At 56.8% G+C, this 57,671-nt stretch carries 51 protein-coding genes (2 of these 51 only partly in view); 34 read left to right on the top strand and 17 right to left on the bottom strand.

What is annotated here, in order from left to right; all coding sequences use genetic code 11:
• From eptB to AC236I_RS01060, 3 genes are all read right to left on the bottom strand, one after another.
• A protein-coding gene (gene eptB, locus AC236I_RS01070) for a kdo(2)-lipid A phosphoethanolamine 7''-transferase (RefSeq protein WP_004868768.1) crosses the window boundary here: on the bottom strand, nt 1-181 show its beginning. Its footprint begins 1,511 nt before the window's first position; the window shows 181 of its 1,692 coding nt (coding positions 1-181); it begins with the start codon at nt 179-181; the stop codon falls past the left edge of the window.
• A gap of 363 nt (nt 182-544) precedes the next feature.
• Entirely contained in the window at nt 545-1,747 is a 1,203-nt protein-coding gene (locus tag AC236I_RS01065) for an L-lactate MFS transporter (protein ID WP_015585546.1), read from the bottom strand.
• A 239-nt stretch (nt 1,748-1,986) separates the two neighbouring features.
• Nucleotides 1,987-2,595 carry a lipase gene (locus AC236I_RS01060; protein WP_015585545.1) on the bottom strand — a complete coding sequence of 203 codons (609 nt, stop codon included), beginning with the start codon at nt 2,593-2,595 and terminating at the stop codon, nt 1,987-1,989.
• A 264-nt stretch (nt 2,596-2,859) separates the two neighbouring features.
• On the opposite strand from AC236I_RS01060, the gene tag reads away from it, so the two are divergent.
• Nucleotides 2,860-3,441 (top strand): DNA-3-methyladenine glycosylase I, encoded by a 582-nt coding sequence (gene tag / locus AC236I_RS01055; protein WP_004868774.1) that lies wholly within the window; start codon nt 2,860-2,862, stop codon nt 3,439-3,441.
• A complete protein-coding gene (locus tag AC236I_RS01050) occupies nt 3,419-3,859 on the top strand; it encodes an N-acetyltransferase (RefSeq protein ID WP_004868776.1) in 441 nt (146 codons plus the stop codon). The genes tag and AC236I_RS01050 overlap by 23 nt, the downstream gene beginning before the upstream one ends.
• On the opposite strand, the gene AC236I_RS01045 is transcribed toward AC236I_RS01050, so the two are convergent.
• Nucleotides 3,828-6,158 (bottom strand): molybdopterin guanine dinucleotide-containing S/N-oxide reductase, encoded by a 2,331-nt coding sequence (locus tag AC236I_RS01045; protein WP_064356590.1) that lies wholly within the window; start codon nt 6,156-6,158, stop codon nt 3,828-3,830. The genes AC236I_RS01050 and AC236I_RS01045 overlap by 32 nt on opposite strands.
• 168 nt (nt 6,159-6,326) lie before the next feature.
• Between AC236I_RS01045 and AC236I_RS01040 the strand changes: the two genes are divergently transcribed.
• From AC236I_RS01040 to ghrB, 6 genes are all read left to right on the top strand, one after another.
• A complete protein-coding gene (locus AC236I_RS01040) occupies nt 6,327-6,989 on the top strand; it encodes an OmpA family lipoprotein (protein ID WP_004868780.1) in 663 nt (220 codons plus the stop codon).
• Nucleotides 6,990-7,112: 123 nt separating this feature from the next.
• Entirely contained in the window at nt 7,113-8,129 is a 1,017-nt protein-coding gene (locus AC236I_RS01035) for a LacI family DNA-binding transcriptional regulator (RefSeq protein ID WP_004868782.1), read from the top strand.
• 110 nt (nt 8,130-8,239) lie between these two features.
• Nucleotides 8,240-8,989, top strand: a complete 750-nt coding sequence (locus AC236I_RS01030) for a sugar phosphate isomerase/epimerase family protein (RefSeq protein ID WP_004868783.1) — start codon at nt 8,240-8,242, stop codon at nt 8,987-8,989.
• A 3-nt stretch (nt 8,990-8,992) separates the two neighbouring features.
• Nucleotides 8,993-9,931, top strand: a complete 939-nt coding sequence (locus AC236I_RS01025; RefSeq protein ID WP_004868786.1) for a sugar kinase — start codon at nt 8,993-8,995, stop codon at nt 9,929-9,931.
• Nucleotides 9,932-10,015: 84 nt separating this feature from the next.
• Nucleotides 10,016-11,296 (top strand): MFS transporter, encoded by a 1,281-nt coding sequence (locus AC236I_RS01020; protein ID WP_004868788.1) that lies wholly within the window; start codon nt 10,016-10,018, stop codon nt 11,294-11,296.
• Nucleotides 11,297-11,320: 24 nt separating this feature from the next.
• Nucleotides 11,321-12,292 carry a glyoxylate/hydroxypyruvate reductase GhrB gene (ghrB, locus tag AC236I_RS01015; protein ID WP_487608672.1) on the top strand — a complete coding sequence of 324 codons (972 nt, stop codon included), beginning with the start codon at nt 11,321-11,323 and terminating at the stop codon, nt 12,290-12,292.
• Between the two features lie 57 nt (nt 12,293-12,349).
• Here ghrB and AC236I_RS01010 read toward each other — a convergent pair whose 3' ends face one another.
• Nucleotides 12,350-13,060 carry a DUF3053 domain-containing protein gene (locus AC236I_RS01010; protein WP_004868792.1) on the bottom strand — a complete coding sequence of 237 codons (711 nt, stop codon included), beginning with the start codon at nt 13,058-13,060 and terminating at the stop codon, nt 12,350-12,352.
• A gap of 440 nt (nt 13,061-13,500) precedes the next feature.
• On the opposite strand from AC236I_RS01010, the gene AC236I_RS01005 reads away from it, so the two are divergent.
• From AC236I_RS01005 to cspE, 3 genes are all read left to right on the top strand, one after another.
• On the top strand, nt 13,501-14,859 hold the full coding sequence (locus tag AC236I_RS01005; RefSeq protein WP_407798295.1) for an MFS transporter: 1,359 nt from the start codon (nt 13,501-13,503) through the stop codon (nt 14,857-14,859).
• 242 nt (nt 14,860-15,101) lie between these two features.
• Nucleotides 15,102-15,392, top strand: a complete 291-nt coding sequence (locus AC236I_RS01000) for an HTH-type transcriptional regulator (protein WP_004868797.1) — start codon at nt 15,102-15,104, stop codon at nt 15,390-15,392.
• Nucleotides 15,393-15,653: 261 nt separating this feature from the next.
• Nucleotides 15,654-15,866: a transcription antiterminator/RNA stability regulator CspE gene (gene cspE, locus AC236I_RS00995; protein WP_004868803.1), complete on the top strand. Its 213-nt coding sequence runs from the start codon at nt 15,654-15,656 to the stop codon at nt 15,864-15,866.
• Between the two features lie 102 nt (nt 15,867-15,968).
• Here the strand turns inward: cspE and AC236I_RS00990 are convergent, their stop codons facing one another.
• Nucleotides 15,969-17,588, bottom strand: a complete 1,620-nt coding sequence (locus AC236I_RS00990) for an ABC-F family ATP-binding cassette domain-containing protein (RefSeq protein ID WP_015585541.1) — start codon at nt 17,586-17,588, stop codon at nt 15,969-15,971.
• A gap of 378 nt (nt 17,589-17,966) precedes the next feature.
• Here AC236I_RS00990 and AC236I_RS00985 point away from each other — a divergent pair, with 378 nt between their 5' ends.
• The gene (locus tag AC236I_RS00985; protein ID WP_004868808.1) at nt 17,967-18,176 is read left to right on the top strand and encodes a YdgH/BhsA/McbA-like domain containing protein; all 210 of its coding nucleotides are present in this window, start codon (nt 17,967-17,969) and stop codon (nt 18,174-18,176) included.
• A gap of 75 nt (nt 18,177-18,251) precedes the next feature.
• Nucleotides 18,252-18,440 carry a hypothetical protein gene (locus AC236I_RS00980; protein WP_118860241.1) on the top strand — a complete coding sequence of 63 codons (189 nt, stop codon included), beginning with the start codon at nt 18,252-18,254 and terminating at the stop codon, nt 18,438-18,440.
• A gap of 98 nt (nt 18,441-18,538) precedes the next feature.
• On the opposite strand, the gene glyS is transcribed toward AC236I_RS00980, so the two are convergent.
• The 3 genes from glyS to AC236I_RS00965 form a co-directional block, all read right to left on the bottom strand.
• Nucleotides 18,539-20,608 carry a glycine--tRNA ligase subunit beta gene (gene glyS / locus AC236I_RS00975; RefSeq protein ID WP_004868810.1) on the bottom strand — a complete coding sequence of 690 codons (2,070 nt, stop codon included), beginning with the start codon at nt 20,606-20,608 and terminating at the stop codon, nt 18,539-18,541.
• A 9-nt stretch (nt 20,609-20,617) separates the two neighbouring features.
• On the bottom strand, nt 20,618-21,529 hold the full coding sequence (glyQ, locus tag AC236I_RS00970; RefSeq protein ID WP_004126458.1) for a glycine--tRNA ligase subunit alpha: 912 nt from the start codon (nt 21,527-21,529) through the stop codon (nt 20,618-20,620).
• Nucleotides 21,530-21,666: 137 nt separating this feature from the next.
• Nucleotides 21,667-21,966, bottom strand: a complete 300-nt coding sequence (locus AC236I_RS00965; RefSeq protein WP_240789041.1) for a YsaB family lipoprotein — start codon at nt 21,964-21,966, stop codon at nt 21,667-21,669.
• A 185-nt stretch (nt 21,967-22,151) separates the two neighbouring features.
• Between AC236I_RS00965 and AC236I_RS00960 the strand changes: the two genes are divergently transcribed.
• Entirely contained in the window at nt 22,152-23,147 is a 996-nt protein-coding gene (locus AC236I_RS00960) for an acyltransferase (protein ID WP_015585539.1), read from the top strand.
• Nucleotides 23,148-23,187: 40 nt separating this feature from the next.
• On the opposite strand, the gene xylB is transcribed toward AC236I_RS00960, so the two are convergent.
• Both xylB and xylA read right to left on the bottom strand, forming a co-directional pair.
• The gene (gene xylB, locus AC236I_RS00955) at nt 23,188-24,645 is read right to left on the bottom strand and encodes a xylulokinase (RefSeq protein ID WP_004868816.1); all 1,458 of its coding nucleotides are present in this window, start codon (nt 24,643-24,645) and stop codon (nt 23,188-23,190) included.
• A gap of 87 nt (nt 24,646-24,732) precedes the next feature.
• Nucleotides 24,733-26,055, bottom strand: a complete 1,323-nt coding sequence (gene xylA, locus AC236I_RS00950; protein WP_004868817.1) for a xylose isomerase — start codon at nt 26,053-26,055, stop codon at nt 24,733-24,735.
• A gap of 375 nt (nt 26,056-26,430) precedes the next feature.
• Between xylA and xylF the strand changes: the two genes are divergently transcribed.
• The 4 genes from xylF to xylR all read left to right on the top strand — a co-directional run bounded on the left by xylF (nt 26,431) and on the right by xylR (nt 31,492).
• Nucleotides 26,431-27,423 (top strand): D-xylose ABC transporter substrate-binding protein, encoded by a 993-nt coding sequence (gene xylF, locus AC236I_RS00945; RefSeq protein ID WP_004868818.1) that lies wholly within the window; start codon nt 26,431-26,433, stop codon nt 27,421-27,423.
• A gap of 64 nt (nt 27,424-27,487) precedes the next feature.
• The gene (locus tag AC236I_RS00940) at nt 27,488-29,029 is read left to right on the top strand and encodes a xylose ABC transporter ATP-binding protein (RefSeq protein ID WP_487608671.1); all 1,542 of its coding nucleotides are present in this window, start codon (nt 27,488-27,490) and stop codon (nt 29,027-29,029) included.
• Nucleotides 29,007-30,188 carry a xylose ABC transporter permease XylH gene (xylH, locus tag AC236I_RS00935; protein ID WP_004868822.1) on the top strand — a complete coding sequence of 394 codons (1,182 nt, stop codon included), beginning with the start codon at nt 29,007-29,009 and terminating at the stop codon, nt 30,186-30,188. Before AC236I_RS00940 ends, xylH begins: the two co-directional genes overlap by 23 nt.
• Nucleotides 30,189-30,313: 125 nt before the next feature.
• On the top strand, nt 30,314-31,492 hold the full coding sequence (gene xylR, locus AC236I_RS00930) for a D-xylose utilization transcriptional activator XylR (protein WP_004868824.1): 1,179 nt from the start codon (nt 30,314-30,316) through the stop codon (nt 31,490-31,492).
• A gap of 54 nt (nt 31,493-31,546) precedes the next feature.
• Here xylR and AC236I_RS00925 read toward each other — a convergent pair whose 3' ends face one another.
• Nucleotides 31,547-32,365, bottom strand: a complete 819-nt coding sequence (locus tag AC236I_RS00925; protein ID WP_071824661.1) for a protein bax — start codon at nt 32,363-32,365, stop codon at nt 31,547-31,549.
• A 315-nt stretch (nt 32,366-32,680) separates the two neighbouring features.
• On the opposite strand from AC236I_RS00925, the gene AC236I_RS00920 reads away from it, so the two are divergent.
• The gene (locus AC236I_RS00920; protein WP_487608670.1) at nt 32,681-34,714 is read left to right on the top strand and encodes an alpha-amylase; all 2,034 of its coding nucleotides are present in this window, start codon (nt 32,681-32,683) and stop codon (nt 34,712-34,714) included.
• A 174-nt stretch (nt 34,715-34,888) separates the two neighbouring features.
• Nucleotides 34,889-36,148 carry a valine--pyruvate transaminase gene (gene avtA / locus AC236I_RS00915; RefSeq protein ID WP_004868832.1) on the top strand — a complete coding sequence of 420 codons (1,260 nt, stop codon included), beginning with the start codon at nt 34,889-34,891 and terminating at the stop codon, nt 36,146-36,148.
• 82 nt (nt 36,149-36,230) lie between these two features.
• On the opposite strand, the gene AC236I_RS00910 is transcribed toward avtA, so the two are convergent.
• Entirely contained in the window at nt 36,231-36,719 is a 489-nt protein-coding gene (locus tag AC236I_RS00910) for a 4Fe-4S binding protein (RefSeq protein WP_004868835.1), read from the bottom strand.
• 118 nt (nt 36,720-36,837) lie between these two features.
• Nucleotides 36,838-37,656, bottom strand: a complete 819-nt coding sequence (gene yiaJ, locus AC236I_RS00905; RefSeq protein ID WP_004868836.1) for an IclR family transcriptional regulator YiaJ — start codon at nt 37,654-37,656, stop codon at nt 36,838-36,840.
• A 223-nt stretch (nt 37,657-37,879) separates the two neighbouring features.
• Here yiaJ and AC236I_RS00900 point away from each other — a divergent pair, with 223 nt between their 5' ends.
• From AC236I_RS00900 to araD, 12 genes are all read left to right on the top strand, one after another.
• On the top strand, nt 37,880-39,400 hold the full coding sequence (locus AC236I_RS00900; RefSeq protein ID WP_004868839.1) for a sugar ABC transporter ATP-binding protein: 1,521 nt from the start codon (nt 37,880-37,882) through the stop codon (nt 39,398-39,400).
• 13 nt (nt 39,401-39,413) lie between these two features.
• Nucleotides 39,414-40,484, top strand: a complete 1,071-nt coding sequence (locus AC236I_RS00895; RefSeq protein WP_044023579.1) for an ABC transporter permease — start codon at nt 39,414-39,416, stop codon at nt 40,482-40,484.
• Between the two features lie 63 nt (nt 40,485-40,547).
• Complete coding sequence (locus tag AC236I_RS00890) at nt 40,548-41,615, top strand: ABC transporter substrate-binding protein (protein ID WP_048756834.1); 1,068 nt, start codon at nt 40,548-40,550, stop codon at nt 41,613-41,615.
• Between the two features lies 1 nt (nt 41,616).
• Nucleotides 41,617-42,480 carry an SMP-30/gluconolactonase/LRE family protein gene (locus tag AC236I_RS00885; RefSeq protein ID WP_004868844.1) on the top strand — a complete coding sequence of 288 codons (864 nt, stop codon included), beginning with the start codon at nt 41,617-41,619 and terminating at the stop codon, nt 42,478-42,480.
• A 112-nt stretch (nt 42,481-42,592) separates the two neighbouring features.
• A complete protein-coding gene (yiaK, locus tag AC236I_RS00880) occupies nt 42,593-43,591 on the top strand; it encodes a 3-dehydro-L-gulonate 2-dehydrogenase (protein ID WP_004868847.1) in 999 nt (332 codons plus the stop codon).
• A gap of 11 nt (nt 43,592-43,602) precedes the next feature.
• Nucleotides 43,603-44,070 carry a NanQ anomerase/TabA/YiaL family protein gene (locus AC236I_RS00875; protein WP_004868849.1) on the top strand — a complete coding sequence of 156 codons (468 nt, stop codon included), beginning with the start codon at nt 43,603-43,605 and terminating at the stop codon, nt 44,068-44,070.
• Nucleotides 44,071-44,115: 45 nt separating this feature from the next.
• Nucleotides 44,116-45,051, top strand: a complete 936-nt coding sequence (locus tag AC236I_RS00870; RefSeq protein ID WP_044350498.1) for a DUF4862 family protein — start codon at nt 44,116-44,118, stop codon at nt 45,049-45,051.
• Nucleotides 45,052-45,104: 53 nt separating this feature from the next.
• A complete protein-coding gene (locus AC236I_RS00865) occupies nt 45,105-46,424 on the top strand; it encodes an MFS transporter (protein WP_487608669.1) in 1,320 nt (439 codons plus the stop codon).
• Between the two features lie 47 nt (nt 46,425-46,471).
• The gene (locus AC236I_RS00860) at nt 46,472-47,977 is read left to right on the top strand and encodes an FGGY-family carbohydrate kinase (RefSeq protein WP_004868856.1); all 1,506 of its coding nucleotides are present in this window, start codon (nt 46,472-46,474) and stop codon (nt 47,975-47,977) included.
• Entirely contained in the window at nt 47,974-48,636 is a 663-nt protein-coding gene (ulaD, locus tag AC236I_RS00855; RefSeq protein WP_071359838.1) for a 3-keto-L-gulonate-6-phosphate decarboxylase UlaD, read from the top strand. The genes AC236I_RS00860 and ulaD overlap by 4 nt, the downstream gene beginning before the upstream one ends.
• A complete protein-coding gene (locus AC236I_RS00850) occupies nt 48,629-49,489 on the top strand; it encodes an L-ribulose-5-phosphate 3-epimerase (RefSeq protein ID WP_004868862.1) in 861 nt (286 codons plus the stop codon). Before ulaD ends, AC236I_RS00850 begins: the two co-directional genes overlap by 8 nt.
• Entirely contained in the window at nt 49,483-50,181 is a 699-nt protein-coding gene (araD, locus tag AC236I_RS00845; RefSeq protein WP_004868864.1) for an L-ribulose-5-phosphate 4-epimerase, read from the top strand. Before AC236I_RS00850 ends, araD begins: the two co-directional genes overlap by 7 nt.
• Before the next feature lie 42 nt (nt 50,182-50,223).
• On the opposite strand, the gene AC236I_RS00840 is transcribed toward araD, so the two are convergent.
• Nucleotides 50,224-51,039 carry a helix-turn-helix domain-containing protein gene (locus AC236I_RS00840; RefSeq protein WP_065907228.1) on the bottom strand — a complete coding sequence of 272 codons (816 nt, stop codon included), beginning with the start codon at nt 51,037-51,039 and terminating at the stop codon, nt 50,224-50,226.
• Nucleotides 51,040-51,291: 252 nt separating this feature from the next.
• Between AC236I_RS00840 and AC236I_RS00835 the strand changes: the two genes are divergently transcribed.
• Both AC236I_RS00835 and AC236I_RS00830 read left to right on the top strand, forming a co-directional pair.
• On the top strand, nt 51,292-52,692 hold the full coding sequence (locus AC236I_RS00835) for an MFS transporter (protein WP_487608668.1): 1,401 nt from the start codon (nt 51,292-51,294) through the stop codon (nt 52,690-52,692).
• A gap of 10 nt (nt 52,693-52,702) precedes the next feature.
• On the top strand, nt 52,703-54,664 hold the full coding sequence (locus AC236I_RS00830) for a glycoside hydrolase family 127 protein (protein ID WP_097357967.1): 1,962 nt from the start codon (nt 52,703-52,705) through the stop codon (nt 54,662-54,664).
• 126 nt (nt 54,665-54,790) lie between these two features.
• Here AC236I_RS00830 and selB read toward each other — a convergent pair whose 3' ends face one another.
• Together selB and selA are read right to left on the bottom strand one after the other, a co-directional pair.
• Nucleotides 54,791-56,632 carry a selenocysteine-specific translation elongation factor gene (gene selB / locus AC236I_RS00825; protein WP_097357968.1) on the bottom strand — a complete coding sequence of 614 codons (1,842 nt, stop codon included), beginning with the start codon at nt 56,630-56,632 and terminating at the stop codon, nt 54,791-54,793.
• Nucleotides 56,629-57,671 carry the 3' portion of an L-seryl-tRNA(Sec) selenium transferase gene (gene selA, locus AC236I_RS00820; protein WP_032718387.1) on the bottom strand. The gene runs 346 nt beyond the window's last position, so 1,043 of the gene's 1,389 nt are visible here — the last part of the coding sequence; the start codon falls outside the window, past its right edge — the gene reads right to left on this strand; it ends in the stop codon at nt 56,629-56,631. Before selA ends, selB begins: the two co-directional genes overlap by 4 nt.

Genomic DNA, 57,671 nt, shown 5'->3' with positions numbered 1-57,671 from the left:
AAAACGTCACCAGCACGGTGGCAACCAGTTCCACAATCCCGGAAAGCCCTTTCCAGAGGGTAAATTCCTGCGCATAACCATCAAGGCGACGGAAAAGCACAGCAACGTTCATAAACCAGCCGATGTACAGCGCCAGCCAAAGGCTGACTTTCTGCTGTGTCATCGTTCTAATATAATTCATGCATGAAACCTGGAAAAAGAAGAGATAAAACCACCTGACTTACGCGATATAAGCGGGCAGGTTAATAGGGTGCGTTCAGGTTGATTAACTACTCAAACCCATTCGAGATGCCTTGAGGCGACGGGCTCGTGAATCCTCTGGAGCTTACTCAAGTAAGTGACTGAGGCGAACGAGCGCAGTCAACAATAAGGCAGTTTGAAGGACGGAGAGTATAAGAAACCTCTACAAAGCGCGCTAAGTAGACCACAGAGAAAGGAAAAAGTACCAGGTGGGAGTGTGATCCAACCAAACATTTACAAAACATTTGGTTGGACAGGCACAAATAGCTCAGGAATATCGGTATGACGCCGCAAAGAGGGCGTATCAGGCGTGGGCTTCGCTGTAAACTTCACCTTTCGGCTGGCGAATCGTCGTCGAGAGCGCCAGGGAGAGAATCAGCAGGGCAAAGATAACGCAGAAGGTCACGTAGAACCCACCGAACAGCGAGGCAATCAGCGATCCGCAGATGCTGCCGATACCAAAGCCCAGATAGATGACGCCGTAGTTTTTTGCCAGATTATTCAGACCGAAAAATTCACTGACCAGCGACGGGAACACGGTAATCGTTCCACCGAAGTTAAAGGCGACGCAGGCAATCGCGGCAAAGAAGGTTGTGGCGTTCAGCGGCGCGAACAGCAGCGCAGCCATGCCGACCAGGGAAACCACCTGACCGATAGTAATGACGCGGATACGGGAAATTTTATCCGACAGAATCCCCAGAACCAGACGTCCGCTCAGGTTGGCGATAGAGATAACGGTGACCGCATTCGCCGCCGTCGCGACATCCAGATGCACCATCCCTTGCGCGATATCTTTCGCGACGCCAATAACATACAGACCGCTCATGCAGGCCGTCAGGAACATCACGGCGAGCATCCAGTACTGCGGTTTACGCATCGACTCGGCCAGCGTGAAGTCATTCTCCACCACGCCATTATGCGAGGCGGCGGTATGATTCGGCGCATCTTTCATTAAGGTGGCGCCGAAGACAATCATCACCAGGACAATGGCGCCCCAGATAATAAAGGTTTTCTCCAGCCCGACGGTGGCCAGCAGGTGGCTATCGATAAATTTGAACCCGAGGCTACCGAGGCCATAGGAACCGATGGAAAAGGCGGAAATCAGCCCTTTACGCTCCGGGAACCACTTCACGCAGTTGGAGAGCGTCAGTAGATAGCCCGCGCCGTCCGCCAGGCCCACCAACAGGCCTGCGCTGAGCCAGAGCATCATCAGGCTGTTGGCGTGAGCGGTCAGGAAAAAGCCGAGCCCCAGCAGAACACCGGATGCCATCGTGACGCGTCTGACGCCAAAGCGTTCCTGCAGTTTACCGGCGACAGAAGAGGATAGCGCCAGACCGAGGCTTAACAGACCGAAGGAGAAAGCCACCTGGCTTACCGGTTCGTCCAGTTTTGCGGAAAGGGAACTGTTGAACAAACTCCATGTATAAACCGATCCCAGCGCGAATTGTGTGACGATCGTGCCGGCAAGCGTAAGCCAGCGGGTATATTGACTGTTTGCAGCGTTCATAGCAGATATCCTGAATAATTAACTGCCGCCACAATAGCGAAGTCACCTGAACGCCAGGGTAAAAAAGGCATGAAATGCCATCAGCAAGGAATGAAATGCATGTGAGCCGGAATGAATGACATTGAAAAAGGCAGGCGCATGACCGCAGCAGAAATAAGTTAGTGACCACTATCTTACAACAATGCGCCATTACTGTGTTTTTTAGGTAACAAGAACGTTTCACGCATGCTAAATAAAGGCTAAAAGTTAGCGCTCACCCCCATCACATAGAGATAGTTGGCGCCCGTTGTCGTATTCTCCGCCTGCGATAATGCCGCCCAGGCCGCAAGGTGTGAATTGAGGGCCATATCCGCCCCGAAGGTGACATCGCGCCAGGCGCCATCCTGACCGCGATTAGGGCCAATCAGATCCGAAGAGAGCGGCTGGTTGTAGCTCACCTGCGCCCACGGATGGACGCCCCATAGCGCCTGATAATCCATACGCCAGCCAAGCGTATTCACGTAGGGGTTGTCTGGCGCGCGGCGCGCGGGTGCGGTCGATATCACCTCGCTACGCAAACTCGCCACCGGGCCGGAAGTGACGCCGTTGGCCAGGGTAAAATTCCATCCCACGCTCATCCCGCGGCCGCTATCCGGCGGAGCCACCGCCTGATTCAGCGCAATACCGGGAAGATCGCCGGACGCATTCATCCGCTCCGCCAGAATATCTTCATAGCGGGGTTGGTGATCGCTATCCCACGTATAGCGTTCAGGGGTATTACTTTTGGTATCGATAGCGATATATTCCTGTTGCCAGGCATTCGCGCCACTGATAAACGAGACCCAGACAACTGCGCACGCCGGGAGCATAATCCCCCGAAGGCCATTGCATTTCTTTATTATCATTAATGCGACTCCAGAAAAGAGCCAAACCGGCATTATTGCTGTGTTTTTATGGGACGGGCTTCCCTGAATACCCTGAATTATGTGATTGGGCGAACGAATGCAGCCAATGCACATGCAACCTGAATAATGGCGGGTATATTTGAGAGTGGTATCCCTGTATTAACTATTATCTTTATCTTTCAGCCGTCAAGGCGAACGCGTAAGTTTTATTGCTAAAGGGAGAGAGACATGCAGCGCTGCGGTTGGGTAAGCCAGGACCCGCTTTACATCCAGTACCATGATAACGAGTGGGGCGTTGCGCAAAGAGATGCCCGCAAACTGTTCGAAATGATCTGCCTTGAGGGCCAGCAGGCCGGTCTGTCGTGGATTACGGTGTTGAAAAAGCGTGAAAATTATCGCCAGGCCTTTCATCAGTTCGATCCGGTTCGCGTCGCCGCCATGAATGAGGCAGATATCGAGCGCCTGCTCCAGGACGCGGGAATTATTCGCCATCGCGGGAAAATTCAGGCCATTATTGGCAACGCCCGCGCCTTCCTGACCATGGAAGAGAGCGGCGAATCGTTTAGCGACTTTGTCTGGTCTTTCGTCGAGAATCAGCCACAGATCTCCCATGCCGCCACCCTGGCGGAGATACCCACCACCACACCGGCCTCCGACGCCCTCTCAAAGGCGCTGAAAAAGCGCGGTTTTAAGTTTGTTGGTTCCACCATCTGCTACTCCTTTATGCAGGCCTGCGGGCTGGTCAACGATCACCTGACGAGCTGCTTCTGTCACCCGGGAGGCGATGATGATCCGCAAGTGGGACGCTAAAGAGACCCGGCCGCTGCTCACGCTGTGGCTGGAAAGCACGATTCATGCCCATCCCTTTATCAACGAAACGTACTGGCACGAGAGTGTCGCCGTTGTACGCGATGTCTACCTGCCTGCAGCCAGCACCTGGGTGTGGGAAGAGAACGCGACGATAAAAGGTTTTGTCAGCGTGATGGAGTCCCGCTTTATCGGTGCGCTGTTTGTCGCGCCGGACGCAATTCGCCGCGGCATCGGCAGCGCGCTGCTGGACGAGGTCAAACAGCATTACCGCTGGCTCAGTCTCGAGGTTTACCAGAAAAACGTTCAGGCGGTGAATTTCTACCATGCGCAAGGCTTCCGGATAGAAGACTGCGCATGGCAGGACGATACGCTACAGCCGACCTGGATTATGCATTGGCCGGCGGATCAAACGCCGTAAGCGTCAGCGCAGGGCCGTCATATTTTTCCAGCCACGCCAGCGCCGTATTCCCGGCGCAGCCGTTGCCCAGCCGCGAAGTCGGAATATCTTTGGTCAGAACATTCACCGCGCCGTTTTTGCAGATACCGGCCTGCGGGTCGATATCAGGCCAGGCCCCTTCGTGTAAACAGATAACCCCTGGACGAATACCTTCCGTCACCACGGCACCGGCCAGCACCTGGCCGCGGGCATTCCACACCCGCACGACATCGCCGTCAGCAATATTGCGCGCCTGTGCGTCCAGCGGATGAAGGGTTAATGGCTCACGACCGGCAACTGCGTACTTTTCTCGCAGCGACGTATGGTTCAGCTGGCTGTGCAGACGATGCGCCGGATGAGCGGACAGCACCTGCAGCTGGCCGGGCTGAGCATTGCCGTGCCACTCGTCCGGTTCCAGCCACATTGGATGCGGTGGACAGTCCGGGTAGGCAAAGCCGGCAATCGTTGGAGAGTGAATTTCAATTTTGCCGCTCGCGGTTTTCAGCGGACTGGCCTGCGGATCGGCACGAAATGCCGCGAAACGGGCAAAACGAGCATTTTCCGGATTTTCCGGCATTTCTATCAGCTGGTTAGCCTGCCAGAACTGGTCAAATGGCGGTAGCGTCACCTGCTGGCTCGCCCCGCGTTGCGCGGCAATCTGATAGAAGGTCTCCAGCCACTGTAGATCGGTTTTCCCTTCGGTAAAACGCGCGCGCCCTCCCTCTTCCCAGCGCTCGCTGAGATCGGCAAAAACGTCAAAATCATCCCGGGCTTCATCGCGCGGCGCGACCACGCGCTTCATCGGCACCAGGTGCTGGTTACTGTAATCGCCGGTCATGGTCATATCGTGACGTTCAAACGAGGTTGTCGCCGGCAGGACAATATCGGCATGGCGGGCGGCGGCGGTCCAGAAGCACTCCGAAATGACGATAAGCTCCGGCTTCTGCCAGGCCCGAATCAAGCGGTTAGTATCCTGATGGTGGGTAAAGTTCGCGCCGCCGCACCACCAGACGAAGCGAATATCCGGAAAATGCCGGTCCATTCCGTTGTGTTGATACGGCGCGCCGGGGTTTTCCAGCGCTTCCACAATACGCGCCACCGGTATTTTTTCGACCGCCTCGGTACCGCCCGCCACGCAGCCTTGCATCGAAGCCAGCACCGCCGCCCGGCGGGTCGGGTTGCCGCCGTTGGCGAAGTGGTAGGAAAGGCCAAAACCGCCGCCGGGGGTACCAATCTGCCCCAGCATCGCGGCAAGGGTCACCAGCATCCAGTGCTTCTGCTCGCCAAACTGCTGGCGCTGCATCCCCCAACCAGACATCAGCATGGTGGTATTGTCATGGAATAGCGCTGCCAGCTCGCGGAGCTTATCCGCGCTGACGCCGCAAATCTCCGCCGCCCACTCTGCGGTTTTCGGCGTGCCATCGCTTTCACCGGTCAGATAGCGGGCAAAAACGTCATAGCCGCTGGTACAGCGGGCGAGAAACGCCTCATCCTGCCAGCCGTTTTCCACCAGCGTATGGGCAATGCCGAGCATCATCGCGACATCCGTACCCATATGCGGAGCGATCCATTCGCCCGCCTCGCCAAAGAATTCCGCCGTTTCCGATCGCATCGGATCGATGCAGATCACCCGCTTCCCGCTTTTGCGCAACCGATCGAACCATGGGATCCCCTGCTCATCGGAAGCGTTCCAGGCAATTTTTAGCGTATTCAGCGGGTTGGCGCTCCAGAGTACCACCACATCGCTATGTTCCAGTACCATCGGCCAGCTGGTCTGCTGCTGATAAACCTCATTGCCGCCAACCACATAGGGCATGATCGCCTGTGCCGCGCCGGTGGAATAATCCCCCAGATGTCCGGTATATCCGCCAGCCAGGCTCATGTAGCGCTGCAGCAACGTCGCCGCCTTGTGGAGTACGCCGTTAGAACGCCAGCCGTAGGAGCCGGCAAAAATCGATGCCGGGCCGTAGCTTTCCCGAATCCGCCGATGCTGTGCGTGGATAAGATCCAATGCCTCCTGCCAGCTCACCCGCACAAACTCGTCCTGGCCACGCACGCCCTGCGGACTATCCGGCGAAGCAAGGAAACCTTTACGTACCATCGGATAGCGGACGCGGGTTTTGCTGTGTACCTGCTCGCGCACCGCGGTTTGCAAGGAGTTGGCGAAAGAGGTCTCCAGCGCACCGCGGGAAGAGAGGACATTTTCACCATCCGTTTCAACCAGCATAGGCCCCCAGTGAGCCGCGGTTAAGATGGTTTTGGTTGCAGATGAGGTTGGCAAAGCGAGCTCCTGGTCAGCGAATGCAGGTGTTGTGACGGTCAGTGACACTGACCGTTCAATGTTATTTACAAAAAGAGAGCCGGTCCGGGGAATTTTCTACGTAATTGGGCGTCATAATCAACCGTCACGCGCGCTGTGACAAAGAATAAAAAGGATTAAGGAAATAACATGAAAAAACGCGTACTCATGATTGCGGCTGTGGTTAGCGGCACCCTAGCGATTTCTGGCTGTACCACCAATCCGTATACCGGCGAACGCGAAGCGGGGAAATCCGGCATCGGCGCCGGGATCGGCTCGCTGGTCGGCGCGGGCGTCGGCGCACTCTCCTCGTCGAAAAAAGATCGCGGCAAAGGCGCGCTGATTGGCGCAGCGGCCGGGGCGGCGCTGGGCGGCGGCATCGGTTATTACATGGATGTGCAGGAAGCAAAACTGCGCGAGAAAATGCAGGGAACGGGCGTCAGCGTGACGCGAAATGGCGATAACATCGTGCTGAACATGCCAAATAACGTCACCTTTGACAGCAGCAGCGCCAACCTGAAACCGGCCGGGGCGAACACCCTGACCGGCGTGGCCATGGTGCTGAAAGAGTATGAGAAAACCGCGGTTAATGTCGTGGGTTACACCGACAGCACCGGCGGTCAGGATCTGAATATGCGCCTGTCGCAGCAGCGCGCCGACAGCGTTGCCAGCGCCCTCATCACCCAGGGCGTGGCGGCAAACCGTATTCGCACCAGCGGCATGGGCCCGGCGAACCCTATCGCCAGCAACACCACGGCGGAAGGGAAAGCGCAAAACCGTCGCGTAGAGATCACCCTGAGCCCGCTCCAGTAAGTCCGGCGGTCGACCCCGACCACCGCATCCTTCGCCCGGTAAGCGCCGCTTGCCGGGCAAAATGCTTGATATAGCAGATTTTCGCGCTAAGGTGTTCTCCAGATTTCAGCAAAGGAAGCCATCATGGCGAAAGCGGCGCGAGCAACCATTAGCGATGTGGCGAAAGCCGCAAAGACCGGAAAAACCAGCATTTCACGCTACCTCAATGGCGAAAAGCACCTGCTTTCCGACGACCTGCTGGCGCGCATTGAAAAAGCGATTGCCGAACTTAACTACCGCCCCAGCCTGATGGCCCGTGGCCTGAAACATGGCCGTACCCGGCTGATTGGCCTGATCATCGCCGATATCACCAACCCCTACTCAGTCAATGTCCTCAGCGGCATCGAAGCGGCCTGTCGCGAAAAGGGCTTTACTCTGCTGGTGTGTAATACCAATAACGAGCTCGACCAGGAGCTGCACTATCTCGACCTGCTGCGCAGCTACCAGGTTGAGGGGATCGTGGTCAACGCCGTCGGGATGCGCGAAGAGGGGCTGAATCGCCTGCAGCAGTCGGCGCTGCCGATGGTGCTCATTGACCGCAAGATTCCGGACTTCGCCTGCGATGTCGTCGGTCTGGACAACACCCAGGCCGCGACGACCGCCACAGAACATCTGGTGGAGAAAGGGTTTGAAGCCCTGCTGTTCCTCAGCGAGCCGCTCGGTTCGGTGAACACCCGTCGCGAACGTCTGAGCGCGTTTCGCGCCACCCTCCAGCGCTACGCCGGCATCGTCGCGGAAAACGCGGAAGTTCCGCTTAACGACGGCGCTATGCTCGATACGGTGCTGCGCCAGTTTCACTCCCGCCACCGCGGCATGCGCAAGGCGCTGATTTCCGCCAACGGCGCCCTGACGCTACAGGTTGCGCGCGCGCTCAAGCGAATCGACCTGGTTTGGGGCAGCGACATCGGCCTGCTCGGCTTCGACGAACTGGAGTGGGCGGAGCTGGCGGGCGTGGGGATTACTACGCTCAAACAGCCCACGTGGCAGATTGGCTATGCCGCGGTTGAGCAGGTGGTGCGCCGAATTGAAGGCACTAACGACCCCATCTGCGAGCGGGTCTTCTCCGGTGAACTGATCGTGCGCGGATCGACCTCCCGATAACTCTCCTTCGTGATGGTGATCATAAATCAGACATCCTCTCCTTTCCTTTGGAACCGGTACCATCTAGCGTAATAGAGTGATTTGCTACAGCGCTACCGGGAGTTTGTCAGATGGCCAGAAAAATTATTGTCGTGACCGCCGCCTATGGTCATGATTGCATTAAAGAACTTGGCGGGCAGTCCGCCGTACTGCCGTTTATCGCCGGCTCCGGCGCCGACGGCGTGGAAATCCGCCGTGAGTTATTCAGCGCTGACGAGCTCAACCAGCTGCCGGCGCTGGCCGCCACCATCGAGCGCCACAACCTGCTGGCCTGCTACTCTGCGCCGGAAGCCCTGTTTGAAGCGGATGGCGCCCTTAACCCGCGCCTGCCGGCGCTGTTGCGCGAAGCGCAGACCCTCAACGCCCTGTGGTTAAAACTGTCGCTCGGCCATTTTATCCATAACAACGAACTCGAATCGCTGCGTCGCATCCTGCAGGAGAGCGGCATGGCGCTGGTGGTGGAAAACGACCAGACCGACTGCGGCCAGCTGGCGCCGATGCAGCGCTTTAAAGCCTCCTGTCGGGTGAATCAGCTGCCGGTTACCTTAACTTTCGATATGGGTAACTGGCTGTGGGTCGGCGATTCGCCGGAAGAGGCCGCACGGCATCTGGCCCCCGCCGTCAGCTATATCCATGTCAAAGCCGCAGAGCCGCATCATGCGCACTTTCGCGCCGTCCCGCCCGATGAAGCTCCGGCACGCTGGCTGGCGCTGCTCGACAACCTGCCCGCCGATGCCCCGCGCGGTATCGAATTTCCGCTGGTGGGTCACGATCTGACGGCCGTAACCCGTCGCTATGTGAATTTGTTACGCGAGGAGTAAGCCATGGAAAACGCATTAGATGTCATCACCATCGGAGAAGCGATGGCGATGTTTGTCGCGACGGAAACCGGCGATCTGGCCGCAGTAGAACACTTTATGAAACGCGTAGCCGGCGCAGAGCTGAATGTCGCCACCGGCCTGGCTCGTCTGGGGCTGAAAGTCGGCTGGGTTAGCCGCGTGGGTAAAGACAGCTTCGGCCGTTTTGTGCTTCATTCGCTGGCCAAAGAAGGGATTGATGCGCGCGGCGTCAGCGAAGACAGCCGCTATGCAACCGGCTTCCAGATGAAATCTAAAGTTGAAAATGGAACCGATCCCATTGTGGAATACTTCCGCAAAGGTTCTGCCGCCAGCCATCTGTCGCCCGAAGACTTTCGCGCCGAATACTTCGCCAGCGCTCGCCACCTGCACCTTAGCGGCGTGGCCGCTGCGCTGTCGGAGAGTTCATACGCCCTGCTGGAGCAGGCGGCCACCACGATGAAGGCCCAGGGGAAGACCATCTCGTTCGATCCGAATCTGCGCCCGGTGCTGTGGAAAAGCGAAGCCGAGATGGTGGAAAAACTTAATCAGCTGGCGTTTCAGGCCGACTGGGTTCTGCCGGGTATCAAAGAGGGCATGATCCTCACCGGCCAACGGACCCCGGAGGGGATTGCCGATTTCTATCTCACGCGCGGCGTTCAGGCCGTGATCATTAAAACCGGCTGCGACGGCGCCTGGTACAAAACCGCCGCGGGCGAACAGGGCGCAGTCGCAGCCATCAAAGTCGATAACGTCGTGGATACCGTGGGCGCCGGCGATGGTTTTGCCGTCGGCGTGATTAGCGCTCTGCTCGAGGGCAGAACGCTGCAGCAGGCGATACGGCGCGGCAATAAAATTGGTTCGCTGGCCATTCAGGTCCAGGGCGACAGCGAAGGATTACCCACACGCGAGGCGCTGGGCGAATAGCCTGGACCCGCGTCATAATAACGGCCTCCTCTGTACCCTACATACGGCGGCGGCGTCATGAACCTCAACTTTAGAGGCAAGCCTATGAACAGCTCTACCAATGCAACGAAACGCTGGTGGTACATCATGCCTATCGTGTTTATCACGTATAGCCTGGCGTATCTCGACCGCGCAAACTTCAGCTTTGCTTCGGCAGCGGGCATTACGGAAGATTTAGGCATTACCAAAGGCATCTCGTCGCTCCTTGGCGCCCTTTTCTTCCTCGGCTATTTCTTCTTCCAGATCCCGGGGGCGATTTATGCTGAACGCCGTAGTGTACGTAAGTTGATTTTCATCTGCCTGATCCTGTGGGGCGCCTGCGCCTCGCTGACCGGGATGGTGCACAATATCCCCGCGCTGGCGGCGATCCGTTTTATTCTCGGCGTCGTTGAAGCGGCCGTTATGCCAGCAATGCTGATTTACATCAGTAACTGGTTTACCAAATCAGAACGTTCACGCGCCAACACCTTCTTAATCCTCGGTAACCCGGTCACGGTACTGTGGATGTCGGTGGTCTCCGGCTACCTGATTCAGTCCTTCGGCTGGCGTGAAATGTTTATTATTGAAGGCGTGCCGGCCGTCCTCTGGGCTTTCTGCTGGTGGGTGCTGGTCAAAGATAAACCGTCGCAGGTGAACTGGCTGTCGGAAAACGAAAAAGCCGCGCTGCAGGCGCAGCTGGAGAGCGAGCAGCAGGGTATTAAAGCCGTGCGTAACTACGGCGAAGCCTTCCGCTCACGCAACGTCATTCTGCTGTGCATGCAATATTTTGCCTGGAGCATCGGCGTGTACGGTTTTGTTCTGTGGCTGCCGTCCATTATCCGCAGCGGCGGCGTCAATATGGGGATGGTGGAAGTCGGCTGGCTCTCTTCGGTGCCTTATCTGGCCGCGACTATTGCGATGATCGTCGTCTCCTGGGCTTCCGATAAAATGCAGAACCGTAAACTGTTCGTCTGGCCGCTGCTGCTGATTGGCGGACTGGCTTTTATTGGCTCCTGGGCCGTCGGCGCTAACCATTTCTGGGCCTCTTATACCCTGCTGGTGATTGCCGGAGCGGCAATGTATGCCCCTTACGGCCCGTTCTTCGCCATTATTCCGGAAATGCTGCCGCGTAACGTCGCCGGCGGCGCAATGGCGCTCATCAACAGCATGGGGGCATTAGGGTCATTCTTTGGTTCGTGGTTCGTGGGCTACCTGAACGGCACCACCGGCAGCCCTTCAGCCTCATACATTTTCATGGGAGTGGCGCTTTTCGCCTCGGTATGGCTTACTTTAATTGTTAAGCCTGCTAACAATCAAAAGCTCCCCATCGGCGCTCGTCACGCCTGACTTTTACAACTTACGGAGATCCGCATGAAGCCGTCCGTTATTCTCTATAAAACGCTTCCCGACGACCTGCAGCAACGTCTGGAAAAACACTTTACCGTCACTCAGGTGAAAAACCTGAGCCCTGACACCGTCCAGCAGCACGCGGAAGCCTTTGCCCAGGCGGAAGGTCTGCTGGGGTCGAGCGAAAAAGTTGATGCCGCGTTACTGGAGAAAATGCCCAGGCTTCGTGCGACCTCCACGATTTCCGTCGGCTATGACAACTTCGATATAGAGGCGCTGAATGCACGCAAAGTGCTGCTGATGCATACGCCGACCGTGCTGACTGAAACCGTAGCCGATACGGTGATGGCGCTGGTGCTCAGCACATCCCGTCGGGTGGTGGAGGTCGCCAACCGGGTGAAAGCCGGGGAGTGGACGAAAAGCATCGGCCCGGACTGGTTCGGCAGCGATGTGCACCATAAAACGCTGGGGATCGTGGGCATGGGCCGTATCGGGATGGCCCTGGCGCAGCGCGCGCACGCCGGTTTTGGCATGCCGATTCTGTATAACGCCCGCAGCCGTCACCCGCAGGCGGAAGAGCGCTTTAACGCGCGTTACTGCGATCTGGATACGCTGCTGCAGGAAGCCGACTTTGTCTGTCTGATCCTGCCGCTGACCGCCGAGACTCATCACCTGTTCAACGCGGAAAAATTCGCGAAAATGAAGCCCTCCGCCATCTTTATTAATGCGGGCCGCGGCCCGGTTGTCGACGAAAAGGCGCTGATCTCGGCCTTGCAAAAGGGCCAAATCCACGCGGCCGGTCTGGACGTTTTCGAGCAGGAGCCACTGGCGAAAGAGTCGCCGCTGCTCACGCTACCGAACGTCGTCGCGCTGCCGCATATCGGTTCGGCCACTCATGAGACCCGCTACAATATGGCGGCGTGTGCGGTCGATAATTTGATTGATGCGCTGAATGGTCAGGTCGAGAAGAACTGCGTCAATCCGCAGGTGAAGTGAAGGTAAGCTGAAGTCACCCGGGTCGAGGTCAATACCTGACCCGGGTTGACGAACCGGTTAACGCGTTGCGTTAACTGCCGCCGTCCACGCCTGGTTGAAAGCCTGATGCTGAGCAGCCAGCGGGCCAATCAGAGCGTTATACTGGCTGGCCTGCTGCGAGGTCGGGAACTGAATCCCGTTTGCCACGAAGCTCACCTGAGTATTTTGCTGAGCGATAAAATCACCCACCTGCACCAGCTGCTGAGTAAAGACCTGCGCGGCTGGAATCAGCGGCTGCAGCGCGTTTGCCGGTGCGGTCACGACTTTATTGTAAACCTGGTCAAAGACCGGTTTCAGATCGTCACTCTGCTTCAGCGCGCTATGTGCGCCATCGGCCTGCATTTTCGCATTTTCCAGCTGCTGGCTCAGCACGCCCAGCGCGCCGTTTGCCTGGCGCAGCGGTTCACGCTGAGTCACATAATCCTGCGGAACGCGAATCGCATTCACGCTGTCTACGACCGGACGCAGACCCGCATCCATCGCCTGACTTACCTGCTGTGAGTAGCCGTAAATCACCGCGTAATCGGAAACAAAAGGACCGAACTGTTTTTTCTGATCGGCTGTCAGCGTCGGCAGACGTTCGCCGCTACGCATTGCCGTATTTTGCAGGAAGTCGATAAACGCTTTGCGCTGATCGCCTTCTTTATCAAAACACCCACTCAGGCTAACCACCATTAATAAGGCCGCAATAGCCGCAAACCAGCGAGAGCAGGACTTTCCTGTCGCCATTTTTTTACTCCTTTCAGCCAAAAAAAGCGCACACAGACACACACGTGCCAGACGCTGACAAGGATAGTCCAGGTCGGCCTTGCAGGATACTCTTTCCTGACAATCTTACGCAGGAAAAGTACCGTTCGCGGCGTTTGACGGGTGAACGCGGGCGTCTGTTAAGCCCATCACAATTAACGCCATAACTCGCCCGAGAAAAATGACCAGCAACAAATTGATTTCATTATAAATAAAATCATTATTGCGGACCTAACCCGTGAAAGCGAACGATAATCGCACGCTTCCTGGGCCGACTGCGTTGCCTGAAGCCAGGTTCAGTGATTTGATAAATGAGCGATTAACGGCGATACGTTCGATTATCGCACACATCACATTAACGACAGCGAGGGAGGCGATAATCGCCCGGCTCCGTCCCCCGCTCTGGCTGCCAGGAATGCTGTATGCATAAAACAACCATCGATATTCAGGCTTTTATCAACGAACATCCGTTTACGAAGTACCAGTGGATGATTCTGGCCCTGTGTTTTATCACCGTCGCGATGGACGGGTTTGATACCGCCATCATCGGTTTTATTGCCTCTGACCTCGTGCAGGAATGGGGCGTGGAAAAATCCGCGTTAGGCCCGGTGATGAGCGCTGCGCTCGTCGGTCTGGCGGTGGGCGCGCTGACCGCAGGCCCCTTGGCCGACCGCATTGGCCGAAAAAAAGTGCTGCTTATGTCGATTGTGGTTTTCGGTAGCTTTAGTCTGTTAACTGCCTTCGCCACCAGCCTGAATCAACTGACGCTGTTGCGCTTTCTGACCGGCCTCGGGCTGGGTGCCGCCATGCCAAACGCGGCAACGCTGATGAGCGAGTATGCGCCGGAACGCCGTCGCGCGTTGCTGGTCAATCTGATGTTCGTCGGGTTCCCGATGGGATCTTCGCTGGGTGGATTCCTCTCGGCCTGGATGATTCCGCATTACGGCTGGCAAAGCGTGCTGATACTGGGCGGCGTGATGCCTCTGCTGCTTGCCGTCGCGCTGGTGTTCTTACTGCCGGAATCGGCGCGCTATCTGGTGGTCAAGCGCCAGCCATCGCAGCGCATTGCCGCCATTCTGCGCCGTATTGCCCCGCTGCCTGAACAGGTTGAATTCGAGCTGCGCGAAGCCGGCCAGGTGAAAGACAAATCGGCCCTTGCGGTTATTTTCTCCCCCCGTTATCTCGTCGGTACCCTGATGCTGTGCATGACCTACTTTTTGGGGCTGCTGATTTTCTATTTATTGACCAGCTGGCTTCCGCTGCTGATTCGCGAAACCGGCGCGTCAATGAGCCAGGCTTCGATTATCACCGCGCTGTTCCCGCTGGGCGGCGGCATCGGGGTGCTGATCCTCGGCGCCCTGATGGACAAGATTAACCCCAATAAAGTGGTCGCCGTAGGCTGGCTGCTGACCGGCGTTTTCGTCTTTCTGGTCGGCTTCTCAACCAACAGTCTGGTGCTAATGGGCGTGATGGTCTTTATTGCCGGCAGCATTATGAACGGCGCGCAATCATCAATGCCGGCCCTGGCCGCCGGATTTTATCCCACCCAGGGCCGGGCGACCGGCGTCGCCTGGATGCTGGGCATCGGCCGGTTTGGCGGGATCCTTGGTGCCTTCAGCGGCGCCTTCCTGATGCAGGCGCAGCTCTCCTTCGTGACCATCTTTACCTTGCTGTCGATTCCGGCGTTTTTATCCGCCATCGCGCTGCTGGTGAAATATAAGACCAGCAAGAGCCAGCCGATATCTGCGCAGGCGAAAGCCGACAATATGCAAAAAGCCTGACCCTCAGGCCAGCGGGCAACCGCTGGCCTTGCAGATTTCGTCTCTGTTTACAAAAATTTTCTCTTGCGACACGTCTGATGATTAATCATCACCTTATCTGCCGTTTTCATCCCCGAATACCCGTTCAGACGATAGGCTGTCTGCACATAATCACCCCCGTGACTATTTTTTGCGTTTTTTCTGACTATTCTTAATAGGCTTCACTAAATATCTCTTTTGCTGTGTGACAGAAGGAGTTCTCAATGGAATATAAAGATCCCGTGTTTGAACTGCTTAGCAGCCTGGAACAAATTGTTTTTAAAGATATTTCGCAAACGATCGCCCAGCCTCGTAAGCAGACCGCATGTAGCGAGTTTGAACAGCTTCGCAAAGGCACTGGCCTGAAAATTGATGATTTTGCCAATGCCATGGGCGTCAGCGTGGCGATGGTACAAGAGTGGGAGTCAAGACGGGTGAAGCCCTCACCCACGGAACTCAAATTAATGCGCCTGATTCAGGCAAACCCGCAGCTTTCAAGGCAGCTTATTGACTAAAGTTCTATAATAAGAATCAGGTCTGGTTACGGTCCTTATATCGGGACCGTTTTTATTTCTGTGAAAAAAGGTTTGCTATCGCACCGCAAAAATGAGTTAATGCTCGCAGGTTTGATGTACAGACCACAGAGCATTAGTATAGAGTAGTCCTTGAGCGGTTATCATAGATACCCCGGTAGTGAACTTTCCCTTTATAGCTTCAAATCTGTAGTCCAGACCGTATCGCCGAAAGGTTCATTTATTATTTAAAGGTATTTCGCTATGTCCGGTAAAATGACTGGTATCGTAAAATGGTTCAACGCTGACAAAGGCTTCGGCTTCATCACTCCTGATGACGGTTCTAAAGATGTATTCGTACACTTCTCCGCTATCATGAACGATGGCTACAAATCTCTGGATGAAGGTCAGAAAGTTTCCTTCACCATCGAAAGCGGCGCTAAAGGCCCGGCAGCTGGTAACGTAACCAGCCTGTAAGCTTAAATTAAGCTCAGAATTTAAGATCCCTGCCTCGCGGCGGGGATTTTTTTTTATCTGCTAATAAAAAACCGCCGCTCATCAGAGGGCGGTTTTTTGTCTTTAAAGCGCTGAGAAATGCCAGCCATCCTCCTGCCACGCCAGAGAGTGGGTCAGCCGCAGGCCGCGCAAAAAATCCTCATCATGAGAGACGACAATCATCGCGCCAGGAAAGGTGGCTAAAGCCGACTCAATAGCCCGAACGGAAGCCAAATCAAGATGGTTTGTCGGCTCATCCAGCAGCAGAAGCTGCGCCGCTTCACGCCGCCACAGCACGCAGGCCAGCGCGGCTTTGAGCCGTTCGCCGCCGCTTAAAGCCGACAGCGGCAGATTAATTTTATCCGCGCCCAGCTGCAGCCGGGCAAGGCGGCTGCGTAATACACCCGCCTCCAGCGGTGTGTCATCAAGATTAAGGTGCGCCATTACCGACAGCGACAGGTCCAGCTGCGTGAGATGCTGATCCAGCCAGGCCGCCTGCACCGACACCCGGCACTCGCCGGATAGCGGTGATTCCAGACCGACCAACGTTTTCAGCAGCGTGGTTTTCCCGCAGCCATTGGGGCCACGTAACGCCACGCGCAGCGGCCCGTCAAGACGCCAGTCGAGTGGCGGCATGGCAGAGAATGCCAGCTGCAAAGCTTCCAGGACCAACACCTGTTTGCCAGCGGCAACCTGGCTTCCCGGCAGAGTGAACATCACCGCGGCGTCCTCCTCCACCCGCTCACGGGCCTGGACAACCGCGGCATTCAGCGCGCTATTTTGCTCCCGGTGCTGGCGATGCAGTGTGCCAGGCCGCTCCTTCGCCGCCCCTTTATATTTTACCCGTTCAAAAGAGGCGATATTCAGTGTATCCACCACGCGCAGCGTCTGAGCAGAACGCCTCTGGCTGGCATCGTGTTCTTTTTGCATCCGCGCGCGCGTGCGACGACGCTCGGTGGCGGCATGGTCTAGCGCCGCGCGCGCCGCCTGCTGCTCCGCATCGCGCTGCAGTTGATAATCGGCATAGTTACCGCCGTAGCTTCGCAACGCACCGGGCGTCAGTTCGAGTATGCGCGACATGCGGGCCAACAGCGCGCGATCGTGACTGGCTATCAACGCCCCGCCAGGCCAGCATTCAAGCTGGTAATACAGCCAGTCGCGCCCCTGCCTGTCCAGGTGATTGGTTGGCTCATCCAGCAGCAGGTAATCGGCCGCGGAGAGAAAGGCGCCGCACAGCAGAGCTTTCACCCGCTCCCCGCCGCTCAATGATGATGCGGGTCGGTCAGGATCGAAATCCGCTAAACCGGCCTGGCGGAAACCTGCACTCAGGCGATCCGGGAGATCCCAGAAACCTTCGAGGCAATCGACATCGTCAGCCAGGGCCTCACCGCGCCCGAGGCGCTGCAAGGCAGCAAAGTGTGGTCCGTAGCCCAGCAGTGCGGCTAACGTGGTCTGCGGGGTTATCGTGTGCTGCTGAGCAACACAGGCCAGAGAAACGGGCCGTTCAATATGTCCGCCAGAAGGCGTATCGATACCGGCCAGCAGGCGCAGAAGGCGGGTTTTCCCGACGCCATTACGCCCGACCAGGCCACAGAGGGAATTTTCCAGCGAGACATTCAACGGGCCAAAAAGCGTTTCTCCCGTCGCAAACTGACAGGTGACCTGATGCAAAATAAAAGAGGGGGATTGGGCACAATGGGCCATAAGCACTCCTGAATGAAATTCATACTTCCCCTACAGACGCAGTGCGCCAGCAAGGACCGAATTCAGCAGGTGTGTTTATCCATTTTCAGTGTGCTCTCTGTGAGACGAGGGGTTCGTCGGGGCACAGGATAGCCATACTCGCCCCTTCATTTCAAGATGAATTTTTCAGCAAACGCGTTCGGGCTGAGCGGTTCTCCCGCAGCAGGAACGTCAAACGACCTCGAAATCACCCCGTTTTACACGCTTACTTTTCATTCTATTTTTTTGAATGAGATGCGCAAATTGTTCCAATTTTAATCGATCGATAATCGTTCTATTATTTATCACATCAGAGCAACAGCGCTCTATATCAAACAAAATCACTTAAGGAATACGACCATGAAATCCATCAAAACTTTCGTTGCAGTTTCTGCTCTTTCTCTGATGTCTTTCGGTGCTTTCGCACAGAGCGTCAGCTCCACCGCCTCCACGCTGGATCGCGCTGAAGCAAAAATTGCCGCCCAGGCCGCAGAACAAGGTGCCTCTTATAAAATTACCAGCGCCCAGTTCAATAACCGCGTGCACATGACCGCAGAACTGACCAAATAACGCAATCTGCTCTGCCGGGCCGCCGAAGGTTAACCAGACAGGCGACAACGACAGCACGATGAAAAGGAAGATAAAATGAAAAATCTCAGCGCGATCGCTGCCCTGTTTCTGGCCGCTTCATTGTCATCCGGTGCCATCGCCGCAGAGCATCGCCCCGCGCAGCCGGAAGCCGGGTCCAACATGGATAACTCAGTGCATCAGAACCGTATTAACGTCAGCCACGCTTTTGATAAAGAGAGTCTGACCGCGGGGAATTTGCAGTAAATCTGGCCGCCGAAAGGCGTCCGGGTGGGCGAGAGAGTCGCTTACCGGCATAAAAAAACCTGCCCCAGGGCAGGTTTTTTGTTATGCAAAACAGGCGATTATTGCAGCAGGGAAATATCCGCCACCTGCAGGAACAGGTCACGCAGTTTCGACAGCAGCGTCAGACGGTTGATACGGACCTCTTTGTCTTCCGCATTAACCATCACGTTTTCGAAGAACTCATCTACCGGTTCACGCAGGGAAGCCAGTTCGATCAGCGCTTCCTGATAACGGCCTTCGGCGAAGAACGGCTGCAGTTTGTCGCGCAGTACCACCAGATGGGTCGCCAGCTTGATCTCTGCGGCTTCTTTCAGCACGGAAGCGTGGACGGCGTCGTTCAGCGTCTCTTCGGATTTCGCAAGGATGTTGGACACGCGCTTGTTGGCTGCTGCCAGCGCGGCCGCTTCTTCCAGCGTACGGAAGTGAGACACCGCTTTCATGCGCGCGTCGAAATCAGCCGGACGAGTCGGACGACGTGCCAGTACCGCCTGGATGGTGTCGACCGTGTAGCCTTCATCCTGGTACCAGGCGCGGAAACGACCCAGCATGAAGTCAATGACGTCATCGACTACGTTGGCGTTCGTCAGCTTATCACCGTACAGACGCGCCGCTTCTTCGGTCAGCGTTTGCAGGTCCAGGTTCAGGTTCTTCTCAACGATGATACGCAGCACGCCGAGCGCGGCACGACGCAGCGCAAACGGGTCTTTATCGCCCTTCGGATGCTGGCCGATGCCGAAGATGCCCGCGAGGGTATCCATTTTATCGGCGATCGCCACGGCGCAGGCGACAGGGTTAGACGGCAGGTCATCACCGGCAAAGCGCGGCTGATACTGCTCGTTCAGCGCCACCGCCACATCTTCGGCTTCACCATCGTGACGCGCGTAGTGCATGCCCATGATGCCCTGGGTGTCGGTAAACTCGAACACCATGTTGGTCATCAGGTCACACTTGGAGAGCAGGCCCGCACGCGTGGCGTGGTTCACGTCTGCGCCAATTTGGCCCGCAATCCAGCCCGCCAGGGCCTGAATGCGGTCAGTCTTGTCGCGCAGCGTACCCAGCTGCTGTTGGAACAGCACGGTTTGCAGACGCGGCAGATGATCTTCCAGACGCTTTTTACGGTCGGTGTTGAAGAAGAACTCGGCATCCGCCAGACGCGGACGAACCACTTTTTCGTTCCCGGAGATAATCTGCAGCGGATCTTTCGACTCGATGTTGGTGACGAAAATAAAGTTCGGCAGCAGTTTGCCGTCATTGCCATAAACCGGGAAGTACTTCTGGTCGCCTTTCATGGTGTAAACCAGCGCTTCTGCCGGTACCGCGAGGAATTTCTCTTCGAATTTCGCGGTCAGCACCACCGGCCATTCCACCAGAGAGGCCACTTCTTCCAGCAGGCTTTCGCTCAGATCGGCGTTGCCGCCAATTTTGCGCGCCGCTTCTTCGGCATCGGCCTTAATTTTGGCTTTACGCTGCTCGTAGTCAGCAATGACTTTGCCGCGCTCAACCAGAATTTGCGGGTATTGATCGGCATTGTCGATGGTGAATTCCGGTTCGCCCATAAAGCGATGGCCGCGAATCACGCGATCGGAGGCAATGCCCAGAATGGTTGCCGGAACGACTTTGTCGCCCAGCAGCAGGGTCACGGTGTGAACCGGACGCACGAACTGCACGTCGGACGCGCCCCAGCGCATCAGTTTCGGGATCGGCAGTTTTGCCAGCGACGTCGCCACCATGTTCGGCAGCAGCGCTTCCGCGCTTTCGCCCTTCACATGCGCACGATACAGCAGCCATTCACCTTTGTCGGTGACCATGCGCTCGGCCTGGTCAACGGTGATACCGCAGCCACGCGCCCAGCCTTCGGCAGCTTTGCTCGGTTTGCCTTCCGCGTCGAACGCAGCAGAAACCGCCGGGCCACGTTTTTCGACTTCGCGATCGGGCTGAGCCGCCGCCAGGCCAGCGACTTTCAGCGCCAGACGGCGAGGAGCAGCGAACCACTCGACGTTGCCGTGAGCGAGGCCAGCGTTATCCAGCTCCGCGGTAAAGTTCGCAGCAAAAGATTCCGCCAGGCTGCGCAGGGCTTTTGGTGGCAGCTCTTCGGTGCCGATTTCCACCAGGAAAGTTTTTTCAGACATGGCCGCCTCTTATTTATTCTTGTTGCACATCGGGAAGCCCAGGGCTTCACGGGAAGCGTAATACGCTTCTGCCACGGCTTTAGTCAGGGTGCGAATGCGCAGAATATAGCGCTGACGCTCGGTGACGGAGATGGCTTTACGCGCGTCCAGCAGGTTGAAGCTGTGGGCGGCTTTCAGAATGCGCTCGTAGGCAGGCAGCGGCAGCGGGTTTTCCAGCGCCAGCAGCTGCTGCGCTTCTTTCTCATACTGCTCGAAGCAGGAGAACAGGAAGTCGACGTCTGCGTATTCAAAGTTGTAGGTGGACTGCTCCACTTCGTTCTGATGGAACACGTCGCCGTAGGTGGTTTTACCCAGCGGACCGTCGCTCCAGACCAGGTCGTAAACGCTGTCAACGCCCTGAATGTACATCGCCAGACGTTCCAGACCGTAGGTGATCTCGCCGGTCACCGGCTTACACTCCAGGCCACCGACCTGCTGGAAGTAGGTGAACTGCGTCACTTCCATCCCGTTCAGCCACACTTCCCAGCCGAGACCCCAGGCACCCAGCGTCGGGTTTTCCCAGTTGTCTTCCACGAAGCGGATGTCGTGAATGGTCGGATCCATACCCAGCTCTTTCAAAGACCCGAGGTACAGCTCCTGAATGTTGTCCGGCGAGGGCTTAATGACCACCTGGAACTGATAGTAGTGCTGTAAGCGGTTCGGGTTTTCGCCGTAGCGGCCGTCGGTCGGGCGACGGGAAGGCTGCACATAGGCAGTCGCCATCGGCTCTGGCCCCAGCGCACGCAGACAGGTCATTGGATGAGAGGTGCCGGCGCCAACTTCCATGTCCAGTGGTTGAACAATGGTGCAGCCCTGACGAGCCCAGTAATCCTGTAAGGTCAGGATCAGGCCCTGGAAGGTCCTGGTATCAAACTTTTGCATATTATTTCGTGCTGGATACGTGTGGATTTAAAGGAAGGGATCAGTATACCCGCTGGCTGCGAGATATACAGTACGAAACGGCGCTGTTTAAATAAAATTGCGGAAATTAACGCCATCACGCGGCATCAGGGGCCGATTTAGCGCATAGAAAGATGTAAAAACTGCCCGTCTGGATCGAAAGAACAGATAAAGTGCTCATTCTGCGATGTCAGGCCCGACAGCTCGTAGCTCCCCTGGAACTGCTCGAAGCGGCTAACGTCGACCATGCGGGGCCCCGTGCTGTAGCGTTTTGCCGCCTGATCCTTGCAAAGTTGCTCCATGTTCAGGGTAAGTTGCGGCGTAATCCGCGCACGTTGCGCTTTCTGCACCGGCTGAGGCGGCTGTTGGCTGCAGCCCGCCAGCAGGAGCAATAACAGTCCAGAAAAGAAATATTTCATCACTATTTTCCTCAACCGCCTTGTTAGCAAATTGTTATCGTGCAGGTTACGTGAAATTACCGGGGCATTGTGCGAATCTCTCCGCATCTCTACAAGAGCGTCGCGGCAAACTCGGAATTTTCCATTGCGACGTGGCCGGCCTGGAGGAGTCAGACCCTCTTTAAGAAGGAGCAACTGAGGTACCGATGCAGGAAAAAATAAACTGGATAACAAGTTTGCGCGGCATCGCATGCCTGATGGTGGTGATGATTCACAGCACAACCTGGTATATCACTCACCCTCATGCCATCAGCTTGCTGAACTGGGATATCGCCAACCTGCTTAATTCGGCTTCCCGCGTCAGCGTTCCGCTGTTTTTCATGATCTCCGGCTATCTGTTTTTCGGTGAGCGCAGCGCCCAACCGCGACATTTTCTGCGGATCGTACTGTGCGTGGTGTTTTACAGCGCCCTGTCCCTGCTCTACATCACGCTGTTCACCCATATCAACGTGGTGCTGTCGCTGAAGCATTTGCTGCAAAAGCCGGTGTTCTACCATCTGTGGTTTTTCTTCGCGATTATCGTCATTTACCTGCTCTCACCGTTGCTGCAGGTTAAGCAGGTCAGCGGCAAGATGCTGCTGATTCTGATGCTGGTAATTGGTCTTCTGGCAAACCCCAACATGGTGTCGGTTAAGGCTGGCGGCATCGAATGGCTACCGCTCAATCTCTATATCAACGGCGATACGTTTTACTATGTTCTGTATGGCGTGCTGGGGCGGGCGATCGGCATGATAGATACCGATAAAAAGTGGCTCACGCTGCTGTGCGCCGCGCTTTTCGCTACCGCGGTGTGGGTCATTTCCCGCGGGACACTGCATGAGCTGAAGTGGCGCGGCGACTTCGGCGATACCTGGTACTTGTATTGCGGGCCGGCGGTTTTTGTCTGCGCGATAACCCTGCTCACGCTGGTGAAGAATACCCTTAATACACGTCCGCTTCCTGCCCTGGCGCTGATTGCGCGCCATTCGCTGGGGATCTACGGATTTCATGCCCTGATTATTCATGCGTTACGCGCCAGCGGGCTGGAGCTGACGCGCTGGCCGCTGCTGGATATCTTCTGGATTTTCGGCGCAGCGTTGGGGGGCAGCCTGCTGCTGTCGATGCTGGTACAGCGCCTGGATAGCCGACGCCTGGTCAGCTAGCGCGGCGTAAACGTTAACCCGCCCCATCCGGGGCGGACGTTTATGACGACATCAGAGGCAGCAGCTGCTGATAAATCTGCCGGAACGTTTCGCGGCGCGGCGCATAGCGAGCAACACGCCCGGCATCCGGTCGATGAGCCTGTTCCAGCGGCAGCTGCGGCAGCAGATCTGAAAAAGCCGCCTCTTTGTGCTGCGCCAGCTGCGCTAACCGGGCGGCCCCAAGCGCAGGTCCAACGTCGCCGCCGGTACGGTAATCCAGCTGCTGGCCGCTGATATCAGCCAGCATCTGCCGCCACCAGGCGCTGCGGGCGCCGCCGCCAATCAGAGTGATGCTCTGCGGGGTCACGCCGCAGGCATGCACCACATCCATCCCATCGGCTAATGCGTAACCCACCCCTTCCAGTACCGCACGCGCCAGTTCTGCCGGGCCGTGCTGATGCGTCAGGCCAAAAAACACGCCTTTAGCATGAGGGTTGTTATGCGGCGTGCGCTCGCCGGAAAGATAGGGCAAAAACCAGATGGGATCGGCGTTTTCACTCGCCGATTCCGCCGCCGCCAGCAGCGCAGGCACCGTACCGAGACCGGTCAGTTTTGCCGCCCAGTCGAGGCAGGAAGCGGCGCTCAACATCACCGACATCAAATGCCAGCGTCCCGGCAGGGCGTGGCAAAAGCTGTGTACGGCGCTTTCAGGTTTGCTGAGGAAACCATTGCTGACGGCAAAATAGACCCCGGAGGTTCCCAGGGACAACATCGCCTGTCCGGCATCCGCCATGCCGACGCCTACCGCACCGGCAGCATTATCGCCGCCGCCAGCGACCACCAGCGCCTGCGGCATATTCCACGCCTGGGCGATAGCGGGGCGCAGTGTTCCCGTCACTTCACAGCCTTCAAATAACGCCGGCATATTATCGCGGCTCAGGCCGCAGGCGGCGAGCAGCTCATCGCTCCAGTCGCGTTTGGCCACATCCAGCCACATCGTCCCGGCGGCGTCCGACATATCGCTGGCAAACTCACCGGTCATGCGCAGGCGGAGATAATCTTTCGGCAACAGCACCTTATCCACCTGGCGGAAGATATCGGGTTCATGGTGCTGCACCCAAAGTAATTTTGGCGCCGTAAACCCCGGCATCATCAGGTTACCGGCAATTTGCCGCGAGCGGCTTACCGCTTTTTCCAGCTGGACACACTCGTCGCCGCTGCGGCCGTCATTCCACAAAATAGCCGGGCGCAGCACCCGCTGATGTTTATCCAGCAGCGTTGCACCGTGCATCTGCCCGGCGATCCCTACCGCTTTTACATCGCGCAGAGCGTGCTGTTCACCCAACGCTTTCATTGCGCGGTCCGTCGCCTGCCACCAGTGCTCCGGGTCTTGCTCGGACCATAGCGGGTGTGGGCGCGATACGGTGAGGGGCGCAGTGTGCGAAGCCAGCACCTCACCTTGCTCATTGAGCAAAATGGCCTTGACGCCCGAGGTGCCCAAATCAATCCCGATGTACATACGGTCTCTCCTTAACAGTGCGCCACGGCTAACCGTGGCGCAAGAAAGCGTGCTCTCACTCATACCCGGCAACGCCGGGTATCCTTATTACTTATCAAAGAGATAATGGTTAACCAGGTTTTCCAGCTGCTCCTGATGGCCGCTCTGATGCTGGGGAGCCAGATTATGCTGCGCCGCGTACTGCGCAATCTCCGTCAGCGTCATCTGCCCTTTCAGGATTTGCTGACCCAGGTCGCCATTCCAGCCGGCATAGCGTTTCGCGACCCGCTTATCCAGCTCGCCCTCTTCGATCATACGGGCCGCCACTTTCAGAGACAGCGCCATCGTATCCATCGCCCCAATATGACCATAGAACAGATCGTATTTATCGGTGCTCTGACGACGAACTTTGGCATCAAAATTCAGGCCGCCGGTGGTAAAGCCACCGGCTTTAAGAATTTCATACATCACCAGGGCATTCTCTTCCACGCTGTTCGGGAACTGATCGGTATCCCAGCCCAGCTGCGGATCGCCGCGGTTGGCATCCACGGAGCCGAACAGACCCAGCGCAATAGCGGTCGCAATCTCATGGTGGAAGGAGTGTCCGGCCAGGGTCGCATGGTTCGCTTCGATATTCAGTTTGATCTCTTTTTCGAGGCCAAACTGCTTGAGGAAACCGTAGACGGTAGAGGCATCATAATCGTACTGATGTTTGGTCGGTTCCTGCGGTTTTGGCTCAATCAGCAGCGTGCCCTGGAAGCCGATTTTATGTTTGTGTTCCACCACCAGCTGCATAAAGCGACCAATTTGCTCGCGCTCCTGGCGCAGATCGGTATTGAGCAGGGTTTCGTAGCCTTCGCGGCCGCCCCACAGAACATAGTTTTCCCCGCCCAGTTTGTGTGTGGCATTCATGGCGGTCACCACCTGAGTCGCCGCCCAGCTGAAAACCTCTGGATCCGGGTTGGTTGCCGCTCCAGCGCCGTAACGCGGGTTGGTAAAGCAGTTTGCCGTCCCCCACAGCAGCTTCACGCCGCTCTGTTCTTGCTTCGCCGCCAGGACATCGACCATCCGGGCAAAATTGTCCAGATACTCCTTCAACGACGCCCCTTCCGGAGAGACATCCACATCATGGAAGCAGTAGTACGGCACATTAAGCTTATGGAAAAACTCAAAGGCGACGTCGGCTTTACGTTTCGCCATTTCCAGCGCCTCGCCCGGCTGCTGCCACGGACGATTGAAGGAGCCCACGCCAAACATATCTGCCCCGTTCCAGCAGAAGGTATGCCAGTAGCAGGCGGCAAACCGCAGATGCTCTTCCATGCGCTTGCCCAGCACCATCTCGTCCGGGTTATAGTGACGGAACGCGAGCGGGTTGGTGGTTTTTGGGCCTTCATAACGAACGCGATCGAGTTGATCGAAATAGGTTTGCATAATGAACTCCATATTCAGGGAATGCGGCGGGTAACAAGTCATAAGCCAATATAGAATTCATGTTTTACTTTCCTCAATTACGTTATTTCACACCGCGATTGAGAGAATCCACAAACGTGCGCCAGATCGCACAACTGAATATTATCAACGCCCTCTCCACCATCCTTTCAATGACATATCAACGATATAGCTGTTTTATTTATTTTTAAAAACCAGATCGCGGTCATAAATCAGAAAACAAACTAAATTTCGTAATCCCAAAATAAGCACAGATAATTGCCAGTCCTCCGTTCACTGTTAAGAATCTACTACGTATCAGGCCGTTTCTTTACCCCGTTCGTCTTATCCTGCACTTTACAAAAAAGGCTGATTATTATGAAGATAAAGAACCTTTGCCTCACGCTCTGTGCTTCGCTCCTGCTGACCAGTATGGCGGGGATTGCGAAAGAAGTTAAGATTGGTATGGCCATTGACGATCTCCGCCTTGAGCGCTGGCAGAAAGACCGCGATATATTTGTCAACAAAGCCGAATCATTAGGCGCGAAAGTATTTGTTCAGTCCGCCAATGGTAATGAAGAAACACAAATGTCGCAAATTGAAAATATGATAAACCGCGGCGTTGATGTTCTGGTTATTATTCCCTACAACGGTCAGGTCTTAAGCAATGTGATTAAAGAAGCGAAACAGGAAGGCATTAAAGTTCTGGCCTACGACCGTATGATAAACAACGCAGATATTGATTTCTATATTTCCTTTGATAATGAAAAAGTGGGCGAAATGCAGGCTCAAAGCCTGGTGGATAAAACCCCTCAGGGAAATTACTTTCTGATGGGTGGTTCTCCGGTGGATAATAACGCCAAGCTGTTCCGTGCCGGACAAATGAAAGTCCTCAAGCCTTATATTGACGAAGGTAAAATTAAGATCGTTGGCGACCAGTGGGTTGACGGCTGGCTGCCGGAAAATGCATTAAAAATTATGGAGAACGCCCTCACCGCTAACAATAACAAAATCGATGCGGTTGTCGCTTCCAACGATGCTACCGCCGGCGGCGCGATTCAGGCATTAAGCGCGCAGGGTCTGGCGGGGAAAGTTGCCATTTCCGGCCAGGATGCCGACCTTGCTGGCGTGAAGCGCATTATTTCCGGCACGCAGACCATGACCGTCTATAAACCGATTACCACCCTTGCCACCACCGCCGCTGAAATTGCCGTCGAGCTCGGCAATGATAAAGCGCCGCATGCTGATACCTCGTTGAATAACGGACTTAAAGATGTCCCGTCCCGCCTGCTCACCCCGATCGAAGTGAATAAAGACAATATTGAACAGACGGTCATCAAAGACGGTTTCCACAAAAAGAGCGAATTATAATTCCTGACGCCCCTCGCCGGGGCGTCATTCTCGTCCAGCCGGATATCGCTTATGCGGAGCATCTATGTCCTGGTTACTAGAAATGAAAAATATCACCAAAACCTTCGGGACCGTGAAGGCGGTAGACAATATCAGCCTGCGGCTTAACGCCGGAGAAGTTGTCTCACTTTGCGGCGAAAACGGTTCTGGTAAATCCACGCTCATGAAAGTCCTGTGCGGAATTTATCCGCACGGCAGCTATGACGGTGAAATTATTTTCGCCGGTGAAACGCTTAAGCCCAATCATATTCGCGACACCGAACGCAAAGGTATCGCCATTATTCACCAGGAGCTCGCGCTGGTTAAGCACCTGAGCGTTCTGGAGAATATTTTTCTTGGCGCGGAAATCTCCCGCTATGGTCTCCTTGATTATGAAACCATGACCCTGCGCTGTCAGAAGCTGCTGGCGCAGGTGAATTTAACGATTTCACCCGATACCCGCGTCGGCGATCTCGGGCTGGGGCAGCAACAGCTGGTTGAAATTGCCAAAGCGCTCAATAAGCAGGTGCGTTTATTAATACTTGATGAACCCACCGCCTCATTAACCGAGCAGGAAACGGCCATTCTGCTGGATATCATTCGCGATCTGCAGGCCCACGGCATCGCCTGTATTTATATTTCCCACAAGTTGAATGAGGTGAAAGCCATCTCAGACACCATCTGCGTCATTCGCGACGGCCAGCATATCGGCACCCGCGACGCCAGCGACATGAATGAAGATGATGTGATAACCATGATGGTTGGCCGCGAACTCACCGCCCTCTACCCGAACGAGCCGCACGACTGCGGCGACGAAATTCTACGCGTCGAGCATTTGACCGCCTGGCATCCGGTCAACCGGCACATTAAGCGGGTCAACGATATCTCTTTTTCACTGCGTCGCGGTGAAATCCTCGGCATTGCCGGACTGGTCGGCGCCGGGCGTACCGAGGCCGTACAGTGCCTGTTTGGCGTCTGGCCGGGACGCTGGGAAGGGAAAGTGTTTATTGACGGTCAACCGGTGGCTATCCACCACTGCCAGCAGGCTATCGCCCACGGTATTGCCATGGTCCCTGAGGACCGCAAGAAAGACGGGATCGTGCCGGTGATGGCGGTAGGTAAGAACATCACTCTGGCGGCGTTAAGTCAGTTTACCGGCCCGCTGAGCAGCCTGGATGACGCCGGGGAGCAGCACTGTATCCAGCAATCTATCCAGCGGCTGAAAATCAAAACGTCATCGCCAGAGCTGGCCATTGGCCGCCTGAGCGGCGGCAATCAACAGAAAGCGATTCTGGCCCGCTGCCTGTTGCTGAATCCGCGCATCCTGATTCTCGATGAACCCACTCGCGGCATCGATATCGGTGCGAAATACGAAATCTACAAATTGATTAATCAGCTGGTGCAGCAGGGGATCGCCGTCATCGTCATCTCATCAGAGCTGCCGGAAGTTCTCGGGTTAAGCGATCGGGTGCTGGTCATGCATGAAGGCAAGCTGAAAGCCAATTTAGTCAATCATCATCTGACCCAGGAGCAGGTGATGGAAGCCGCGTTGAGGAGCGAACACCATGTCGAAAAACACGTCGTCTGAGATAAAAATCATCCCGCCCGCCCCTGCCGGTCTGTCTGGATTCAAAGGGCTGAACCTTCAGGTTTTTGTGATGATCGCCGCGATTGTGGTGATTATGCTGTTCTTCACCTGGGCCACCGAAGGCGCCTATTTAAGCGCGCGAAACATTTCTAACCTGCTGCGGCAGACGGCGATCACCGGCATCCTGGCGGTCGGGATGGTGTTCGTCATTATTTCCGCCGAAATCGATCTTTCCGTGGGCTCGATGATGGGGTTGCTCGGCGGCGCGGCGGCAATTTTTGACGTCTGGCTCGGCTGGCCGCTGCCGCTGACCATTGCGGTCACCCTGGTGATGGGGCTGGTACTCGGCGCCTGGAACGGCTGGTGGGTCGCCTACCGTAAAGTCCCGTCGTTTATCGTCACCCTCGCCGGAATGCTGGCGTTCCGCGGTATTCTGATCGGGATAACCAACGGCACCACCGTCTCCCCCACCAGCCCGGCCATGTCGCAAATTGGACAAAGCTATCTGCCCGACGGCCTGGGTTTCGGCATCGGCGTCATTGGTATGGCGGCCTTTATTGTCTGGCAATGGCGCGGTCGCCTGCGTCGTCAATCCCTGGGATTAACCACATCAGCGCCAACCTCGACGGTGGCACGCCAGAGCATTACCGCGGTTATCGTGCTCGGCGCCATCTGGCTATTAAACGATTATCGCGGCGTCCCGACGCCGGTTCTCATCCTGGCAGCTCTGCTGCTGGCGGGGATGTTTATGGCCACCCGAACGGCCTTTGGCCGGCGAATTTATGCCATTGGCGGTAACCTGGAAGCGGCACGCCTGTCGGGGATTAGCGTTGAACGAACCAAGCTGGCCGTTTTCGCCATCAATGGTCTGATGGTGGCCATCGCCGGTCTGATCCTCAGTTCGCGTCTCGGTGCCGGTTCGCCTTCAGCCGGTAACATCGCCGAGCTGGATGCTATCGCCGCCTGCGTTATCGGCGGCACCAGCCTCGCCGGCGGGGTAGGCAGCGTCGCCGGCGCCGTCATGGGGGCATTTATCATGTCGGCGCTGGATAATGGTATGAGCATGATGGACGTCGCCACCTTCTGGCAGTACATCGTCAAAGGTGCCATTTTACTGCTGGCGGTATGGATGGATTCGGCGACAAAGCGCAGAACGTAAGCCCGCTTAATGGAAGAATGCCCGAATTCTATGCGCTACCACCAGATTTATGCATAAGACGCTTGTCATGATTCGGGCATTGGCCGGTATTGTATGGCCAGAAAGAGAGACCAGGAAAAGAGACTATGTTTGCAAAGCGCCACCGTATTACGCTGCTATTCAATGCCAACAAAGCCTACGACCGACAGGTGGTCGAGGGGGTAGGAGAATATTTACAGGCATCGCAACAGGAATGGGATATCTTCATCGAAGAGGATTTTCGGGCGCGTATCGAGAATATCAGGGAGTGGCTGGGCGACGGCGTGATTGCTGATTATGACGACCCGGAAATCGAAAGACTGCTGGCCGACGTCGAGGTCCCGATTGTCGGCGTCGGCGGCTCCTACCATCGCCCCGAATGCTATCCCCCGGTGCACTATATTGCGACGGATAACGCCGCGCTGGTCGAAAGCGCCTTCCTGCATCTGAAAGAAAAGGGCGTCCAGCGCTTCGCCTTTTACGGGCTGCCCACTTCCAGCGGAAAACGCTGGGCTGTCGAGCGCGAACACGCGTTTTGCCAGCTGGTCGCGAAGGAGAAATATCGCGGCGTGGTTTACCAGGGGCTGGAGACCGCGCCGGAAAACTGGCAACACGCGCAGAACCGTCTCGCGGACTGGCTGCAAACGCTCCCCCCGCAAACCGGAATCATCGCCGTGACCGATGCCCGCGCTCGCCACGTGCTTCAGGCCTGCGAGCTGCTGCATATTCCGGTGCCGGAAAAGCTGTGCGTCATCGGTATTGATAATGAAGAGCTGACCCGCTACCTGTCGCGCGTGGCGCTCTCCTCCGTCGCGCAGGGAACCCGGCAGATGGGTTACCAGGCGGCCAAGCTGCTGCATCGACTGCTGGATAAAGAGCCGCTGCCGCTGCAGCGCCGGCTGGTGCCGCCGATGCGCGTCGTTGAACGACGCTCTACGGACTATCGTTCGCTCACCGACCCGTCGGTGATTCAGGCGATGCACTACATCCGCAATAACGCCTGCAAGGGCATCAAGGTCGAGCAGGTGCTGGATGCCGTCGGCATCTCCCGCTCTAACCTCGAGAAGCGCTTCAAGGAGGAGGTCGGCGACACCATTCACTCCATCATTCACAGAGAGAAACTCGAAAAGGCCCGCAGCCTGCTGGTCTCTACCACGCTATCGATTAATGAAATTTCGCAAATGTGCGGCTATCCGTCGCTGCAATATTTCTATTCGGTATTTAAGAAAGAGTACGACGTGACGCCGAAGGAGTACCGGGATCGGCACAGTGAAGTGATGATGTAGGGCCGATGAGATCGAAAAGAAAATGCCCGGGGCTTATGCTCCGGGCATTCGCTATTACATATGGGCAGCGATCAGCCGCTGGTTGTCCTGATACATCGCGAAGAGATAGTTGTTGTAGCTCGAACCTTTCGTCGAATAGCCCTTCAGCTTATGAATCATGGTGCTGGCCGTCACTTCCTGATCCGTTTTACGCAGCTGCGCACGGGATTTACGGAAGGACTTGTATGCCGGATGCGTGTTCAGGTTCGTCACATAAGCCTGTACAGACTCCTCCACGGAATCAAACTGGGAGTAGCCTTTCATCGCACCGCGGCAGTTTCCGCCGCCGCATTTCATACCAAACAGATTGTTGTTCATCCGCGCCAGTTTGGACGTCCCCCAGCCGCTTTCCGCCGCCGCCATGGTCGCCACCATACTGTTCGGAATGATGTCAACGCGTTCCATCAGCGTGTTCCAGGGAATATGGCGCGTATTACCAGACCATTTCACCTTATAGCGTGCCGTAATATCCTTCAGACGCGTACGCTCTGTCGGTGACCAGCGCGAGTCGTATTGCTTGGCAACAAGCCAGTTACGATCGGCGGTAATCACCTGATTCTGTTTAGTAATATAAGGCATTACTGTCCGGAGAAACGCTTTTTTCCTTGGGGTTCCGGAAGGGTATTTTCGCAAATCAGGAAGTGAACTACTCTTTACACTATTGCGAGAATACTCTTGTTTACTGCTTACCTTAACTTGACTACTTTTCTTTACTTGTGAGGCTTTATGACTCGTTGTTGCTGTGTGGGTTGTTGCCAACACACTACCTGAAAATATGCAGGTAAGTAACATGAGTATCGCAGCCCCATATCGTCGCATGGGAATCGATATCATTAGGTCTCCTGGTCGGATTTAATCATTCCAACACCTTGTTTTACGCAAAAAAACGTTAATTGAGTCGCGAATAGTATCAAAAATACCCAGTGAGAGCACTAACAGAAATAGTCCAATTCCTAAAAGCTGTCATCTGAAATCGGTTTCCGCGCCGTCATCATGGGGCAAAAATGCTAGCGTCGTCTCATTTTTTGCCTGTTTTTTGACCGCTGTCACTCACCCCTTTTTGTCATCCCTGCAAAAGCGCAGATGGGATGAGTTCATTACCCGCTTTGCCGGGCAAACTGAACAAAAAACCGCTCACAGGACTCCAGAATGAAACTCGCTGCGCTAGCGTCGCTCTTGTTGCCAGGAATGGCCTTCGCCGCCTGGACCACCGCCGATTTTCCGGCCTTTACCGAAGAGGGCACCGGCAGGTTTATCAGTCAAAACGAGGTGGCGAAGGGTACACGTCCGCTACAAATTAATTTTGACCAACAGTGCTGGCAGCCCGTCGGCGCCATCAAACTCAACCAGATGCTCTCCATGGAACCCTGCCGCGGCACCCCTGCACAGTGGCGGGTCTTCCGCGAAGGTCGCTACACCCTTGAAGTCGATACTCGCTCCGGTACGCCGACGCTGATGCTTTCTCTGGAGGAAAAAGAGGCGGCGACAGCTTCCGCGCCGCAGCTGCGTCAGTGTCCAAAATGGGATGGTAAGCCGCTGACGCTGGATGTCAGCAAGACCTTTGCCGAGGGCAGCAAAGTCCGTGATTTCTACAGCGGCAATGTCGCCACGGTCAGCGCCGGGAAAATTACGCTGCAGCCGGCCCCCAACAGCAATGGTTTATTGCTGCTTGAAAGTGCGGAAACCACCGCCGACGCGCCTTTCAACTGGCATAACGCCACCGTCTATTTCGTGCTGACCGACCGTTTCGTCAACGGTAACCCGGCCAACGACAACAGCTATGGACGCCACAAAGACGGTATGCAGGAAATCGGCACCTTCCACGGCGGCGACCTGCAAGGGCTGACCAGCAAACTCGACTACCTGAAAGCGTTGGGCGTTAACGCACTGTGGATAAGCTCGCCGCTGGAACAAATTCACGGCTGGGTCGGCGGCGGAACCAAGGGCGATTTCCCGCATTACGCCTACCACGGCTACTACGCCCAGGACTGGACAAAGCTGGATGCCAATATGGGTACTGAGGAGGATTTGCGTCGCCTTGTCGATGAGGCGCACAAGCGCGGTATTCGCATCCTGTTCGATGTGGTGATGAACCACACCGGCTACGCCACCCTCGCCGATATGCAGACGTTCAAATTCGGCTCGCTGTATCTGCAGGGCGACGAACTGAAAAAAACGCTCGGGGAACACTGGACCAACTGGAAACCCGGCCCGGGACAGACCTGGCACAGCTTCAACGACTACATCAACTTCAGCGATAAAGCCGGCTGGGAAAAATGGTGGGGGAAAAAATGGATTCGTACCGATATCGGCGACTACGACAACCCAGGCTTTGACGATCTGACCATGTCCCTGGCTTTTCTGCCGGATCTGAAAACCGAATCAACCGCCCCTTCCGGGCTGCCGAATTTCTATCAACAAAAGCCTGATACGGCGGCAAAAGTGATTCCAGGCTATACGCCGCGCGATTATCTGACCCACTGGTTGAGTCAGTGGGTACGTGATTACGGCATTGACGGCTTCCGCGTCGATACCGCCAAACACGTCGAGCAGGCTGCCTGGCAGCAGTTGAAAACCCAGGCCACTGCGGCGCTGGCGGAATGGAAAAAGGCCAATCCGGATAAAGCGCTGGATAACGCGCCTTTCTGGATGACCGGTGAAGCCTGGGGTCATGGGGTAATGCAGAGCGATTACTACCGCCACGGTTTTGATGCGATGATTAACTTCGACTACCAGGATCAGGCGGCGAAAGCGTCAGGCTGTCTCTCCAGTATTGACCTGACCTGGCAGCAGATGGCGGATAAACTGCAGACGTTTAACGTTCTGAGCTACCTCTCCTCCCACGACACGCGCCTGTTCCGCGAAGGCGGCAGCACTGCGGCAGAACTGCTGCTGCTCGCACCAGGCGCGGTACAGCTCTTCTATGGCGATGAGTCCGCGCGGCCATTCGGACCTACCGGCTCAGATCCGTTGCAGGGGACACGTTCGGATATGAACTGGCAGGACGTCGAGGGTAAAGCCGCGCTCAGCGTCACCCACTGGCAGAAACTCGGCCAGTTCCGCGCCCGCCACCCGGCAATCGGGATGGGTAAACAAACCACGCTCTCTATGCCGCAAGGTTACGGTTTCGTCCGTGAAAACGTCGATGACAAAGTCATGGTGGTATGGGCAGGCCAACGATAGCCCCGCTTCTGATGGCTCCCCGATCTCTTTGGGGAGTCTTTTCAGAATAAAAAACTAATCCCCATCGATAATCCAGCATAAAAATGAAATCTTCGACTTTCCTGCCGATTTGCACCGCGTCGAGGCTGGCGTTATGGTTATCCACTTTCCAGGAAGACCGATAGATTATCCGCAATGACATTTTCACTTTTCGGCGACAAATTTACCCGTCATTCAGGCATCACCCGCTTGATGGAAGACCTCAATGACGGCCTGCGCACGCCGGGCGCAATCATGCTGGGCGGCGGTAATCCCGCGCAGATCCCGGAAATGAACGAATACTTCCAGAACCTGCTGGCTGACATGCTCGCCAACGGCAAAGCCCTTGATGCGCTTTGTAATTACGACGGTCCGCAGGGAAAAAGCGAGCTGCTGACCGTGCTGGCGCAGATGCTGCGTGAAGAGCTGGGCTGGGAGATCGAACCACAGAATATTGCGCTAACAAATGGCAGTCAGAGTGCGTTTTTCTACTTATTTAACCTCTTTGCCGGGCGCCGTGCGGATGGCACTACCCGCAAAGTCCTGTTCCCGCTGACGCCGGAATATATCGGCTACGCCGACTCGGGCCTCGAAGAGGATCTGTTTGTCGCCACCCGCCCGAATATCGAGCTGCTGCCAGAAGGCCAGTTTAAATACCACGTCGATTTCGAGCATCTGCAGGTCACCGAAGAGACGGGGATGATTTGTGTCTCTCGCCCGACCAACCCGACCGGTAACGTGATTACCGACGAAGAGCTGATCAAACTGGATGCGCTGGCCCACCAACACGGCGTCCCGCTGGTGATTGATAACGCGTATGGCGTGCCTTTCCCGGGAATTATTTTCAGCGACGCCAGGCCGCTCTGGAACCCGAATATTGTGCTGTGTATGAGCCTGTCCAAGCTGGGCCTGCCGGGCAGCCGCTGCGGGATCATCATAGCCAATGAGAAAATCATTACCGCTATCAGCAACATGAACGGGATTATCAGCCTTGCGCCGGGCGGAATGGGGCCGGCGATGATGTGCGAAATGATCAAACGTCATGACCTGCTGCGCCTGTCGGAAACGGTCATCAAGCCGTTCTACTATCAGCGCGTACAGGAAACTATCGCCATTATCCGTCGCTATCTGCCGGAAGATCGCTGCCTGATTCATAAACCTGAAGGGGCGATTTTCCTCTGGCTGTGGTTTAAAGATCTGCCGATCTCCACCGAACTGCTGTACCAGCGGCTGAAAAAACGCGGTGTATTGATGGTTCCGGGCGACTACTTCTTCCCGGGGCTGGATAAACCCTGGCCGCACACGCATCAGTGCATGCGTATGAACTACGTACCGGATCCGCAAAAAATCGAAGCGGGCGTGCAAATCCTCGCCGAAGAGATTGAGCGGGCCTGGAGTGAACAGGGCGCCGCGTAACCGGCTCATCGCCATCGGCCAACCCGTAGCCCGGACAGGCGCACCAGCGCCGCTTCCGGGGAACACGCCGCAAGCATCATCGCTACATCGCCAGCGCCATGCGCTGGCGACGCTCGGCGCTAAGTCTTTCCAGCTCGCTCGGTTCCATGCAGCGCAGCGCCTGGGTCGGACAGGCCGCCACGCAGGCCGGGCCTTCGTCGGTGTGGCTGCATAAATCGCATTTCAGCGCCTGCACCCCTTCCCCGGTCATCATCACGCTCATCGCCCCGTACGGGCAGGCCACCATACAGCTTTTACAGCCGATACAGCGCCGCTGGTCGACGCGCCAGACCCCACGGTCGCGCTGGATAGCCTCAACCGGACAGACATTGGCGCAGGGTGCGTCTTCACATTGCCGGCACAGGGTGGCCGTAGACAGCGCATCGCTTTTCACCACCCGGATACGGGGCGCAAACTGAGTCGCAGAAACCGTCGAACAACTTTGGTCGTGCTGATGGGAGACCACGCAGGCCACTTCACAGGTACGGCAGCCAATACACTTCTGGGCATCCGCGATGATAAAACGGTTCATCCACTGCTCCATTGGGGATAAAACGGCAGCGTGCCAGAAATATCCTCCTGCGCGCCTTGATCCTGAATGGAGTCAGCGGTTTTTTTTCCGTTACGTCAGCGGAATTTGGTCATCTGCCTTAGCTTTCCCGTACGGCAAAACCCAGCTCACGTGAAATCGCCTCTGCGGTATCGCGCAGCGGTTTCAGCAAGTTCTTTTCGCCCACCTGCTTCAGGCGCGAGGTCGACAGGGAGATAGAAATTGCATAAGGCACCCGACGATGGATATCAAACACCGGGACCGCCAGACAGGAGACGCCTAGTTCGTTCTCTTCCCGGTCCATCGCCATATTGCGCTCGCGGATCTGCGCCAGCTCATCATGCATTGCGGGCAGCCCGGTGATGGTATTCCGGGTCAGTGGCTGAATAATATCCTGGTGAGTTTCCCAGTAGTTCTCGACATAGTCAGGGTGCCCAAAGGCCATGTAGATCTTGCCCATCGCCGAGCAGTACAGCGGCATATGCTGGCCGATATAGGCCCGCGTGCGCAGCATCCCGGTGGTGGGTTCCAGCTTGTAAATCAGAATGGCGTGGTCATCTTCCCGACTGGAGAAGTTCACCGTTTCGCCGGTAACCAGGTTCAACGTCTCGAGATGCGGCGCGGCAACGTGGATGATATTCAGCGAGGAGAGCGCTTTTTGCCCCACCGCAATGAACTTGGTGGTCAGCCGATAGCTACCGGCTGCGGGTGCGGGCGTCACATAGCCGCAGGATTGTAGCCCCTGCAACAGGCGATGGACGGTGCTTTTGTTCAGGCCCGCCAGCTCCGAAAGGTGCGCCAGCGGGCAACCGTTCGGATAGTTACTGAGGATTTCAATCAGCATCAACCCGCGGAACAGGCTCTGGCTTCCCGCAGGCCTTTCTTTGTCTTGCGTCATTTCTCTCTCTTTTGTGTCCATCGCGTCAGCTCCCCTTTTCGACCCGCACTGATGGTAGCGCAAAGTGTGTTTCACTTCACGATCTGAACAGAAATTTTGTAATTGACTGATTTTATTGAATTTCAAAAACAACCTCTTCGATTGCTTTGTGAAATCATGATCGATATATTTGAAATCAGATTTCGCATAGTGAAATTTATAGCGTGCAAAACGTTCTTTCCCACACGGCGGGAGGTCACCTTAAATGGCAGAAGCAGCAGTGTTGTCTCCGTTGTTATCCATGCGCCACATTATCAAGCGCTTTGGTGGAAATGTGGCGGTCAATAACGTCAGTCTGGATATTTATCCGGGCCAGGTTGTGGCACTGCTGGGAGAAAACGGTGCCGGTAAATCGACGCTGATTAAGGTGCTGGCGGGCGTCTATTCCCGCGATGGTGGCGAGATCCTGTTTCGCGGTCAGCCGGTGGATTCCGCCGCCGCGTTACGTCAGGGTAACGAACAGCCTATCGCCTTTATTCATCAGGATTTAGGCCTGGTAGAGTGGATGACCGTCGCCGAAAACATGGCGCTGGTGATGGGTTTCCCCCGTCGCTTCGGCCTGATTGACTGGGCGGCCACCAAACGCCAGGCGCAAAAAGCGCTGGAAGATATCGGCATTCAGCTCGACCCGGATGACCGCGTGTTTGACCTTTCCCGCACCGAAAAATCCCTGCTGGCGATTGCCCGCGCGGTGGCAGTTGACGCCTCGGTGCTGGTGCTCGATGAACCGACAGCCTCACTGCCTGCCGACGATGTCCGCCACCTGTTCCGCGTGATGAACATCCTGCGCGAGAAGCAGGTTGGCATGATTTACATCACCCACCGCCTGGATGAGGTGATGGAGATGGCGGATACCGTTTGCGCGATGCGCGACGGCTGCTACGCCGGGGGCGGCGATATCGCTCGCTATAGCTTGCGTGGTCTGGTCGAGCTGATTGTGGGCGAAAGCCTCGGCGGCGATCGGCGTCAGGCCTTACCCGATGCCAGCGCGCCGGTGCTGTTGAAAATGGACAACGTCAAAGTGGGCGATACCGGGCCGGTCTCCTTTGAGCTGCGTGCCGGTGAGATGGTGGCACTCGCCGGTCTGCGGGGTGCCGGTCAGGAAGAGATTGGACGTTTACTGTTTGCCTGCAGGCCGCAGGAGAGTGGACAAATCACGTTAAGTGGCGTGCCGTTTACGGCGACAACACCAGGGGAAGCGATGTCCGCAGGCATCTCTTTTGTCGCCGGCGACCGTCTTCATGAAAGCCTGATTCCGGGCATGATGGTGCGTGAAAACCTGTTTATGAACCCTTGTAAACACGGCCATGCGCTGTTTTCCCGCTATAACGAAAAAAGCGAAGCGCCGCTGAGCCGGGAGAAAATCCGCCAGTTCGACGTGCGCCCTGCGCAGATAAATATTGAAATCAGTGCGCTGTCGGGCGGCAACCAGCAAAAAGTAGTCATGGCACGCTGGCTCTCGCTCAATGCCCCGCTGCTCATCCTGGAAGATCCTTCTGCTGGCGTTGATGTAGGCGCACGCGCAGAAATTTACGATTTACTCAATCAGGCGCTGCAAAACGGCGTTGCCATTCTGGTCATCTCCAACGACCTGGAAGAGGTAGCGCACATCTGTAACCGGGCATTGGTGTTTAACCGCGGGCAGATCGTCGGCGAACTTCTCAACCAGGATGTCACCTTTGCCAGATTGCTTGAGCTGGCATCAGGCAGCGGCACCATACATTAAGTCGGAGTGCGTTATGGCTAAAACATCAATGAAATCGACGGCCCTGGAATCACGCGTATCACTTCATGAACACGGTGCGGCTACCTGGCTTGGACAATTGACCACGCGTTACGGTTTACCCGCGATCTGCGTGGTGCTGGTTATCGTTTTTTCACTGACAACGCCTTCGTTTGCTTCCCTGTTGACGCTGCAGGCCATTCTCGATAGCAAATCGAAAATTGCCCTGCTGGCGCTAGCAGCAACCATCCCGATGATTGTTGGCAAAATCGACCTGAACGTCGGCTTCGGCATCGTGCTCTGGCACATCCTCGCCATTACTTTGCAGGTTGAATATGGTTTCTCCTGGCCCGTCGCTGTGGCGATCGTGCTGGTGCTCTCTGCGCTCTACGGTTTGCTGAACGGTATTCTGGTGGCGCTGGCGGATATCGACAGCTTTGTTGCGACCCTGGGTTCCGGTACGGTGCTGTACGCCATCGCGCTCTGGCACTCTGGCGGTCGGCAGATCGTCGGGGACTTACCGGACGCCTTTATCGCCCTGCATCACTCCGACCTGTTCGGCATTCCGGTGGTGGCCTTCTACGTCCTTTTTGCCGCCGTGGTGTTGTGGATCATCACCGAACATACCCCGATTGGTCGCTGCATGTATGCGGTGGGCGGCAACCCCGTCGCCGCAGCGCTCAACGGCATTTCCGTTAATCGTTACATCATCGGGGCATTTATGACTTCCAGCACCTTAACCGGCTTTACCGGGGTGATCATCGCCGCCGAGCAGGGTGTGGGCCAGGCCAGCGTCGGGATGGATTATCTGCTCCCGGCTCTGGTGGGCGCCTTCCTTGGCAGCACTACCATTCGTCCTGGCCGGGTGAACGTCTGGGGCACGGTGGTCGGTATTGCGGTGCTGGCGATAGGTATTGCGGGTATCCAGCAGTTCGGCGGCGCGTTTTGGGTCGAACCACTGTTTAACGGCGCGACGCTGCTGCTGTCGATTACCCTGGCAGGCTACGCCCAACGCCGTCGGGCATTAAATAAAAAACTGGTGCAGCGGGCACAATCGCCAGCATCAGGCTCCTCCGTTACCCAATGACTCTCGCGTAAGGAACTGAAAATGAATAAAAAAATAGTTCAATGCTGTCTGGCTGCCGGGTTGATGATGGCAAGTGGTTTCAGCCTCGCCGACGATGCCTTTGTTCAGCAAGCGAAAACGGCGATTGCCAAAGCGACCGCACCAGTCACCACATGGGACGGCCCAACCCAGGGTCCGGCGCTGCAGCCGAATAAGAAGATCATTTTCATCGCCTCGGACATGAAAAACGGCGGCGTGCTGGGCGTTAAAGAGGGACTGGAGGAAGCGGTGAAAGCCGCAGGCTGGCAGCTGGATGTACTGGATGGTGCAGGTTCGGTGAAAGATCAACTGGCGGCGCTAAACCAGGCAATCGCCCGTAAACCGGACGGTATCGTCATTGGCGGCTGGAACCCGAACGTCGCCAAAATTCCGCTGAAAAAAGCCGTGAAAGAGGGCATCGTGCTGACCGCATGGCACGCGGTTCCCGCGCCTGGCCCGGTTCCGGCTTACAACATTTTCTACAACGTGACCTCCGACTCGAACGAAGTCTCGCGCATGGCGGCGCTGTATGCGGTGGCGAAATCCAACGGCACCGCCAAGGTGCTGATTTTCACCGACTCGCTGTACCAAATCGCGCTGGATAAAGCCAACGCGATGAAGAAGGTGATTGAGCAATGCAGCGGTTGCCAGGTGGTGGAGTTTATCGATACCCCGCTGGCCGATACCTCCAACCGCATGCCGGGCATGACCTACAGCCTGATCCAAAAATATGGCGATAAATTCGAATACTCGCTGGCGATTAACGACCTGTACTTCGACTTTATGGCCCCTGCCCTGCAAACCGCGGGCAAAGGCAGCGGAGATAAACCACCGTACAACATCTCCGCTGGCGACGGTTCCGTCACCGCCTACCAGCGCGTACGTGAAGGCAAAGCGCAGATCGCAACCGTACCAGAACCGTTGAAACTGCACGGCTGGCAGCTGCTGGATGAATTTAACCGCGCCTTCGCGGGCAAAGCGCCGTCTGGTTATGTCACCCCGGCGCATCTGGTAACCAAAGAGAACATCGCCGCCGACGGCGGCCAGAACAACGAATTCGACCCGGACAACCATTATCGCGATCGCTACAAAGCCATCTGGGGCGTGAAGTGAAATGTTAGCCGTCACGGGAAGTATTGAACGCCTGTGCTCACCGGCGATCTGGGCGGAAGGCCCGGTGTGGCTGGCAGACCAGCAGTGCCTGATTTTCAGCGATGTGAAAGGCAACAGAATGTTCCGTTGGGATGCGCAAAATGGCGTCAGCGTGTTTCGTGCCGAATCCCACTTTGCCAACGGCAACGCGCGGGACTTACAAGGGCGCTTGTTAACCTGCGAGCACGGTCGGCGCGGGATCAGCCGTACCGACGCCGCAGGCAATCACACCCTGCTGGTGGATAAAGTCGATGGGCTGCGTTTTAACTCCCCCAACGATATCGCGGTGCGCCAGGACGGGTCGATTTGGTTTACCGATCCGCCCTACGGCATCGTCGGTGACGAAGAGGGCTATCGCGCCGCAAGTCAGGTCATTGGCTGCTACGTCTATCGCTTTGATGAAGCGCGTCACCAGGTCGCTATTGCCATCAGCGATACCCAGCGCCCCAACGGGCTGGCCTTTTCGCCAGATGATAAATGGCTATACGTGGCAGATATGTCGGTTATTGATTTTCCGAGCCAGGGTCGCCGGGAAATTCGTGCTTACCGTCTTGAAGGCGATAACGCGCTATTTTCCCACGTTGTAACCCAGGTCAAACCGGGTATTCCGGACGGATTTTGCGTCGACCAGGACGGGAATATTTACTGCAGCTGCGAAACGGGGATTTTGATTTTCTCCGCCGCAGGCGAATTACTGGACACCATTGCGGTCCCCGAGCGCGTCTCTAACTGCACCTTTGGTGGCCCCGACGGGAATGCGCTTTTTATTACGGCGACGACATCGCTGTACCGGGTGACCTTCACCCCGTCCCGCCTTCAGGGATAAACCAGAATCACACCGACACGCACCGGTCCTGCCGGCGTGTTTTTGCAACCCGACACTATTTAGTGGAATCACATTCCACTATGTGAAACATAAGATGTAATGGAGAAAACGTATGTTATTGAGTTTTTCTGACCTTAAAAATGAGTTTACCCGTGTCCTGCTGGCACGCGGCGTGGCGGCTGAAACTGCCGATGCCTGTGCAGAAATGTTCGCTCGCACCACCGAGTCAGGGGTCTATTCACACGGCGTAAACCGTTTCCCGCGCTTTATTCAGCAGTTGGAAAACGGCGATATCATCCCGGAGGCCCTGCCAAAACGTACCGCTTCATTGGGGGCAATTGAGCAGTGGGATGCCCAGCGTTCAATCGGTAACCTGACGGCGAAAAAAATGATGGATCGGGCTATTGAACTGGCTTCTGACCACGGTATTGGTCTGGTTGCGGTACGCAACGCCAACCACTGGATGCGCGGCGGCAGCTACGGCTGGCAGGCGGCGGAAAAAGGCTACATCGGTATCTGCTGGACCAACTCCATTGCCGTGATGCCGCCGTGGGGCGCCAAAGAGTGCCGCATCGGGACGAACCCACTGATCGTCGCTATTCCGTCGACGCCGATCACCATGGTGGACATGTCAATGTCGATGTTCTCCTACGGCATGCTGGAAGTGAACCGTCTGGCGGGCCGCCAGCTGCCGGTTGACGGCGGCTTCGATGACGAAGGCAACCTGACCAAAGACCCGGCACCCATCGAGAAAAACCGCCGTATTCTGCCGATGGGCTACTGGAAAGGTTCAGGCCTCTCCATTGTGCTGGACATGATCGCCACCCTGCTCTCCGATGGCGCTTCCGTTGCTGCAGTAACTGAAGACAACAGTGACGAATTCAACATTTCGCAAGTCTTTATCGCTATCGAAGTGGACAAGCTGATCGACGGAGCCACTCGCGACGCCAAGCTGCAACGCATCATGGATTACATCACCAGCGCCGAACGTGCCGACGAAAACGTGCCGGTCCGTCTGCCCGGTCATGAGTTTTCCCGTCTGCTGGAAGAGAACCGCCGCAACGGCATCACCGTTGATGACAGCGTGTGGGCAAAAATCAAAGCGCTGTAAGGAATATCATCATGATTTATGGACATATTTCCCAACCCAACGCCTGCCGGTACCCGGCGGCGATTGAAAAAGCACTGGATTTTTTGCGCACCACGGACTTCAGCAAGCTGGAGACCGGGGTGGTCGAAATCGAGGGGCGCACGATCTTCGCGCAGATCCTCGACCTGACCACCCGCCCGCACGATGAATTGCGCCCGGAAGTACACCGCCGCTACCTGGATATCCAGTTTTTATATTCCGGTGAAGAGCAGATCGGTGTTGCTATCGATACCGGCAATAATGTCGTCAGTGAAGAATTACTTGAGCAGCGGGATATTATTTTCTATCACCACAGCGAAAATGAATCGTTAATAGAAATGAGGCCGGGGAACTACGCCATATTTTTCCCGCAGGATGTTCACCGACCAGCCTGTAATAAACACCGGGCAACGGCAATCAGGAAAATAGTGGTTAAAGTTGCTATTTCCGCTTTAGATTAATCCGTAATTTATTTGTCGCACGACGATAAATAAAAGGAGTGAAAAATGGAAAGAAATGACGCCGGTTATATCATCGGCGCATACCCTTGTGCGCCCTCATTTCACCAAAAGAGCGAACAAGAAGAGACGGAATTCTGGCGCTTACTCGCGGACACGCCCCACATCCGTGGGCTCGAGCAGCCATGTCATGAGAACTTTCACCCCTATGGCGATGAGTGGTTGCTCCAGCATACGCCGCAGGAGTGGCAGATGGTGGTGACTGCCATCCCGGAAACCATGCGTCGCCGTGGCGGCGGCAACACGGCTTTCGGCCTGGCCTCCAGCGATGAAGAACAGCGCCTGGCATGCATCGAATTCCATCGTCATTTACACAACAAAATCAATGCGCTAAACAAACGTTTTGCTGGCAAGGTGATCGCCCTGGAACTGCAGGCAGCGCCGCTTGCAGGCAATGCGAACGTAGAGCAGGCAACCGATGCTTTCGCCCGCTCAATCAAAGAGATTGCGGCCTGGGACTGGTCATGCTCACTCGTACTGGAACATTGTGATGCCATGAACCAGCCGGCGCCACGCAAAGGCTTTTTGCCGCTGGAAAACGTGCTGGAGGTCCTGGCAGGTTACCGCATTGATATCTGTATCAACTGGGCGCGGTCGGCGATTGAAGGGCGTAACGCCGCCCTGCCGCTGACGCACGCTCAGGCGGTACATGCCGCAGGAAAACTGGGGGCGCTGATGTTCTCTGGCACCGCGACCGAAGGGCCGTATGGCGAATGGACTGACCTGCACACACCGTTCGCCCCGTTCTGCCCGCACAGCCTGTTAACGGCGGCGCACGCCAAAGAATTATTTAATGTGGCTGATTCAGCAAAATTACAGTTTGCCGGTATTAAGTTACTGGAAATTGATGAGAATGCTGATGCGAATCATCGCATAGCCATATTACGCGATGGCATTAACGCGTTAAACATAGCCCAACAATAAATATAAAGCGTCAATTTAATCGCAACGTCAGTTACTTTAAACACGAGATTAATATGAACACTTCCTCTTACGCTACAACCACGGATATTCCGCGCCAACGCTGGTTAAGAATTATTCCCCCTATTCTTATCGCGTGTATTATTTCCTATATGGACCGGGTCAACATTGCCTTTGCTATGCCCGGCGGGATGGATGCCGAACTCGGTATTTCCGCCACCATGGCAGGGCTTGCGGGCGGGATATTCTTTATCGGCTATCTGTTTTTACAGGTGCCGGGCGGGAAAATCGCGGTCCACGGCAGCGGCAAGAAGTTTATTGGTTGGTCGCTGGTCGCCTGGGCGGTCATTTCGGTCCTGACCGGGTTAATCACCAACCAGTATCAGCTGCTGGTCCTGCGTTTCTTACTGGGTGTCGCCGAAGGAGGCATGCTGCCCGTGGTGCTGACGATGATCAGCAACTGGTTCCCGGATGCTGAACGTGGCCGCGCCAACGCGATTGTGATTATGTTTGTCCCGATTGCCGGCATTATCACCGCCCCGCTCTCCGGATGGATCATTACCATCCTCGACTGGCGCTGGCTGTTCATTATTGAAGGCTTGCTCTCAGTGGTGGTATTAGCCCTGTGGGCCTATACCGTCTACGACCGTCCGCAGGAAGCCCGGTGGATTTCTGAAGCCGAAAAGCGCTACCTGGTCGATACCCTCGCCGCCGAACAACGCGCCATCGCCGGAACCACCGTCAAAAATGCGTCTCTCAGCGCTGTACTGGCCGACAGAACCATGTGGCAACTGATCGCCCTGAATTTCTTCTATCAGACCGGTATTTACGGCTACACCCTGTGGCTCCCCACCATTCTCAAAGAGCTGACGCACAGCAGCATGGGGCAGGTTGGGATGCTCGCTATCCTGCCGTACGTCGGGGCGATTGCCGGGATGTTCCTGTTCTCTTCCCTCTCTGACCGTACCGGAAAACGCAAACTGTTCGTCTGCCTGCCGCTGGTTGGCTTTGCCCTGTGCATGTTCCTGTCGGTGGCGTTGAAAAACAACGTCTGGCTGGCCTATGCCGCGCTGGTGGGTTGTGGCTTCTTCCTGCAGTCCGCGGCGGGGGTGTTCTGGACCATTCCGGCCCGCTTGTTCAGCGCTGAAATGGCCGGCGGCGCCCGTGGCGTCATCAACGCCCTCGGCAACCTCGGTGGCTTCTGCGGTCCCTACGCGGTGGGCGTACTGATCACCCTTTACAGCAAAGACGCCGGCGTTTACTGCCTGGCGATCTCCCTGGCGCTGGCTGCGCTGATGGCCCTTCTGCTGCCGTCGAAATGCGATACCGGCGCAGCCCCGCTAAAGACGATGAGCCCACGTAAACACGCGGCGTAACCCCTGCCGGGGGGTCTGCGCCTCCCGGCAACAAAGAGAATGCAAAGATGAGTGAGAAAAAGACCTTCTGGCTCGGTATCGACTGCGGTGGTACCTATCTGAAAGCCGGTTTATATGACGCCAAAGGTCATGAGCATGGCATTCATCGGCAATCGCTGCAGACGGCGTCGCCCCTGCCGGGCTATGCCGAACGCGACATGCACCAGCTCTGGCAACAGTGCGTGGCGACCATTGCCGGGCTACTACAACGCACCGGCGTCGTGGGCGAACAGATTACCGGGATCGGTATTTCGGCGCAGGGCAAGGGGCTGTTTCTCCTGGATAAACAGGATCGGCCACTGGGCAATGCCATGCTCTCCTCCGATCGCCGGGCGCTGGATATCGTCCAGCGCTGGCAGCAGGACGGCATCCCTGAGCAGCTGTATCCGGTCACCCGCCAGACGTTGTGGACCGGGCATCCGGCCTCGCTGCTGCGCTGGGTAAAAGAGCATGAACCTCAGCGTTACGCGCAAATCGGCAGCGTCATGATGGGCCACGACTACCTGCGCTGGTGCTTAACCGGCGTTAAAGGCTGCGAGGAGAGCAACATCTCCGAGTCCAACCTCTACAACATGGCAACCGGCCAGTACGACCCACAGCTGACCCGCTGGCTGGGCATCAGTGAAATCGATAACGCCTTACCGCCCATCGTCGGTTCAGCAGAAATATGCGGGGAAATCACCGCTCAGGCAGCCGCTATCACCGGTCTGGCGGCGGGAACTCCCGTCGTCGGCGGTCTGTTTGATGTGGTTTCCACCGCACTCTGCGCGGGTATCGAAGATGAGTTTACCCTCAATGCGGTAATGGGGACCTGGGCGGTGACCAGTGGAATAACCCACGGCCTGCGCAATCACGAGGCCCACCCTTACGTCTACGGTCGCTACGTCAATGACGGGCAGTACATCGTTCATGAAGCCAGCCCAACCTCTTCCGGCAATCTTGAATGGTTCACGGCCCAATGGGGCGACCTCTCTTTCGATGAGATCAACCGGGCCGTCGCCGGGCTGCCGAAAGCCGACGGCCAGCTCTTTTTCCTGCCGTTTCTCTATGGCAGCAACGCCGGGCTGGAGATGACCTGCGGGTTTTACGGCCTGCAGGCGCTGCACACCCGCGCCCATCTGCTGCAGGCGGTCTACGAAGGAGTGGTCTTCAGCCATATGACCCACCTGAACCGCATGCGTGAACGCTTTACCGATGTTCACGCCCTGCGCGTCACCGGCGGCCCGGCGCACTCTGACGTCTGGATGCAGATGCTGGCCGACGTCAGCGGTCTGTGTATCGAATTGCCGCAGGTCGAGGAGACCGGGTGCTTCGGCGCGGCGCTTGCCGCCCGCGTCGGGACCGGCGTCTACCGCACCTTCCAAGACGCCCAGCACGATTTACAACATCCGGTACGCACGCTGCAGCCCGACATGGCCGCGCACGCGCGTTACCAGCACAAATACCAGCAATACCAACATTTGATTCAGGCACTGCAGGGCTATCACGCCCGCATTAAGGAGCACGCACTATGAGCCGTCCATTACTGCAACTGGCGCTCGACCATACCCATCTTCAGGCGGCACAGCACGATGTCGCCCTGTTACAGGACCACGTCGATATCGTCGAAGCCGGCACGATCCTGTGCCTTGCCGAAGGGCTGCGCGCGGTGACCGCCCTGCGCGCCCAGTGTCCGGACAAAATTATCGTCGCCGACTGGAAGGTGGCCGATGCCGGCGAAACCCTCGCACAGCAGGCGTTTAACGCCGGCGCCAACTGGATGACTATCATCTGCGCCGCCCCGCTCGCCACGGTAGAGAAAGGCCACGCCGTGGCGCAGGCCTGCGGCGGAGAAATTCAGATGGAGCTGTTCGGCAACTGGACGCTGGAGGATGCCCGTGGCTGGTATCGCACCGGGGTTCGTCAGGCGATCTACCACCGCGGACGCGACGCCCAGGCCAGCGGGCAACAGTGGGGTGACGCCGATCTGACGCGCATGAAGGCGCTGTCGGATATTGGCCTCGAACTGTCGATTACCGGCGGGATCACCCCCGCTGACCTGGCGCTGTTCCGTGATATTAACGTTAAAGCGTTTATTGCCGGACGTGCATTATCAGGCGCCGCCCACCCGGCACAGGTTGCCGCCGAATTCCACGCACAGATTGACGCCATCTGGGGAGAACAGCATGCGTAATCATCCGTTAGGTATCTATGAGAAAGCGCTGGCCAAAGATCTCAGTTGGCCGGAGCGGCTGGTGCTGGCAAAAAGCTGCGGGTTTGATTTTGTCGAAATGTCGGTAGATGAGACTGACGAACGCCTGTCACGCCTCGACTGGAGCCCCGCTCAGCGCGCCTCGCTGGTGACCGCCATGCTGGAGACCGGAGTAGCCATTCCGTCGATGTGCCTCTCCGCCCACCGCCGCTTCCCCTTTGGCAGCCGCGATGAGTCCATCCGCCAGCGGGCGCGGGAGATCATGACCAAAGCCATCCGTCTGGCGCGCGATCTGGGCATCCGCACCATTCAACTGGCGGGCTATGACGTCTACTACGAGGAGCACGATGAAGGCACCCGCCAGCGCTTTGCCGAAGGGCTGGCGTGGGCGGTGGAACAGGCCGCAGCTGCGCAGGTGATGCTGGCGGTGGAGATCATGGATACCGCCTTTATGAACTCCATCAGCAAGTGGAAAGCGTGGGATGAGATGCTCTCTTCCCCATGGTTCACCGTTTATCCGGACGTCGGCAACCTCAGCGCCTGGGGCAACGACGTGGCCGCCGAACTCAAACTGGGTATCGATCGCATCGCCGCCATCCACCTGAAAGATACCCAGCCGGTCACCGCGCACAGTCCCGGACAGTTTCGTGACGTGCCGTTTGGCGAAGGTTGTGTCGATTTTGTTGGCATTTTCAAAACCCTGCACGAACTGAACTATCGCGGATCGTTTCTGATTGAAATGTGGACGGAGAAAGCCAGCGAACCGGTGCTGGAAATTATCCAGGCACGTCGCTGGATTGAATCGCGGATGCAGGAAGGAGGATTTACATGTTAGAACAACTCAAAGCCGAGGTCCTGGCTGCCAACCTGGCGCTGCCGGCCCACCAGCTGGTGACGTTTACCTGGGGCAACGTCAGCGCGGTCGATGACACGCGCACGCTGATGGTCATCAAACCTTCCGGTGTCGAATATACGGTAATGACCGCCGACGATATGGTGGTGGTGGAGTTAGCCAGCGGCAAGGTCGTTGAAGGCAGCAAAAAACCGTCGTCCGATACCCCGACCCATCTGGCGCTCTATCGCCGCTATCCGCAGATCGGCGGGATCGTGCACACCCATTCCCGCCACGCGACGATCTGGTCGCAGGCGGGCATTGACCTGCCGGCATGGGGCACCACCCATGCCGACTATTTCTACGGCGCCATTCCCTGTACCCGTCTGATGACCGTGGACGAAATTAACGGCGAATACGAATATCAGACCGGCGAAGTGATCATTAAAACCTTTGAAGAGCGCGGGCTGGATCCGGCGCAAATTCCGGCGGTCCTCGTCCACTCACACGGCCCGTTTGCCTGGGGCAAAGATGCCGCCGATGCCGTGCATAACGCGGTGGTGCTGGAGGAGTGCGCTTACATGGGGCTGTTCTCGCGCCAGCTGGCCCCGCAACTGCCTGATATGCAGTCTGAACTGCTCGATAAACACTATTTGCGTAAACACGGCGCCAATGCCTATTACGGGCAAAACTGACCACCCTACCACCGCGCCTTCTCCGCCCGGAGGAGGCCGTTCCTACGCCGAATTCACGTGCTCCTTACAGTAGCGACGCTTCCATGCCGCCGGGGTCAGACCGGTGTGCTTGCGGAAAATTTTGCGGAAATAGCCCACATCATTAAACCCGCATTTCGACGCCACGTCGGTCAATGACAGCGAATCGCTGATCAGCAGCTTTTCCGCCGCCCTCACCCGCTGGCGATGCAGCGCTTCGGTTAGCGTCAGCCTGAAAGCATGGCGATAGACGCGCCCGAGGTAGTCCGCGTTGCAGTGCAGCTCCTTCGCCAGCGTGGAGGCAGAAATGGGCAGATGAAACCGGGTGAGGATGATTTGCTGCGCTTTCCAGGCCAGCGCGGTGCCGGGACTATCGGCAGGCTGTTCGCTGGCCGCCGCCGCAATCTGCTGCAAAATCAGCAGCAGGATCAGCTCCAGCGCGACGCTACGATGAATATTTTCCTGTTCGTGCAAGAATTGCCTGAACAGGGAGATAATATATTGCGGCTCACTCACCCGCGTGTGCTGGGGCACCGCCAGTAGCGCTTCGGGCGGCGAGGCGGCCTCGTCTGCTACCACTTCGAAATGCAGCCAGTAGAATTTTAAATCCGCCGGAAATTGCCCTACCCCGACATGCAAGCGCTCTGGCCACAGCAGCAAACTTTCCCCGGCATTCACGCTAAATACCTCGTTATCTTCGCGAATCGTTAATGTCCCTTTTTCAACGAAGATGATTTCCCAGGAACGAAGCTGTCGTGCCGGATGGCTACCAATACCGCGAGAAATAAATAACCCGCCATTTTGGACTTTAATCGGTAAAGACATGGATAATTCAAGCATAGATATGAAAATCCCCGCTATTTGCATCACCAGATATTCGCTTTACCTTTGATTATTCACGATAAAACAGCATGATTCAGGATCGCAATCACACTTTTATCATGAAGTCGGAATCGTCACCTTTTTATACTTTTCCCTTCCCTTGTTAGCCCAGGTATTTAGTGCAGAATAAATAACATACTTTGCAAATGACAAATAAAAGCCCGCACTTCAGCGGGATATTATTCCGCACATCATCTCCGGGAGTTATTTATGACTTCGGCTCCGATTACCACAAGTGATTTAGCACAACGCACTCAGGACGATTCCCTCACGCTCCGTGAAAAAATCGGTTACGGCCTGGGCGATGCGGGCGGGACGGTCATTACCTGCCTGATCATGAACTTTTTAACTTTCTTCTATACCGACGTGTTTGGACTGACGCCGGCGCTGGTCGGGACGCTATTCCTGGCGCTGCGCGTGTTTGACGCCATCTCCGACCCGATCATGGGCGTGCTGGCCGACCGCACCCAAAGCCGCTGGGGACGCTTTCGCCCGTGGCAGCTATGGATAGCGTTGCCCATCGGCATTATCGGCGTACTGACCTTTACCGTGCCGGATGCCAGTATGGGCGTAAAAATCGCCTGGGCTTTCGGCACGTATCTGCTGCTGTCGGTGAGCTATACCGCGATTAACGTGCCCTACTGCGCGCTGATTAACACTATGACCACGCGCCACAGCGAAGTGATCTCGTGTCAGGCGTGGCGTTTTGTCTTGTGCGGCGTGGCAGGATTCCTGGTATCCGTTGGGCTGCCGTGGCTGGTGAAGGCGCTCGGTCAGGGCAACACCGCACAGGGCTATCAGTATGGCGTCGGCGTACTCTGCGCCATTGCGGTGGTGATGTTCCTGTGCTGCTTCTTCTGGGTTCGCGAACGCGTCTCGTTGGACATGATGGGGAAATTCACCCTGCGCGAACATATCGCCGGACTGCGCCAGAATGACCAGCTGCTGCTGATGCTGGTGATGTCGTTCCTGCTGATCAACGTCTTTAATATCCGCGGCGGCGGCTACATGTACTTCATCACCTACGTGTTGGGCGGCTCGACCGGCTATACCTCGCTGTTCTTCACCATGGTGACCTTCGCCTCGATTGGCGGCTCGGTGATTATCAACCTGCTGTCGCGCCGCTTTGATACCGTCAAACTCTATTACTACACCAACCTGGTGTTAGCCGCGATCGCCTTCGCGATGTGGTTTTTACCGACCGGCCCGGCGTACCAGACCTTATGGCTGGTGGTGATCCTCAGTAACGGCATCATTCTCGGCTTCACCCTGCCGCTGCACTTCTCGCTGATGGCCTTCTCCGACGATTACGGTGAATGGAAAACCGGCGTGCGCTCTTCCGGCATGAACTTCGCCTTTAACCTGTTCTTCATCAAGCTGGCATGGGCCTCCAGCGCCGGCATTATCAGCCTGGTGTTTATCTATGTGGCCTATCAGCCGGGCGCGGAAAACCAAACGGCATCATCGCTGGCCGGCATCTCCAGCATGGAGACCCTGTTGCCGGCCCTGTTCCACCTGCTGCTGGCCTTCACCATTCGCGCCTGCAAGCTTAATAATCCTATGATGGCGCGCATTGCCAGCGACCTGCGTACGCGTCACGTCCAGTCTTAAGGAGTCCGTTATGTCTGTTATGGAAGTCGATCTGCACAAACTGAAAATCAACGACCCGTTCCTCGGCCAGTACCAGCAGCTGGTGCGCGATGTGGTGATCCCGTATCAATGGGATGCGCTAAACGACCGTATTGCCGAGGCGGATCCGAGCCATGCAATCGAAAACTTCCGGATTGCCGCAGGGCAGCAGGAAGGAGAATTTTACGGTATGGTCTTTCAGGACAGCGACGTGGCTAAATGGCTGGAAGCCGTTGCCTGGTCGCTATGTCAGAAGCCGGACGCCGAACTGGAAAAAACCGCTGACGAGGTGATTGAACTGGTGGCGGCCGCCCAGTGCGAAGATGGCTACCTGAACACCTACTTCACGGTCAAAGCCCCGGCGGAACGCTGGACTAACCTTGCAGAATGTCATGAGCTGTACTGCGCGGGCCACATGATTGAAGCGGGCGTCGCCTTCTTCCAGGCCACCGGCAAACGCCGCCTTCTGGAGGTCGTTTGCCGTCTTGCCGATCATATCGACAACGTGTTCGGCCCCGGCGACAACCAGCTGCACGGCTACCCTGGCCACCCGGAGATCGAGCTGGCGTTAATGCGCCTGTACGACATTACCCAGGAGCCGCGTTATCTGGCGCTGGTGAACTATTTCGTTGAAGAGCGCGGCACGCAGCCGCACTTTTACGATATCGAATATGAAAAGCGTGGCAAAACCTCCTACTGGAATACCTACGGCCCGGCCTGGATGGTGATGGATAAGCCCTACAGCCAGGCGCACCAGCCGATTTCCGAACAGCCTGTCGCCATCGGCCATGCGGTACGTTTTGTCTACATGATGACCGGCGTCGCCCATCTCGCCCGCTTAAGTCAGGACGAGGGCAAACGTCAGGACTGCCTGCGCCTGTGGAACAATATGGCTCAGCGCCAGCTGTATATTACCGGCGGCATTGGTTCGCAGAGCAGCGGCGAAGCCTTCAGCAGCGACTATGACCTACCAAACGACACGGTCTACGCGGAAAGCTGCGCGTCTATCGGACTGATGATGTTTGCCCGTCGGATGCTGGAGATGGAAGCCGACAGCCAGTATGCCGATGTGATGGAGCGTGCGCTGTATAACACCGTGCTGGGCGGGATGGCGCTGGATGGTAAACACTTCTTTTACGTTAACCCGCTGGAAGTGCACCCGACATCGTTAAAATTCAACCATATCTATGACCACGTGAAGCCGGTGCGTCAACGCTGGTTTGGCTGCGCCTGCTGCCCGCCAAACATAGCCCGCGTACTGACCTCGCTGGGGCACTATATCTACACGCCGCATCAGGATGCGCTGTACATCAACCTGTACGTGGGTAACAGCGCGGAGATCCCGGTGGGTGATGAAACCCTGCGCCTGCGGATCAGCGGTAACTATCCGTGGCAGGAGCAGGTGAAGATAGCTGTCGACTCACCGACGCCGATCAATCACACCCTGGCGCTGCGCCTGCCGGACTGGTGCGATAACCCGCAGGTGACGCTCAACGGCAAGCCAGTGGCCCAGGATGTACGCAAGGGGTATCTGCATATTAGCCATCGCTGGCAGGAAGGCGACACGCTTCTGTTAACGCTGCCGATGCCGGTGCGCCGCCTTTACGGTAATCCGCTGGTGCGTCATCAGGCCGGCCAGGTCGCTGTCCAGCGCGGTCCGCTAGTGTACTGCCTGGAGCAGGCGGATAACGGCGAGCAATTGCATAACCTGCAGCTGCCACGCAACGCCGGGTTCAGCGCCTTTGAAGGGAAAGGGATTTTTGCCCACAAGGTGATCCTGCAGGCGCCAGGTTATAAGCAGACAGCGGAAGACGCCGGCCAGCAGGCGCTATGGCATTATGATCGTGCGCCGACAACCCGCCAGCCGCAGACCCTGACCTTTATTCCGTGGTTTAGCTGGGCCAACCGTGGCGAAGGCGAGATGCGCATTTGGGTAAAAGAAGCAGAGGAATAAGCGCGAAGGTTGTCGCTGAACCACTGGCGGATTCAGATTTCCCGGTAGCGCTGCGCTGAGCGGGCTACCGGGTCGGTCTGGTAGCCCGGACAGGCGGGTCAAGCACCGCCTCCGGGATTTCCCTGGCTACAGGAACAGTGCCTTATCACGCAGGATATGGTCGTTGCCACGTCGGCGGGTAAAGCCAATCCGGTCGAAATATTCAAGAATCTGAATCGCCAGCTTGCGCCCGACATTCAGCGTGTCGCGGAAGTCTGCGGCGCAGGTTGAACCGCGCCGCTGATCCAAATCGCGGATCATTCTGGCAAAGGCCACGATCCGATCGTTGCGGTAATAACGATCTTTGACGATCGCGGTAATCATCCCCTGCTGCGCCGCCTGACGCAGCACCGCGCGCATCAGCGCCTCTTCAACGCCCGCCTCTTTCGCCAGGTCACGTACCCACCAGGGCTCGTCGGCAAACAGGTCGGCAACCCGCAGCCAGATGCTCTGCTGTTCTTCGGTAAAGCCCGCTTTGTGTTCCGGCAGATGTAACCATCCGTGATGGCTATCGATAGTCCCGCTGGCGCGCATCTGCTCAATCAGCAGCAGTACCAGCGCTTCGTCCTCCATCGGCAGCGCAATACGTCGCAAACGCTCGCGGCCCGGACCCGGCTCATCGCGATGCTGATCGTGATAGCGCGCCAGGGCATCAAGCAGCTTGCGCTGCCAGCGCGCGGCCAGCGGGGCGCTGAGCAGACTGTTGCCCGCCTGCAGGTAATCCGGGCGGTTAATCAACACGTTCAGGCCTTCATCGCTGAGCTGGCGCGCCCAGGCAAAATCATCGAGACGGACGGCATCGCGTTGCAGATGAATATCCAGCGCCTGAGCATCATCCCCCTGCGACGCGGCTAACGCCGCCAGCCATTGTAAATATTCAGGCTTACGCTTACCGCGCCGCGGCGGATTTAGCGTCACCACGCGGGCACCCGCCAGGGTAACGCGAGCGGAGATATCGCGCAGCACCAGGCGGTCGTTATCTGCCAGCCACAGCGGAGTATCGAGTACCAGTTCGGCGAGATCCCCCTCCAGCAGCGATACGCGTCCGGTAATATGGCTGGCGGCATGATGGATATGCAAAGATTGCCATTGCGTCAACGGCGTGTGGCACTGCAACTCAACGATCACCCGTTCAGAAGCCTCCGGCGGCCGCACCGAGAGCAGCCAGTCGCCGCGATTCAGCGCCTCTTTTTGCGCATCGCCAACAATATTCAGGGCGATACGCTGGCCTGCCCAGGCCTGCCCGACGGCCTGGTTCTGGGCGTGCAGACCGCGCACGCGCATCGGTTTATCGACCCCGGTCAGCCACAGCGTATCACCCACATTGACCTCGCCCGACAGCGCCGTTCCGGTCACCACCAGCCCGGCACCTTTAACCGTAAAGGCCCGGTCGATCGCCAGGCGAAAACGCTGGTGCTGCGGGTGCGCACGGGCGGACAGCTGCAGTAAATGCTCGCGCAGTTCGGCGATCCCCTGGTTTTCAGTAGCCGCGGTGGCAAACAACGTGGCGTCGGTAAAACCAAATTCTGCCAGCACCGCCGTCACGTCGCCACGCACCTCTTCAACGCGCTGCGCCTCGACGCGGTCCGCTTTGGTCAACGCCACCGTCAGCGACGGCTTTCCCGTCAGCTGCAGGATGGCCAGATGCTCGCGGGTCTGCGCCATCACGCCATCATCGCAGGCCACCACCAGCAGCGCGTGGTCAATGCCACCCACGCCCGCCAACATGTTAGACAAAAACTTTTCGTGGCCAGGCACATCGATAAACCCCAGCACGCGACCGTCGGGCTGTGGCCAGTAGGCGTACCCCAGATCGATCGTCATCCCGCGTGATTTCTCTTCCGGCAGGCGGTCAGCATTAACGCCGGTAATCGCCTGCAGCAGCGTTGTTTTACCGTGGTCAACATGTCCGGCGGTGGCAATAATCATTGTAATAGCATCTCCATAAACCGGGGTTCATCTTCAAGACAGCGCAAGTCCAGCCACAGACGCCCATCGTAAATCCGTCCGATAACCGGGATCGTCAGCCCGCGCCAACGGGCCGCCAGCGCCTCCAGCTGACTACCACGACCATCGCGCGGCGTAAAGGTCAGCGCCGCCCCAGGCAGACGGTCTACCGGTAGCGAACCGCTGCCAATTTGCGACTGACATGGCTCCACCCGCACCTCAAACTGCGTGTAGTGCACGGCCAGCAACGGCTGCAGGCGCAACGCCTGCGCCTGAATCGCCTCCGCCGTGCGGGTCAGCAGGCGCAGGGTGGGCAGCCGATCGGCCAGCGTTTCCGGATGCAGATAGAGCCGCAGAGTGGCTTCCAGCGCGGCAAGGGTCATTTTATCCGCTCGCAGCGCGCGCTTAAGCGGGTGCTGCTGCAGACGGGCAATCATCGCCTTCTCACCAACGATAATCCCCGCCTGCGGACCACCCAGCAGCTTATCGCCGGAGAAGCTCACCAGACTGACTCCCGCCGCGATCATCTCCTGCGGCATCGGCTCTTTCGGCAGACCATACTGGCTCAGGTCAACCAGCGAACCACTGCCCAAATCAGCCACCACCGGAATCCCCGTTTCGCGGCCAATCGCCGCCAGTCCGGCCTCATCGACGGCCGTCGTGAAGCCCTCGATGCTGTAATTGCTGGTATGGACTTTCATCAACAGCCCGGTATTCTCATTCACGGCCTGACGATAATCTTTCGCATGGGTGCGGTTGGTGGTGCCGACTTCATGCAGGATACAACCCGCCTGGCGCATCACATCGGGAATACGGAATGCACCGCCGATCTCCACCAGCTCGCCGCGCGAGAGCACCACTTCTTTACCGCCGGCGGTGGCCGCCAGCATCAGCAGCACCGCCGCAGCGTTATTGTTGACGATGCAGGCATCTTCCGCGCCGGTTATGCGGCACAGCAGCTCCGCCAGCGCCCGATCGCGGTGGCCGCGCCCGGCATCATCCAGGCTGTACTCCAGCGTGA

The organism is Klebsiella sp. Sb-30 (assembly GCF_057652795.1).
Note: the sequence above shows the minus strand (reverse complement) of the source record. Positions and strands in the feature narration are given on the sequence as shown.

Coding starts and splice junctions, on each gene's coding strand:
- AC236I_RS00870 (WP_044350498.1), top strand. CDS start 44,116: ATGGAAAGAAATGACGCCGGTTATATCATCGGCGCATACCCTTGTGCG.
- AC236I_RS00980 (WP_118860241.1), top strand. CDS start 18,252: ATGAAAAATCTCAGCGCGATCGCTGCCCTGTTTCTGGCCGCTTCATTG.
- AC236I_RS00895 (WP_044023579.1), top strand. CDS start 39,414: ATGGCTAAAACATCAATGAAATCGACGGCCCTGGAATCACGCGTATCA.
- AC236I_RS00920 (WP_487608670.1), top strand. CDS start 32,681: ATGAAACTCGCTGCGCTAGCGTCGCTCTTGTTGCCAGGAATGGCCTTC.
- ghrB (WP_487608672.1), top strand. CDS start 11,321: ATGAAGCCGTCCGTTATTCTCTATAAAACGCTTCCCGACGACCTGCAG.
- AC236I_RS01065 (WP_015585546.1), bottom strand. CDS start 1,747: ATGAACGCTGCAAACAGTCAATATACCCGCTGGCTTACGCTTGCCGGC.
- AC236I_RS00830 (WP_097357967.1), top strand. CDS start 52,703: ATGTCTGTTATGGAAGTCGATCTGCACAAACTGAAAATCAACGACCCG.
- AC236I_RS01060 (WP_015585545.1), bottom strand. CDS start 2,595: ATGCTCCCGGCGTGCGCAGTTGTCTGGGTCTCGTTTATCAGTGGCGCG.
- AC236I_RS00960 (WP_015585539.1), top strand. CDS start 22,152: ATGCAGGAAAAAATAAACTGGATAACAAGTTTGCGCGGCATCGCATGC.
- ulaD (WP_071359838.1), top strand. CDS start 47,974: ATGAGCCGTCCATTACTGCAACTGGCGCTCGACCATACCCATCTTCAG.
- AC236I_RS00965 (WP_240789041.1), bottom strand. CDS start 21,966: ATGAAATATTTCTTTTCTGGACTGTTATTGCTCCTGCTGGCGGGCTGC.
- AC236I_RS00875 (WP_004868849.1), top strand. CDS start 43,603: ATGATTTATGGACATATTTCCCAACCCAACGCCTGCCGGTACCCGGCG.
- xylA (WP_004868817.1), bottom strand. CDS start 26,055: ATGCAAACCTATTTCGATCAACTCGATCGCGTTCGTTATGAAGGCCCA.
- xylB (WP_004868816.1), bottom strand. CDS start 24,645: ATGTACATCGGGATTGATTTGGGCACCTCGGGCGTCAAGGCCATTTTG.
- AC236I_RS01030 (WP_004868783.1), top strand. CDS start 8,240: ATGGCCAGAAAAATTATTGTCGTGACCGCCGCCTATGGTCATGATTGC.
- AC236I_RS00850 (WP_004868862.1), top strand. CDS start 48,629: ATGCGTAATCATCCGTTAGGTATCTATGAGAAAGCGCTGGCCAAAGAT.
- AC236I_RS00890 (WP_048756834.1), top strand. CDS start 40,548: ATGATGGCAAGTGGTTTCAGCCTCGCCGACGATGCCTTTGTTCAGCAA.
- AC236I_RS00835 (WP_487608668.1), top strand. CDS start 51,292: ATGACTTCGGCTCCGATTACCACAAGTGATTTAGCACAACGCACTCAG.
- tag (WP_004868774.1), top strand. CDS start 2,860: ATGCAGCGCTGCGGTTGGGTAAGCCAGGACCCGCTTTACATCCAGTAC.
- AC236I_RS00925 (WP_071824661.1), bottom strand. CDS start 32,365: ATGATATCGATTCCCATGCGACGATATGGGGCTGCGATACTCATGTTA.
- AC236I_RS00940 (WP_487608671.1), top strand. CDS start 27,488: ATGTCCTGGTTACTAGAAATGAAAAATATCACCAAAACCTTCGGGACC.
- cspE (WP_004868803.1), top strand. CDS start 15,654: ATGTCCGGTAAAATGACTGGTATCGTAAAATGGTTCAACGCTGACAAA.
- yiaJ (WP_004868836.1), bottom strand. CDS start 37,656: ATGGACACAAAAGAGAGAGAAATGACGCAAGACAAAGAAAGGCCTGCG.
- glyS (WP_004868810.1), bottom strand. CDS start 20,608: ATGTCTGAAAAAACTTTCCTGGTGGAAATCGGCACCGAAGAGCTGCCA.
- AC236I_RS00840 (WP_065907228.1), bottom strand. CDS start 51,039: ATGCTTGAATTATCCATGTCTTTACCGATTAAAGTCCAAAATGGCGGG.
- AC236I_RS00860 (WP_004868856.1), top strand. CDS start 46,472: ATGAGTGAGAAAAAGACCTTCTGGCTCGGTATCGACTGCGGTGGTACC.
- AC236I_RS01035 (WP_004868782.1), top strand. CDS start 7,113: ATGGCGAAAGCGGCGCGAGCAACCATTAGCGATGTGGCGAAAGCCGCA.
- glyQ (WP_004126458.1), bottom strand. CDS start 21,529: ATGCAAAAGTTTGATACCAGGACCTTCCAGGGCCTGATCCTGACCTTA.
- AC236I_RS01050 (WP_004868776.1), top strand. CDS start 3,419: ATGATCCGCAAGTGGGACGCTAAAGAGACCCGGCCGCTGCTCACGCTG.
- AC236I_RS00865 (WP_487608669.1), top strand. CDS start 45,105: ATGAACACTTCCTCTTACGCTACAACCACGGATATTCCGCGCCAACGC.
- AC236I_RS01005 (WP_407798295.1), top strand. CDS start 13,501: ATGCATAAAACAACCATCGATATTCAGGCTTTTATCAACGAACATCCG.
- AC236I_RS00985 (WP_004868808.1), top strand. CDS start 17,967: ATGAAATCCATCAAAACTTTCGTTGCAGTTTCTGCTCTTTCTCTGATG.
- AC236I_RS00990 (WP_015585541.1), bottom strand. CDS start 17,588: ATGGCCCATTGTGCCCAATCCCCCTCTTTTATTTTGCATCAGGTCACC.
- AC236I_RS01020 (WP_004868788.1), top strand. CDS start 10,016: ATGAACAGCTCTACCAATGCAACGAAACGCTGGTGGTACATCATGCCT.
- yiaK (WP_004868847.1), top strand. CDS start 42,593: ATGTTATTGAGTTTTTCTGACCTTAAAAATGAGTTTACCCGTGTCCTG.
- xylR (WP_004868824.1), top strand. CDS start 30,314: ATGTTTGCAAAGCGCCACCGTATTACGCTGCTATTCAATGCCAACAAA.
- AC236I_RS01025 (WP_004868786.1), top strand. CDS start 8,993: ATGGAAAACGCATTAGATGTCATCACCATCGGAGAAGCGATGGCGATG.
- AC236I_RS00900 (WP_004868839.1), top strand. CDS start 37,880: ATGGCAGAAGCAGCAGTGTTGTCTCCGTTGTTATCCATGCGCCACATT.
- xylF (WP_004868818.1), top strand. CDS start 26,431: ATGAAGATAAAGAACCTTTGCCTCACGCTCTGTGCTTCGCTCCTGCTG.
- selB (WP_097357968.1), bottom strand. CDS start 56,632: ATGATTATTGCCACCGCCGGACATGTTGACCACGGTAAAACAACGCTG.
- AC236I_RS01040 (WP_004868780.1), top strand. CDS start 6,327: ATGAAAAAACGCGTACTCATGATTGCGGCTGTGGTTAGCGGCACCCTA.
- avtA (WP_004868832.1), top strand. CDS start 34,889: ATGACATTTTCACTTTTCGGCGACAAATTTACCCGTCATTCAGGCATC.
- araD (WP_004868864.1), top strand. CDS start 49,483: ATGTTAGAACAACTCAAAGCCGAGGTCCTGGCTGCCAACCTGGCGCTG.
- AC236I_RS00885 (WP_004868844.1), top strand. CDS start 41,617: ATGTTAGCCGTCACGGGAAGTATTGAACGCCTGTGCTCACCGGCGATC.
- AC236I_RS01010 (WP_004868792.1), bottom strand. CDS start 13,060: ATGGCGACAGGAAAGTCCTGCTCTCGCTGGTTTGCGGCTATTGCGGCC.
- AC236I_RS01000 (WP_004868797.1), top strand. CDS start 15,102: ATGGAATATAAAGATCCCGTGTTTGAACTGCTTAGCAGCCTGGAACAA.
- AC236I_RS00910 (WP_004868835.1), bottom strand. CDS start 36,719: ATGAACCGTTTTATCATCGCGGATGCCCAGAAGTGTATTGGCTGCCGT.
- xylH (WP_004868822.1), top strand. CDS start 29,007: ATGTCGAAAAACACGTCGTCTGAGATAAAAATCATCCCGCCCGCCCCT.